The sequence below is a fragment of the Bradyrhizobium sp. LTSPM299 genome (assembly GCF_000938235.1).
In the GTDB taxonomy this organism is placed as follows: Bacteria; Pseudomonadota; Alphaproteobacteria; order Rhizobiales; family Xanthobacteraceae; genus Bradyrhizobium.
The window spans coordinates 1-55,654 of record NZ_JYMU01000048.1 but is presented as its reverse complement, the minus strand read 5'-3'; the positions used below and the strand labels follow the sequence as shown (position 1 = coordinate 55,654).

Sequence of the window (55,654 nt, the reverse complement as noted above, 5' to 3'; positions counted from 1 at the left end):
GATCGAAAAGCCGTCCATCCGCTTTTCGAACAGCGGCTCGATCGCCTCCGGCGTCACGTCGCGGCCGGTAAAGCCGGTGCCGCCCGTGGTGATGACGACGTCGACCCCCGCATCCGCGATCCAGCGCCTGACCACTGTGCGGATCGCCTCGACATCGTCGGTGACGATCTCGCGCGCCGCGAGGGTGTGTCCGGCCGCCGTGAGACGGTCGGCCAGCGTGGTGCCCGACTTGTCATCCGCCAGCGTGCGGCTATCGGAAATCGTCAGCACCGCAATGTTGAGCGGGATGAAGGCCTTGGATTCGTCGACGGACATGACCGCATCTCTCGTCATGCCCGGGCTTGTCCCGGGCATCCACGTCTTCGCACTCTATCAGAAGTAAAGACGTNGGATGGCCGGGACAAGCCCGGCCATGACGATCAAACTTCCGACGCGTATCCCTATCCCCCCGCAAACGTATTACACGCCTGCACCGTACCCTGCTGGTAGCCGGTCATGAACCATTGCTTGCGCTGCGCTGCGGAGCCGTGGGTGAAGGAGTCGGGCACCACCCTGCCGGTCGCCTGCCGTTGCAGCGTGTCGTCGCCGATCGCATTCGCCGTGGTGAGCGCGGCATCGATGTCGCCGGCCTCGAGGAAACCGGGCCGCTTCTTCTCCTCGCGGTTGGTCCAGACGCCGGAGAGGCAATCGGCCTGCAGCTCGACCTTGACCTGCAGCGCATTGGATTCCGCCTTGCTGCCGGCCTGCTGCTGCAGCCGCGTCACGCGCGGGATGATGCCGAGCAGGTTCTGGACGTGATGGCCGGCCTCATGCGCGATGATATAGGCCGCGGTGAACTTGCAGGCATTGCCCGAGCAGCCGCGGAAGCGGGTCTCGACCTCGCGGAAGAAGCCGGTGTCGAGGAAGATGGTCTTGTCCGGCGGGCAGTAGAATGGCCCCATCGCCGACTGCGCCATGCCGCAGCGGCCGCCATTGGTGGCGTTGCGGAACAGCACGATCTTCGGACCGGTGTAGCTCTGGCCCGAGGCCTGGAAGATCTCGCTCCAGCGATCGTCGATTTCGCCGAGGATGCCCGCGATCATGCTGCCCATCTCGTCGGTCGGCGCGCCGCGCTTGACCTGTCCGCCCGACGCCTGGCGGTCGGTCTGGACGGTCGGCGCCTGCTGGCCGCCGGTGAGGATTTCCGCGCCGCCGATCAGGACGCGCGGGTCGATGCCGAAGGCGTAGCCGAGCAAGCCGAGCACGATGATGGTGCCGATACCGAGCCCGCCACCGCCGCCCATCGGAATGCCGAGGCCGCCGCCACCGCCGCCTCCGCTGTCGTCGCGACGGTCTTCGACGTCGTCGCTGCGGCGGAAGTCATCATAACGCATGGCGGTTTCCCTTCATTCCCGTCGGCGAGCTCAATTCCCGTCGGTGACCTGACGCGACAGGCACGTAAAATTTCCATTCCGTTAATCAATAACCCGCCCGGCAAAAATTGCCTAGTGCGCGAATCCGCGGGGTCCGCACCTGATATCTGCGTCCCCCAAATCGAATCGCGGCCGATGATCGTCGGATGTCTTCCGAACAACGCGTTGATGCTGCAGCACGATGCGAATGCGGACGCACCAATTGCCATTCGAAAAGATGCTGCAATCTTTTGCGCAAAGATTTCCAATTAAGTCGATTTTTACTTTGCCCGGTCAAGGTGTGGTCAGTCGGTTGTTTAGTCCCGCGTCGCCGACAGCGTCGCCTGAGTCAGAGTTCTTGAGTCATGGTAGTGTCGCGTCGCGGGGCGTCTGCAAGGGCGCCCCGCACTAAATTTGAGAATGCCCCGTCGAGCCGCATCGTCATCGGCGATTGCGTCGCCGAGATGTCGAAGCTTCCGACAGGCTCGGTCGATCTGGTGTTCGCAGATCCTCCCTACAATCTGCAGCTCAAGGGCGATCTCAAGCGCCCCGACGAGTCGCATGTCGATGCCGTCAACGACGACTGGGACAAGTTCTCGTCGTTCGCCGCCTATGACGATTTCACCCGCGCCTGGCTGCTCGCCTGCCGCCGCGTGATGAAGCCGTCGGCGACGCTGTGGGTGATCGGCTCCTATCACAACATCTTCCGCGTCGGCTCGATCATGCAGGACCTCGGCTTCTGGCTGCTGAACGACATCGTGTGGCGCAAATCCAATCCGATGCCGAACTTCCGCGGCCGCCGCTTCACAAATGCGCATGAGACCATGATCTGGGCCGCGCGCGACGAGAAGGCCAAGGGCTATACGTTCAACTATGAAGTGCTGAAGGCGGCCAATGAGGACGTGCAGGCACGCTCCGACTGGCTGATCCCGCTGTGCACCGGCGAGGAGCGCCTGAAGGGCGATGACGGCAAGAAAGTGCACCCGACGCAGAAGCCCGAACAGCTTCTGGCGCGCGTGTTGCTGTCGTCATCGAAACCCGGCGACCTCGTGATCGATCCGTTCAACGGCACCGGCACCACCGGTGCTGTCGCCAAGCGCCTCGGCCGCAACTATATCGGCTTCGAGCGCGACCGGACCTACGCTGCTGCGGCCGAAGCGCGCATTGCCGCGGTCGAACCGTTGCCGGAAGAAACCATTGCGCCGTTCATGACCGCGCGCGAGGCGCCACGGGTCGCGTTCTCCGAACTGCTCGAGCGCGGCATGATCATGCCCGGCGCAAAACTGGTCGACGCCAAGAAGCGCCACGGCGCGCTGGTCCGCGCCGACGGCGCCATCATGCTCGGCGACAAGGTCGGCTCGATCCACCGCATCGGCGCGGTCGCGCAGGGCTCAGGCGCCTGTAATGGCTGGACCTTCTGGCACGTCGAGACCAAGAACGGCCTCAAGCTGATCGACGAGCTGCGCGCCGAGATCCGCTCCGGGATGGCGGCGGGCTGAGTTTCACCGGACCGTAGGATGGGTAGAGCGAAGCGAAACCCATCGCCTCCGTGCCGCCGATTGATGGGTATCGCTTCGCTCCACCCATCCTACGGCTATTGCGGCTCTGCGTCCTCGGCAGACCTGCAATGACGGCCTCTTGAACGCCTTGAAGCCCCGCTGATCGGACCTAGATATAGGCTGTCCGCTCCCATTTTGATTGACCACTCCGATGCGAAGACATTCCGATTCATTGCTGCTGGTGCCGCTGCTGCCGATCTTCCTGCTCGGCATGTTTCCGATGCTGTTGATCGGCCTCCTGGGCTTTTTCGGCCTGATCATTTTCGGCGTCCTCCTCGTCTCCGTTGGGCTGACCCTCGGCCTCGAGGCACATAGCGAGTTCAACGAAGAGATTATCGTGCACGGCTACGTGCGGGGGTCCGAACGCGCAACGCAGGTCTCCCACCTGCATGCCGCGACCCGCTCGGCAGTCGGGCTGGAGGTCGTGGGACTTGCTCTGATCGTCGCGGGCGTGGCGGGCTGGCTCTGGTTCGGCTGACCGGCGCGCGGCTTCTTCACAAACTCATTGCTTGCGCACTGCAGCAAAATTTGCGCATGAAGGGCCGCAAGCGGCCTCGCCATGCCGCGCCCGATGTCGACGGTCACAAAAGCCCCAGGGAGCCCTTTCATGCTGAAATTCTATTTCAACGGCGCGCCGAATCCGAACAAGGTCGCATTGTTCCTGGAGGAGTCCGAACTGCCCTTCGAGGCGATCCCGGTCGATACCCGGAAGGGCGAGCAGTTCGCGCCCGAATTCCTGAAAGTGAACCCAAACGGCAAGGTGCCGGCGATCGACGACGACGGCGTGTTCGTGTTCGATAGCAATGCCATCCTGCTCTATCTCGCCGAGGAGCACGGCCTGTTCCTGCCACCCAACACGCCGGCCAACCGCGCCGAGACGCTGTCGTGGCTGATGTTCATTGCGACCGGCCTCGGCCCCTATTCCGGCCAGGCGGTGCACTTCAAGCATGCCGCGCCAAAGGACCTCGAATACGCCCACAACCGCTACCAGTACGAGGCGCATCGCCACTACAAGATCCTCGACGACCACCTTGCCAAGTCGCGCTACATGGTCGGCAACAGCTATACGATCGTCGACATGGCGTTCTGGGGCTGGGCCCGGATGGCGCCGTACGTGCTCGGCGAGGAAGGCTATGCGAAATATCCGAACGTCAAGCGGCTGGTCGACGAGATCTCGGCGCGGCCCGCGGCGGCACGCGCGATCGCGCTAAAGGACAAGCACAGCTTCAAGGCCGAGATGGACGACGAGGCCCGCGGCATCATGTTCGGCCACCTCAAGTCCAAGGTGGCGTGACAAGCGCTGTCATTCCGGGGCACGCGCTTCGCGCGTGAACCCGGAATCCAGAGGTTGTTGCGCGAGATTCCGGGTTCGCGCCGACGCGCGCCCCGGAATGACGTCAAGCAAAACGGCGCCCTTGCGGGCGCCGTTTTCGTTTCTGCCGCATCGCTGCGGCATTCGGCTATCGCGCCGGAAACGCGCCCAGCGCCTTCTCGGTCAGAACCGAGTCGCAATATTCCCGGACCTCCTTGATCTTGCCGCCCTCGAACCGCAGCACCAGGCAATAGTCGTTGTCGTAGCGCGCCCCTGCCTTGGTCAGGTTGTTGCCCTTGGCCTCGACCGCGACGACGTCGCCGTCGGCAATGAAACGATGCGCGATGGTGCGGCCCCGCTCGACCAACCGCGAGCGGACATGGCCGTGCAGATCGTTGAGGATCGATTGCTTGCCGGTGAAGGTGCGTGACCAGGAATATTGCCCGGTCACGGTCCAGGTCGCGTCGTCGGCGAGGTTTGCCGTGAACAACGACCGCTCGCGCACCGCGGGATCGGGATCGCCCGCGATCGCAAACATCTCCTGCACCAGTTTCTTGTTGTCGGCGGCGCTCATGGCGGCTCTCCATTGACGGGTTGATCACCAATCATTGCCGCGCCGTCGTACATTCTTCCAATCGATAGGTGGTATGATATATATTCACCTGATGAATTTGAATGCCCTTGACCTCAATCTGCTGGTGGCGCTCGACGCGCTGCTCAGGGAGGCCAGTGTCAGCCGCGCCGCGATGCGGCTGCATTTGTCGCAGCCCGCGACCAGCCACGCGCTGCAGCGGCTGCGCGATCTGATCGGCGATCCATTGCTGGTGCGCAACGGCGCGCGGATGGAGCTGACGCCGCGGGCACAGGCGTTGCGCGGGCCGCTGGTGCAGGCGCTCGATCAGGTGCGCGCGCTGTTCGTCCCTGATGATTTCGACGCCGCGCGCAGCGAGCGGCACTTCCGGCTGATGATGCCGGACCTCGCGGTCGAACTGCTGATGCCGCCGCTGATGGAGAAGGTGACGCAGATCGCGCCGAACGTTACCATCGACGTGGTGCCGTGGCGAGGGCCTGCGATCTTCACGCCCGACTTCGCCCGCACCATCGATCTCGTGATTTCGATCGGCGATGCCTTCAAGGGCTTTCACCGCCAGCTTCTCTATACCGACAGCGACGCGCTCGCGGTGCGGCGCGGCCATCCGCTCGGCGCCAAGCTGAAGAAGCGCGACATCTTCCTCGCTGCGCGGCATGTCGCGGTCGTGATCCGCGGCCAGAACGAGGATTTGATCGACACCTGGCTGCGCACCAAAGGCATCGAGCGGCGGATCGCGCTGATCGTCTCAGGCTATATCGAGGCGCTGCACGTCACCGCGCGTACCGACCTCATAGCCTTCGTGCCGCGCCGGCTGATCTCGGCGCTGTCAAAACAACTGTCGCTGCTAACGGTGACGCCTCCGCTCGATCCCGGGATCGACGAGCAGCACATGTTCTACCCGACCCGCGCCCAGATGGACCCGGGCTCGCTCTGGCTGCGCAAGCTGATGCTGGAAACGGGGCGGGAGCTGGAGCGGCGGAAGGCATAGGGTTTGGCGTATTCTCTCCCCGCGTCGTCCCGGCGAAAGCCGGGACCCATAACCACCGATGTGAATTGGGGATGAAGGGCTGTGGCCCCAGCATGCGGCACAACCAAGATTTGGGGTGATGGGTCCCGGCCTGCGCCGGGACGACACCGAGTTTTTGGCTTACGCCAACTTTCCCTTACGCCTTCTGCTCGGCCAACACCTTCTGCACGGCCGGGCGGCTTTCCATCGCGGCGCGGTGGGCCTTCACCTTCGGCAGGGTCGCGAGATCGACGCCGTCACCATCGAGCCACAGGGTCAGCGTGTAGAGATAGGCGTCGCAGACGGTGTAGCTCTCGCCCATCACCCACGGGCCTTTCAGCATATCGCGCTCGATCAGGCCGAAGCTGGCGGCCATGGTCTTCGGGATCATCGTCTTCATGTCGGCAAACGAACTCTCGTCCGCCGCCCACCGATAGCCGCGCCCCTTGTGGGCGTGGTTCACATGGACGGTGGAGCAAAGATAGGAGTTGAAGGCCTGCACCTTGGCAAACTCAAACGCATCGTCGAGCGGCGCGAGCTTGGCCTGCGGGAAGGTCTGCGCGATGTAAGCCAGCACCGCCGGCGTCTCGGTCAGCACGCCGCGATCGGTCACCAGCGCAGGCACGCGGCCCTTCGGGTTGATCTTCAGATACTCCGGGCTGTTCTGCTGGTTGGTCTTGAAGTCGAGCCGTTCGGTCGTGTAGGGCGCGCCGGCCTCGGCCAGCGCGATGTGAGAGGCGAGCGCGCAGGTGCCGGGGACGTAATAGAGCTTGAGCATGGTGATGTCCTCTTCGGGCCTTGTCGGTTCAGGTGGACTCTGAACCCGGCCCGGGTTTTTGCTTTGCGGGCGGACGATAACGGCCCTCCTCTTCTCCGTCTATCCCCGGAAGTGCCATAGGCCCTTCGCGGTTGCCCACAACGGCGCTGTCGTGCCATGACCGTGGCCGATCAAGAGGACATCCTATGACGGTACTCATCGCGGGCGGCGGCATCGGCGGGCTGACGCTGGCGCTCAGCCTGCACCAGATCGGCGTTCCTGCGCGCGTGTTCGAGAGCGTGCCGGAATTGAAGCCGCTCGGCGTCGGCATCAATGTGCTGCCGCATGCGGTGCGCGAATTGATCGAGCTCGGCCTGCACGATCAGCTCGACGCTCTGGCGGTGCGGACCCGCGAGCTCGCCTATTTCTCCAAGCACGGCAAACCGATCTGGAGCGAGCCGCGCGGGCTCGAGGCCGGCTACAAATGGCCGCAATTCTCGATCCATCGTGGCCGGCTGCAACAGATCCTGCTCGATGCCGCGACCGAACGGTTGGGGCGTGAGAATATCCTCACCAGCCATCACCTCACCGGCTGGGCTGAAACCGCGGATGGCGTCCGCGCCGACTTCATCGATAAGGCGACCGGCAAACCGGCCGGCAGCCACAATGGCGCGATCCTGATCGCCGCCGACGGCATCCACTCCGCGGTGCGCAAAAAGCTCTATCCGACTGAAGGGCCGCCGATCTGGAACGGCCGCATCCTCTGGCGCGGCATCACGCGCGGCAACGCGTTCCTCAGTGGCCGCACCATGATCATGGCGGGCCACGAGATCCTGAAATTCGTCTGCTACCCGATCTCGAAGCAGGCCGGCCCCGACGGCAAATTCGACATCAACTGGGTCGCCGAGCGGCACATGCCGCCGACCTATCAGTGGCGCCGCGAGGACTATAACCGCACCGCAAAGCTCGATGAGTTCCTGCCGTGGTTCGAGAGCTGGAATTTCGACTGGCTCGACGTACCCGGCCTGATCCGGAATTGCCCGCACGCCTATGAATATCCGCTGGTGGATCGCGATCCGGTTTCGCAGTGGACCTTCGGTCGCGTCACGCTGATGGGCGATGCCGCGCACCCGATGTACCCGATCGGCTCCAACGGCGCCTCGCAGGCGATCCTGGACGCGCGCGTGCTGACCCGCGAGATCCTGGCCCTGGGGCCGACGCAGGCCGCGCTCGCAGCCTATGAGGCCGAGCGGCGGCCCGCGACCACCGATCTCGTGATGCTGAACCGCCGCAACGGCCCCGAGCAGGTGATGCAAATTGTTGAAGAGCGCGCGCCCGACGGTTTTGGCGTCGTCACCGAGGTGCTGTCGCAGCAGGAGCTGGAAGACATCGCCGCCAACTACAAGCGCGTCGCCGGCTTCCAGGTCGAAGGGTTGAACGCCAAGCCGCCGATCGTGCCGCGTGGGAGTGCGGTCTAACTCACCGCAGCGCCCGCGCCGCCTCCACCAGCCGAATGCTGTTCGTCGCTGTCGCGAGCAGCGTGCCATCTACGGCGGTCAGCCGGCCCGCGACGAACGCGATGGTCTTGCCGAGCTGGGTTACAGTCGCCTCGCCGGTGATCGGTCCGGGCTTTGCCGGCGCCAGGAAGTTCACCGTTATCGTGATGGTCGTGGTGTAGAGCCTGCCCTCGGTCATCACGAACACCGCCGGCCCCATCGTGTCGTCGAGCATCGCCGACAGCATGCCGCCCTGGATGAAGCCGGCGGGATTGCAGAAATCCGGCTTGCCGTCGAAGACGATCTTGATCCAGCCATCCTGCGGGCGTGCATCGACGAGGCGCCAGCCGAGCAATTTGGCGCAGGGCGGCATGGGGATGTGGTCGAGCGCGGTTGCGATCATGACGGCCTCCGTTGCTTGGGGCGTCGTAGCCGAGCCCTGCTGCCAGCATGGTGTCAGCAGAGTGAGCCGGCGCTAAAGATTGAGGCCGTGCGCGATGACCTTGCGCATCACGTTCGGCAACGCCTCGCCATCCAGCGTCGCGACCGGCACCCAGCGCATGCCGTCGGGCGCGCGGGTTCGCGACGGAACATTGGCGGTGTAGACCACCAGTTCCAGCGGGAAATGCGTGAACACGTGGGTGACGATTCCGGCCTTGCGGTGCCAACGCGTGACGCCCTTGAGCTCGGGCGCCTGCGCCAGCGCCGCTCTGTCCTGCTGCCCCGCAATCCACTCCGATCCCGGCACCTCGGTCATACCGCCGAGCAGGCCCTTTTCCGGGCGCGAACGCACCAGCAACTCGCCGCCCCGCGTCACCACAAAGGCCGCGCCACGGCGCAAGGTGCCGCTCTTCTTCGGTGCCTTGCGCGGGAAGGTTTCCTGATCGCCGCGCGCGCTCGCCGCGCAGTCGTCGTTGAGCGGACATAGCGAGCAGGCCGGTTTCTTCGGCGTACAGATTGTAGCGCCCAAATCCATCAGCGCCTGCGCGCTATCGCCGGCGCGAGACGAACCGAGCAGGGTCGCAGCCAGTTGCTGTATCCGCGGCTTTGCCTGCGGCAGCGATTCCTCGACCGCGTAGAGCCGCGAGATCACCCGCTCGATATTGCCGTCCACCGGCATGGTGCGCCGGTCGAACGCGATCGCCGCGATCGCAGCCGCGGTGTAGGGCCCGATCCCCGGCAGCGCGCGCAGGCCGTCCTCGGTGTCGGGGAAGACCCCGCCATGGTCGTTGAGCACTGCGACCGCGCAGGCATGCAGGTTGCGCGCCCGCGAATAATAGCCGAGCCCGGCCCACATCCGCAGCACGTCGTCGAGCGAGGCGCGGCCGAGCGCCGTCACGTCGGGCCAGCGCGACACGAATTTCTCGAAATAGGGCCCGACCGCCTTGACCGTGGTCTGCTGCAGCATGATCTCGGACAGCCACACCCGGTACGGATCGGCCAGCTCCCCCGCCACCGCCCGCCATGGCAGCCGCCGGCGATGGCGGTCGTACCAGGCCAGCAGCAGTGCCGGGCGATCGGCGCCATCGTTGGTCAGTTTCGTTTTGGCGGCTGCGCGAGAACTCATGGACCTACCTTAAGGCCCCGACGCAAATCTCTCCACGTCATGCCCGGGCTTGACCCGGGCATCCACGTCTTTCTTCTTTGGAGTCGTCCAATTCCTCACGCGAACGGCAGGTATGCTATAAGCCCCCATGTCCAGACCCGGCCCGATCAGCGCAAAGCCCCTGTCCATCCTGCTCAACGACGTCTTCAGCGACGCCTACGCCAAGCAGGGCTTTGCCGCGCGCGAGCTGGTGACGCGCTGGAGCGAGATCGCCGGCGAGCGGATCGCGGCCTATTGCGAACCGCTGAAGATGCAGTGGCCGCGGCCGGTCGAGGGGCAGCCGCAGGAGCCGGCGACGCTGGTGTTGCGGGTCGAGGGGCCGATGGCGCTGGAGATCCAGCACTCCTCCGACGTCATCCTGGAGCGGGTCAACCGCTTCTTTGGCTGGCATGCGGTCGGCCGATTGACGATCCGGCAGGCACCCTTGTCGCGCCGCAACCAGCCGAAGCCGCGCCGCGCGCCGGACCCGAAAGCGGTGGCCAGGGAAGCCGAAGACCTGAAAGCGGTGGAGGACGAGGATTTGCGCGCCGCGCTAGCCAGGCTGGGTGCCTCGATCAAGCGAAATTGACGCTTTTCGGCGGCCAGCCCGCGACGACCCGCCATTGCCACAATGGCCGTTTCAAGCTAGCGAAGGCTTCTTTTTCGGAACCTCATTCCGGCGTGAATGCGCCGATCCGGGAGCTGACCTTGATCATCACGCGCCGCGCCTTCACCACCGCTCTCTCGCTGACCGGCCTTGCCGCCCTCGCGGGCCTCTCGCCGTTCCGCCTGATCACCGACGCGTTCGCGCAGAGCGCCACCGATGTCGCCAAACCGCAGTCGCTGCCCGACATGGGGCTCGGCCCGCAAGACGCCAAGGTCACCATCACCGAATACGCCTCGATGACCTGCCCGCATTGCGCCAACTTCAACGAAACCGTGTTCCCGAAGATCAAGTCGGCCTACATCGACTCGGGCAAGGTCCGCTACGTGTTCCGCGAATTCCCGCTCGACATCAAGGCCGCCGCCGGCTCGATGCTGGCGCGCTGCATCGCCAAGGACGACGCGCCGAAATTCTACGCCGTGATCGACCTGCTGTTCCGCCAGCAGAACGACTGGGTGATCAAGAACACCACCGAGACGCTGACGCGGATCGGCAAGCAGGCCGGCCTCAACCAGCAGCAGGTCGAGGACTGCCTCAAGGACCAGACGCTGCTCGACAAGATCGCCGCCGATCAGAAATACGCCAACGACGTGCTGAAGGTGAATTCGACGCCGACCTTCTTCATCAACGGCGAAATGCTGAAGGGCGAGACCTCGTTCGAGGAATTCAGCAAGAAGATCGATCCGCTCCTGAAGAGCTGATCATCGGCCTCCGAATCGATCGATGTCGCGCCGAGCCACTTCACGGTCCGGCGCGATAATCGTGGATGGCGTTGCGACCGCCGCGCGAGCACCCGCATCATTTCGCTGTTGAAAACCTGATTCGCGCGAAGTGGATTCTTGACGGCGCGCTGGACCGCAAAACAGCGGCAAAACCCTGCAAATCCCTTGTAAATCCCTTGGGAAAAGCCGGGTCAAGCGGTTGCCCTCGCGCGCCGGCCTCGCCATTGTCCCGCTCCATGAGAGCTGTACGCAGCTTATCACCCACACACCGACATTGCCTTCCATGGTATTGTCACGGCAGGGAGATTCGCGCCCGGCCAAGCGAGATTTGTGTTCATGAAGCTCACGCGCCTTCGCCTCCACGGTTTCAAGTCGTTCGTTGAACCCACCGACTTCATGATCGAGCCGGGCCTGACCGGCGTCGTCGGACCGAACGGCTGCGGCAAATCCAATCTGGTCGAAGCGCTGCGCTGGGCGATGGGCGAGACCTCGCACAAGTCGCTGCGCGCCGCCGACATGGACGCGGTGATCTTCGCCGGTTCCGGCAATCGCCCGGCGCGTAACCACGCCGAAGTGGTGATGACGATCGACAACTCCGATCGCTCGGCGCCGGCCGCGATGAACGACAGCCAGCTGCTCGAAATCTCCCGCCGCATCGAGCGGGAGGCCGGCTCGGTCTACCGCATCAACGGCCGCGACGTCCGCGCCCGTGACGTCCAGATCCTGTTTGCCGACGCCGCCACCGGCGCGCGCTCGCCGGCACTGGTCCACCAGGGCAAGATCGGCGAGATCATCCAGGCCAAGCCCGAGCAGCGCCGCCGCGTGCTGGAAGACGCCGCCGGCGTCGCCGGCCTGCACGCCCGCAGGCATGAAGCGGAACTGCGGCTCAGGGCGGCCGAGACCAACCTCACGCGTGTCGAGGACGTGATCGGCCAGCTCTCCGGCCAGATGGACGGCCTGAAGAAGCAGGCCCGCCAGGCGATCCGCTACCGCGAGGTCGCGGCCAAGGTGCGCAAGTCCGAGGCCATGCTGTACCATCTGCGCTGGATCGAGGCGAATGCCGACGTCAACGATGCCGCGCAGACCCATGATCTCGCCGTGCGCGAGATGGCCGAGCGCACCCGCGAGCAGGCCGAAGCCGCCCGCATCCAGGCGATCCGCGCTTCCGAACTGCCAGCGCTGCGCGACGCCGAAGCCCGCGCCGCCGCCGGCCTGCAGCGCCTGACCAATGCGCGCGAACTGCTCGACCGCGAGGAACAGCGCGCCAAGGAGCGCGTCGGCGAGCTCGATCGTCGCCTCACCCAATTTGCCGGCGACATCGCGCGCGAGCAGCAGCAGACCTCGGATGCCGACATCGCGCTGCAGCGGCTCGACACCGAAGATTGCGAGCTGAAGGAAGAGATCAAGTCGCGCGTCGAGAAGCGTTCCGGCGTCGACGAGCGCGTTGCAGAATCCGAAACCATGCTGGCCGCGATCGAGCGCCAGTTCACCGAGCTGACCACGCAGCTAGCCGACCTCACCGCGAAGCGCAACCAGCTCGAGGCTGGCGTCCGCACCCATCGCGACCGGCTGGCGCGGCTCGATCAGGAGATCGCCAACGTCCAGGCCGAGGAAGAAAAGCTCGCGCAGGAAACCGGCAATCTCGGCGACATCGACGCGCTCGCGGCCACCATGGAGACCGCGCAGCAGACCCTGGCCGAATCCGAGGCCGCGGTGCAGGCCAACGAAACCCATCACGTCGCCGCGCGGCAGACGCTGGAATCATCCCGCTCGCCGCTCGCGGAAGCAGAGAAGCGCGTGCAACGGCTGGAGACCGAGGCCCGCACCATCTCCAAGCTGGTCAACAGCGAGACCAAGAATCTGTGGCCGCCGATCATCGACGGCATCACGGTCGCCAAGGGTTACGAGAAGGCGATCGGCGCCGTGCTCGGCGACGATCTCGACGCGCCGGTCGATCCGTCGGCGCCAATGCGCTGGACCAATGCCGGAGCTACGGGCGAAGACCCCTCGCTGCCCGACGGCGTCGAGCGCCTCGCCGACCGTGTGCAGGCCCCGCCCGAACTGGCGCGGCGGCTGGCGCAGATCGGCGTCATCACAAAGGAACGCGGCGCGGCGCTGGTGTCGCAGCTCAAGACCGGCCAGCGGTTGGTAACGCTCGAAGGCGACGTCTGGCGCTGGGACGGTTTCGTCGCCGACGCGCATGCCCCGACCGGCGCCGCGCGGCGCCTCGCCGAACGCGCCCGTCTCATCGATATCGAGCACGATCTGGAGCAGGCCCGCATCGACGCGGCCGCCAAGCGCGAGGCGCTTGAGACGGCGGAAGCGGAGCTGCGGACCGCCGCCGCAGCCGAGGCCGCGTCCCGCGAGGCCGTACGCGCCGCCCGCCGCGAGGCCGAGGCCGCCCGCGAGCGTCATGCCACGACCGAGCGCGAGATCAACCGCCATGCCGCGCGCAAGTCGGCTCTGACCGAGGCACACACCCGCGTCGCGGCCGACCGCGCCGAGGCCGAGGCCGCGCATGAGAGCGCGGTCGGGGCTCTGACCGAACTGCCGCCTGGTGTCGAGACCGAGACCCAGCTCGCCGCGGTCCGTGCCGAGATCGATAACCAGCGCCGGGCCGCAGCCCAGGTTCGCGCCGAGGCGCAGGCGCTCGCCCGCGAGGCCGAGCTTGCCGACCGCCGCGTGCAGGCGATCCTCGCTGAGCGCAGCGATTGGCAGAACCGCAAGACCAGCGCCGCCTCCCAGGTCGAGACCATCGAGGCCCGCATCGCCGAGGTCTCGATCGAGCGCGAGGAACTCGCCAACGCGCCGGAAGTGTTCGCCGAGAAGCGTAGTGCGCTGATCACGGAGATCGAGCATTCCGAGAGCGATCGCCGCATCGCAGCCGACGCGCTCGCCATGGCGGAGACCGCAATGGCGGAAACCGACCGCGCCGCGAAAATCTCGCTCGAAGCCTTCTCCAGCTCCCGCGAAGCCACCGCGCGCGCCGAAGAGCGGATGGAAGGTACCCGCCGCCGCCTCGCCGATATCGAGCGCGAGATCCACGACATGCTCGAGGTCGAGCCGCAGGCGGTCGTCGCCATGGCCGAGATCGAGCCGGGCGCGGAGTTGCCGCCGGTCGGTCAGGTCGAGGAAGAGCTCGAGAAGCTGCGCCGCGACCGCGAGCGCCTTGGCGCCGTCAATCTGCGCGCCGAGGAAGAGCTCAAGGAAGTCGAGACCCAGCACACCGCGCTAACCACCGAGCGCGACGACCTCGTCGAGGCGATCAAGCGGCTGCGCCAGGGCATCCAGAGCCTCAACCGCGAGGCCCGCGAGCGCCTGTTGACCTCGTTCGAGATCGTCAACAGCCACTTCAAGCGTCTCTTCACCGAGCTGTTCGGCGGTGGCGAAGCGGCGCTGCATTTGATCGAGAGCGACGATCCGCTCGAAGCCGGCCTCGAGATCATTGCCAAGCCACCCGGCAAGAAGCCGCAGACGCTGTCGCTGCTGTCGGGCGGCGAGCAGGCGCTGACGGCACTGGCCTTGATCTTCGCGGTGTTCCTCACCAACCCGTCGCCGATCTGCGTGCTGGACGAAGTCGACGCGCCGCTCGACGACCACAACGTCGAACGGTTCTGCACCCTGCTGCACGAGATGACGTCGTCGACGGAAACCCGCTTCATCATCATCACGCACAATCCGATCACGATGGCGCGGATGAACCGGCTGTTCGGCGTCACCATGGCCGAGCGCGGCGTCTCGCAACTGGTCTCGGTCGACCTGCAGGGTGCGGTGGAAATCCTCGACCAGAACGTGGCGTAGGATTGCGCCTCAGCCGTCATTGCGAGGAGCGATAGCGACGAAGCAATCCATGCTTCAGCAAGCGGTACTATGGATTGCTTCGCTTCGCTCGCAATGACGTGGGGGCCACATGACCTCTCCTGACCTGCCTGCCGAATTGAGATCCGCCCTCAACGCCAGGCTTGCGGGCCTCTCCCGCAGCGATGCGGCCAGCCGCGCCGCGGTGATCTCGCAGACCTATCGCGAAGGCGGCGGCTCCGGCACGATCAAATCGGAGACCGATGCGCTCGCCTACGCGCTGGCGCGAATGCCGGCGACATATGCGGCGGTCGTCGCAAGCCTGAACGCGCTCACCGAGATCCGGCCGGATTTTGCACCGACGAGCCTGCTCGACGTCGGCGCCGGACCGGGGACAGCGACCTGGGCAACGGCCGAAGCGCTTTCATCGCTGCAACACTTCGCCCTGCTTGATGCCAACGGCGCCTTGCGAACCCTGGCGCTAGAACTCTTTCACGACAGCACGCGCCTGCGCGATGTCGGATATGAGCTCGGGCAAGCTCGCGCGTTGCTCGCGCAGGCCGAAGCGGCCGACCTCGTCATCGCGAGCTACATGATCGGCGAGATCGGCGATGCCGAGCGAACGGCGCTGGCCGAGACGCTGTGGTCCAAAACCAAGGACACGCTCTTGGTCGTCGAACCCGGCACGCCCGCGGGCTATGCCCGGATCATCTCACTCCGCGCACGATTGATCGCAGCCGGCGCCCACGTCGCCGCGCCCTGCCCGCACGACGGCGCGTGCCCGCTGGTTGCGCCCGACTGGTGCCACTTCAGCCAGCGCCTGCAGCGCTCGCGCGCGCACAAGCAGATCAAGGGCGCCGAGCTGCCGTTCGAGGACGAACGATTTGCCTACGTCGCACTGACGCGCACGCCGGTGACGGCGCGGCCGTCCCGCGTGCTGGCGCAGCCCATGGTCGGCAAGGTCGAGATTTCGGCCAAGCTGTGCACCGCCGAAGGCGTCGTTGTTGCAAAGGTCCCGCGTCGCACCAAGGCCGACTACGCCCGTGCCCGGCGATGGCGATGGGGCGATGCGGTTCAGGCATCCATTGCGGGTCGTCCCGGCGAAGGCCGGGACCCATAGCCACCGAAGTGTGTTGTGAGCGAAGCCGACACCGCTTGTGCCCCTTCCGCCGGCTGCGGCGTATGGGTCCCGGCCTTCGCCGGGACGACGGAATAGATTGAACTAGTTCGGCACTTTGTCCGACCAAGGCTCTGCCCACCTCTTCCCGGCAGGCTGTAGCGTGCCCTGATATGGGCTACGGTGCCGCCGTTTCGTCCCATCAGGAGCTTTCCCGTCATGTCGACCAGCTGGATCGTTATCGGCGTCATCGTCGTTCTCGTGCTGTTTGCGTTCGGCGCCTATAACCGGCTGGTCGCGCTCGGCCAGCGCGTCAGCCAGGCCTTCGCCGACATCGACGTGCAGCTCAAGCAACGTCACGATTTGGTCCCGAACCTAGTCGAGACCGTGAAGGGCTATGCCTCCCATGAGCGCGGTACGCTCGATGACGTGGTGAAGGCGCGGGGCGCCGCGATGTCGGCGCAGGGGCCCGCACAGGTATCCGCCGCGGAAAACCAGCTCTCCGGCGCGCTCGGCCGGCTGATCGCGCTGTCGGAGGCCTATCCGGACCTCAAGGCCAATACCAACTTCCAGCAGCTCGCAACCGAGCTCTCCGACCTCGAGAACAAGATCGCCGCCAGCCGCCGCTTCTTCAACAATGCGGTCCAGGAATACAACACCGGCATCCAGCAGATGCCGGCCGCGCTGTTTGCCGGCATGTTCGGCTTCACCCGCAAGGACTTCTTCGATCTCGGCGCCAGTCGCACTGAGGTCGAGGTCGCGCCGAGCGTGAAGTTCTGAGGCGCCGCGCGCGTCCGGCGAAAGCAGCCCGCTCATGGCCGCCTATGGTCTCTACACGCATATCGCATCGAACAAGTTTCGTTCGATGCTGCTGCTCGCGGGCCTGTTCCTGCTGATCTACGTGCTGGTCTATGCCGGCGCGCTGGTCGCCGAGGTGATGACCAATGGCGGCCGCCCGGTCGATTACTACCTGACGCGGGCCTCGCGCGACCTCGTCTCGGCCTTCCCCTGGGCGACGATCGCCGCCGTGGCCTGGATCGTGATCGCCTATTTCTTCCACCAGAACATGATCGATGCCATCACCGGCGGCGAAGCGGTGACGCGGCAGCAGCAGCCACGGCTCTACAATCTCCTGGAAAACCTCTGCATCTCGCGCGGCATCCCGATGCCGAAGCTCAAGGTGATGGACAGCCCGGCGCTGAATGCGTTCGCGGCCGGGCTGAACCGGCGGCAATATTCCATCACCGTCACGTCTGGCCTCTTGAAGGCGCTTGATGACCAGGAGATCGAGGCCGTGCTCGGCCACGAGCTCACCCACATCAAGAACGGCGACGTCCAGCTGATGGTGGTCGCCGTGATCATCGCCGGCGTGGTCGGATTCTTCGGAGAAATGTTCTTCCGCGTCTTCACAAATCTGTCGTGGAGCTCGGGCGGCCGCTGGTCGTCCTCATCGTCATCCTCCTCTTCATCGTCCTCGTCGTCTGACCGCAAGGGTTCCGGCGGCGGCGCGATCATCGTCATCATCATTGCGGTCGCGCTGATCATGCTGGCCTGGCTGCTGTCGCAGGTGGTCAAGCTGGCGTTGTCGCGCTCGCGCGAGTTCCTCGCCGATGCCGGCTCGGTCGAGCTGACGAAAAATCCCGATGCGATGATCTCGGCGTTGCGCAAGATCGAGAACCGCGGCGAGCTGCCGGGCGCGACCTCGGCGGTGATGGAACTCTGCCTCGACAATCCGCGCGAGGGCTTTGCCGACCTGTTCGCGACCCATCCGCCGGTGCAATCCCGGGTCGATGCGCTGGTGAAATATGCCGGCGGACACGATCCGGGCTACTTGGCATTGCCCGATGAAACCTCGCACGAGACGGCAACACAGGACGACCCGGGTGCGGACGGAGACCAGCCTGCGCCGGTCCCCCATGGCCCATGGGGTGACGCCACCAATGCACCGCCGAGCAGTCCGCCGCCTCTCCCGGGCACCAGCCCGACGCAGGGACCGTTGGGTCCGCTACGGGGCCCTTGGGGCCGCCGCGTCTGAAGTCAGCCCCAGCCCTTTCGTTCCATTAAGGAAATCCCCACCAAACCCATCACGGGCACCTTAAGGAATTGAATTCTCCCTCGTTTCTGCCATGTTCGCGCCCAAAGCAGGTGTGGGGACTCGCCGATCGCCCTCGCGATCGGGAGCGCGCTTCAAGGGATTTCCATGGCAAAGCCGGTCGTGATCGTGGTGGGCGCCGATAAGGGCGGGGTCGGCAAGACCACCGTCTCGCGGACGCTCCTGGACTATTTCAGCGCCAACAACGTGCCGACCCGGGCGTTCGACACCGAATCGCCGCGCGGCACGCTGATGCGCTTCCACCCCGACATCACCCAGATCGTCGACATGACGACGACCGCGGACCAGATGAAGATCTTCGATACGCTGAATGCCGGTACCTCGGTCACCGTGATCGACGTCCGCGCCGGCCTGTTGTCGCCGGCGCTGGCCTCGCTGCGCGATATCGGCTTCCTCGATGCGGCGCGATCCGGCCAGATCACCTTCGCCGTGTTCCATATATTGGGCCCCTCGATCGCCTCGCTGGACGAGATCGCCGAGACCGCGAATTTCATGCAGGGCGCGAAATACTATTTGGTGAAGAACTTCATCAACGACACCCAGTTCTTCCAATGGGACCAGGCGACCTATAACTCCTATTTCCACCGCATCAAGGACGCCACCGAGCTCACGATCCCCAAGCTCAACGAAATGGCCTATGAGCAGGTCGAGGTCTCCTCGGTGCCGTTCCTCAAATTCGTCGCCAACAAGGGCACGAATGACGAAGCCGCGAACTATTCCTTCGTGCTGCGCGGCTATGTCCGGCACTGGCTGGCCAATGTCTGGAGCGAGTTCGACCGGATCAAGCTGACCGACCTGGTCGGCGGCAAGTCGACCACCCGCGGCGGTGAAAAATAGTCCTGTCGACGGCCGCGACAGGGCTGGATTGGGCGGAAATTTGGCCTGATATATCCGGCGATGTCATCCACGCCACTTTACATTATCTGCTCGTCCCGCCCGCAGGTCGGCAAGACGCTGATCGCGCGGCTGTTGAGCGAATTCCTGCTGCTGAAGAATGGCGCGGTGGTTCCCTTCGACATCAATCTGAAGGAGCCGTCGCTGCTCGACTATTTGCCTGGCATCACCGAGACCGCCGACGTGATCGACACCTACGGCAAGATGCAGCTGATGGACCGGGTCATCGTCAATGACGGCACCGCCAAGGTGATCGACCTCGGCTACCACGCCTTCGACGAATTCTTCAAAATGTGCGACCAGATCGGGCTGATGAAGGAGGCGATGCGCCGCGGCGTCGCGCCGGTCATCCTGTTCGTCGCCGATACCGACCGTGCCTCGGTGCGCGGCTACCAGACGATCCAGCCGCTGATCCCGCCGAATGCGCTGGTCGTGGTCGACAATGAATTCGTGGTGCGCGGCGAGCTGCCGCCTGTGATGTCCCGCAGCCGCGTGCTCCGCTTCGCCGCGCTGCCGGTGTTCTTGAAGACCTATATCGATCGCTTGAACTTCTCCTTCACCGGCTATCTGCGCCAGGAGAAGGATTCATCGACCGAGCTGCATCAATGGATCCGCCGCAGCTACACCACATTCCGCGATCTCGAATTGAGCATGCTGCTGCAGAGGTCGTGACCGTCGTCCCGGCGAAGGCCGGGACCCATAGCCACAGCTATCCGTTTGGCGAACGCTGGGGCCACAGCATTTCTTCACCACCCACATTTGTGGTTATGGGTCCCGGCCTTCGCCGGGACGACGTGTGGAGGGTTGTCGCTAAACCTCAATGCCCCTCGAACGCCATCAGCGTGCGCACCGGGACGTTCATCGCACGCAGCTTGGCGGCGCCGCCGAGATCGGGCAGGTCGATGATGAAGCAGGCGGCGACCACGTTGGCGCCGATCTGGCGCAGCAACTTCACCGCGCCTTCCGCGGTGCCGCCGGTCGCGATCAGATCGTCGACCAGGATGACGCGCTCGCCGGGCTGCACCGCGTCGGCATGCATCTCCATTTCGTCGAGACCGTATTCCAGCGAATAGGCGATCCGCACCGTGGTGTGCGGCAGCTTGCCCTTCTTGCGGATCGGCACGAAGCCGGCGGAGAGCTGGTGCGCCACCGCGCCGCCGATGATGAAGCCGCGCGCTTCGATGCCTGCGACCTTGTCCATTTTTGAGCCGGCCCAGGGCTGCACCAGCTCGTCGACCGCGCGGCGAAACGCGCGGGCGTCCGCCAGCAGCGTGGTGATGTCGCGAAACAGGATGCCCGGCTTCGGGTAATCCGGGATGGTGCGAACGGTCGACTTGATGTCGTCGTCAAAGGTCATGGATCTCGCAATCCTCAATTGGCCGGCGGGTTGAGCCGGAATGCATTCTCGACAATACGCAAGCCCACCTCGTTGCCGAGTGACATCAGCGATTCCGGATGGAATTGGACGCCGCCGACCGGCAAGGTCTTGTGCTCGATTACCATCGCGACGCCGTCTTCGGTGGTCGCAGTCACCGTCAGCACGTCGGGCACGCTGTCGCGCTCGACAAAGAGCGAGTGGTAGCGGCCGATCACGATCTCATTGGGCAAGTTCTGCATCAAGCGCCCGCCGCGCACCTGGACCCGCGAGGGACGGCCATGCGCGGGCTGGCTAAGCTGGCCGAGCTGGCCGCCAAAATATTCGCCGATCGCCTGCACGCCGAGGCAGACGCCGAAGATCGGCAGCTGCTTCTCCAGCGCGGTGCCGATGGTTTTGGAGATGCCGAAATCCTCGGGCCTGCCAGGCCCTGGCGACAGCACCAGCAGGTCCCAGCCCTTCCGCTTCAGCATGTCCTGGGCGTGGATGTGCCTGACCACGGTGACGTTGGCGCCGACCTGGCGGAAGTAATCCGCCAGCATGTGCACAAAACTGTCGTCGTGATCGATCAGCAGCACGTTCTTGCCGGAGCCGGTGGCGTCGGGCGCGAAATCCGACAGCGGCGTCGGCGGATCGCCGCGCAGCGCCTGGAACAGCGCCGACGCCTTGACCTGGCATTCGCGGTCCTCGGCCGCCGGATCGGAGTCAAAGAGGCAGGTTGCGCCGACGCGGACTTCGGCAAGGCCGTCCTTCATGCGGATGGTGCGGATGGTGAGGCCGGTGTTGATGCTGCCATCGAAATTCACCGCTCCGATCGCGCCCGCATACCAGCGCCGCGACGAGCGCTCGTGGTCTTCGACAAACTGCATCGCCCACAATTTCGGCGCGCCTGTCACCGTCACCGCCCAGGCATGGGTCAGGAAGGCATCGAGCGAATCGAAGCCCGGCCGCAGCATGCCCTCGACGTGATCGACGGTGTGGAACAGTTTTGAGTAGGTCTCGATCTGGCGCCGTGCCAGCACCTTGATGGTGCCGGGCACGCAGACGCGCGCCTTGTCGTTGCGGTCGACGTCGGTGCACATGTTGAGCTCGAACTCGTCCTTCTCCGAGTTCAAGAGCTTGCGGATCTGCTCGGCATCGCCGATCGAGTCCAAGCCGCGCGCGATCGTGCCCGAGATCGGGCAGGTCTCGACGCGGCGGCCGTCGGAGCGCACGAACATCTCCGGCGACGCCGAGACCAGGAATTCGCCCTCGCCGAGGTTCATCAACGCGCCATAGGGCGACGGGTTGATGCGGCAGAGTCGCTGGAACACTTCCGCCGGCGAGCGCTCGCAGGGCTCGGCGAACAGCTGCCCGGGCACCGCCTCGAACAAATCGCCGCGCGCAAACGCCGCGCGCGCGACCTCGACCGTCGCCTGGTATTCGCCCGGCGCGTGATCGGCAAAGCCTTGCCGCGGTGACTTGGCATAGACGCTGACAGCGGTGTCGTGCGGCAGGCCCGCGGTGGACTTGCCCTTCCAGGCGAATTCGTAAGCAAGCACCACGCCGCGGCCGGTGGCGCGGTCATAGGCCAACAGACGGTCCGGCACGTAGAGCACGATGTCACGCTGATCGGCTTCGCGTGCCCGCTTCTGCACGAGGTCCTCGATCTGGAACACGAGGTCATAGGCAAAGGCGCCGAACAGGCCGAGCAACGGATCGGCGCTGGAGGAGAACGCCGCCACCATGTCGCGCACCAGCGACATCACGCTGGCGCGGCGGGTTCGCTGGTCCTCGTCGACCGGCGCGGCGCCGCGGATGATGTGACCGGCGAGCGTTGTCGCGCTTCTCTCGGAGATGACGACGCAGGGCTCGCGCAGGACGTCGCCGAGGAAGGCGATCAGCACCTCGCCGCGCGGGTTCAACGCCTTGAGCGTGAAGTTGGTGCCTGATGTCTCCAGCACCAGCGGCGGATCGGCAAAGCCGAGATCGAAGCTCTCGTAGCGGCCCGGCACCGTCGTGCCCGAGGACAGCACCACGCCGCGGCGGCGGTCCAGGAGTGCGATCAAATCGTCGAGGCGATTGGCGCCGCCGCTGAACTGCTCGACCACGCGCACAACCGCAAGGCCGCCGTTGGTGAGATATTCGCTGTTGGCCGGCAGGGAGAAGGCAGTCCTGTTCATGTGATCCTCTTACGAGACTTGCCGAGAGAGCGCCACACAGGACAAACGAAGGGCCGTCGCACTGCGATGGCGACCTTCGACGTTTCAGAGAAATGAAATCGCACCGGCCACCTATGAGAAGGTGGGCCACCAAAGACGGGATGGACTGGCAACGGTGCGCATGGCCGTTACTCACCATCCGCCGCGGGCCGTGTCAAGGGAGGGCCTGCCGCCCTGCCCCACGCTGGGACGGCTTTTTCCGGTTTGAAAGGACGCAAATCCGCGTAGGATTTGCGTTAACGGCGGGTCCTCGACCGCCCAAAAAACAGACAACAGGCGGAGGCGCGCAGATGACGATTTTGGGTCTCGGATATGCCGGGTTCGGCTCGGATGCACTCGACGACTGGCGGCAGTTCGGCACCGGCCTGGTCGGACTGCAGGCGATCGAGCGCGGCAATTCGCTGCTCGCGTTCCGGATGGATGACCGCAAGCAGCGCATCATCATCGACCGTGCGCAGGGCGAAGGCTCGCGCTTCTTCGGCTGGGAGGTGGCGGATAACGCTGATCTCGACGCGCTGGCGGCGCGGCTCGAGCAAGCCCGCGTTGCCGTCACCGCCGAGCCGCAAGCGTTGGCGGATGCGCGGCGGGTGCGCGGCCTGATCTCGTTCAGGGATCCGGCCGGCAACCGCCTTGAAGCGTTCCATGGTGCCGAGATCGACGACACGCCGTTCAAGCCGGGGCGATCGATCTCGGGTTTCCGCACCGGGCCGCAGGGTCTTGGTCACGCCGTGCTGACGGTCGAGCATCTCGCACCGGTCATGGCCTTCTATGTCGACGTGCTCGGCTTCGGCCTCAGCGACTACATCGAAAAGCCGTTCCGCGCCTATTTCTTCCACATCAATCCGCGTCACCACTCTCTCGCGCTGATCGAGACCGGCACCAACGGCATGCATCATCTGATGGTGGAATTGTTCTCGCTCGACGATGTCGGCCAAGCCTACGACATCGCGCAGAAGGAAGACCGGGTCAACGTCACGCTCGGCCGTCACACCAACGATCTGATGACCTCGTTCTACGCCAAGTCGCCGTCATCCTTCATGGTCGAATGCGGCTGGGGCGGCCGCGAGATCGACCCAGTTAACTGGACACCATTCGAGATGTATGACGGCCCGAGCCTGTGGGGCCATGAGCGCGTCTGGCTCTCGCCGGAAGACCGCGCGGTCGCCCGCGAGATGCGCATGCGCGCCGCCGCCGAGGGCAAGCGCGCGCCGGTGCAGGTGATGGAAGGCAATTTCAAGCTGATGGCGGGGACATGCCCGTGGTGGGACGGGGTCCGCGACAACAACTGAGAACGGTAGCCCAGATGGAGCGGGGCGAAATCCGGGCTACGAGCTAAAGCCGTATCGCTTCCAAAGCGCCGCCATTTCCTCATCGCTTGCGAACTCACCGCGCTTGGCCTGATCGAGGCCTTCGAGCACGGCCGCGCGATGCTCCGCAGGCACGACGAACACGTCGTGGTGCTCGCGACTGTCACTCGATTCCTGGGCCATTGGATGCGTTGTCGTCCTTCACCCCAAATGCTTCCTGAAGAACTCCGTGGCCCGGCCCCAGGCCAGTTCCGCACACTGGCGGTCGTGCACCGACAGGCGCTGCTCGTTGCCGAAACCGTGTTCGGCGTCATAGCGGAACAGCTCCAGCGATTTGCCGGCGGCCTTCATCGCTTTCTCAAAGCCATCGACCAGTGCTGGCGTGCACCAGTCGTCCTTGGTGGCAAAATGCCCCTGCAGCGGAATTTTAACATCCGCCGGCTTGGCCGCCTGCTCCGGCGGAATGCCGTAGAAGACGACGCCGGCCGCCAGTTCCGGGATCTTGGTGGCGCCGATGATGGTCACCGCGCCGCCGAGGCAGAAGCCGGTCAGGCCGACCTTGGTGCCACTCTTGGCAAGGTATTGCGCGGCGCCGCGCACGGTCTGCGTGGTGGCGTCCATGAAGTCGAGCGAGTTCATCTCTTTGCCGGCCGCGTCGGTGTCGTGATACGGCACCACCGTGCCCTTGTAGAGATCGGGCGCCAGCGCATCGAAGCCGGCCAGCGCGAAGCGGTCGCACATTCCCTTGATCTGGTCCTGCAGCCCCCACCATTCCTGGATCACGACCACGCCCGGCGCATTGCCGCGCGCGGCATTGGCGAGATAGCCGTTGGCGTCCTTGCCGTCCGGACGCTTGAAGCTGATGCTGGTACCCATGAGTTCCTCCGCAATGTTTGCCGGCTGATTGGCCGGCATTCTGTCCGCACTCCGTGACGGACGCAATTGACGACACCGTCATTCCGGGGCGATGCGGTAGCATCGAACCCGGAATCTCGAGATTCCCCGGTGTGCAATTGCGCACCTGAGGTTCACGCTTCGCGTGCCCCGGAATGACGGGCATCAAAAAAACAAAAAAGCCCCCGAAGGGGCTTTTTCAAACGCGGCGATACCGATCCTCGCGTCAGTGCGCGTCGGCCCAGACCTTCTTCTTGGTGAAGTACATCAGGAAGGCGAACAGGATCAGGAACACGAAGACCTGCATGCCGATCCGCTTGCGCTCTTCCATGCGCGGCTCGGCGGCCCACGCCAGGAAGGTCGTGACGTCGTGGGCATACTGCCCCACCGTCGCCGGCGAACCGTCGTCGAAGGTCACCTGGCCGTCGGAGAGCGGCTTTGGCATCTTGATCGCGTGGCCGGGGTAGTACTTGTTGTAGTATGTGCCGTCCGGCACCGTCACGCCCGCCGGCGGCTTGTCTTCAAAGCCCTGCAGGATCGCGTCGATGTAGTTCGGGCCCTGCTCCTGGAACTGAGTGAAGAAGTCGAAGATGAACTGCGGGAAGCCGCGCTCGTAGCCCCGCGCCTTGGCCATCAGGGACAGGTCGGGCGGCGCCTTGCCGCCATTGGCAGCGGCTGCGGCCTGCTCGTTCGGGAATGGTGCCGGGAAGTAATCCGCGACCCGGCCGGGCCGGTCGAACATCTCACCCTGGTCGTTCGGGCCGTCCTTGATCTTGTAGTCGGACGCGAACGCGGCGGCCTGCGCCTCCGAATAGCCGGGGCCACCGGCATCGGCCAGGTTGCGGAATGCAATGTAGTTGAGGCTGTGGCAGGCCGAGCAGACTTCCTTGTAGACCTTCAGTCCGCGTTGCAGCGAACCGCGATCATACTTGCCGAGAGGGCCCGAGAACGACCATTTCTGCGACGGCGGCACGACCTCGTGCTCCTGGGCGCGGGCGTTCTGCGCGCCGCCGACCAACAGGCCGCCGGCAACCAGGAAGGCTGCGAGCGCGGAAGCCAAAGCCTTGCCGCCGTGCTTCGCCAGCACGTCGTCGGCGATCGAGTTCGGCACCGGCCGCGGCGTCTCGATGCGGGAGAGCAGCGGCAGCACGATCAGGAAGTAGGCGAAGTAGCAGACCGTGAGGATGCGGCCTGCAATCACGTAGATGCCTTCCGGCGGCTGCGCACCGAGGTAGCCGAGCAGGATGCAGACCACCACGAAGATCCAGAAAAACTGCTTGGCCAGCGGACGGTACTTCGACGACCGGGTCCGCGCGTTATCGAGCCAGGGCAGGAACGCCAGGACGACGATCGCGCCAAACATGCACGCCACGCCGGCGAGTTTGTTCGGGATCGAGCGCAGGATCGCGTAGAACGGCAAATAGTACCATTCCGGCACGATGTGCGCCGGCGTTACGCCCGGGTTCGCCGGGATGTAGTTGTCGGCGTCGCCGAGATAGTTCGGCATGTAGAAGATGAACCAGGCGTAGAAGATCAGGAAGCAGGACACGCCGAACGCATCCTTGATGGTCGCATACGGCGTGAACGGAACGGTGTCCTTTTCGGTCTTCGCCTCGACGCCGGCCGGATTGTTCTGGCCCGCGACATGCAATGCCCAGACGTGCAGCACGACGACGCCGGCGATCACGAACGGCAACAAATAGTGCAGCGAGAAGAAGCGGTTCAGCGTCGGGTTGCCGACCGAATAGCCGCCCCACAGCAGCGTCACGATGCTCTCGCCGAAATAGGGAATGGCGGAGAACAGATTGGTGATGACGGTGGCGCCCCAGAAGCTCATCTGGCCCCACGGCAGCACATAGCCCATGAAGCCGGTTGCCATCATCAAGAGGTAGATGATGACGCCGAGGATCCACAGCACTTCGCGCGGCTCCTTGTACGACCCGTAATAGAGGCCGCGGAACATGTGGATGTAGACCGCGAAGAAGAACATCGACGCGCCGCAAGCGTGCATGTTGCGCAGCAGCCAGCCGTAATTGACGTCGCGGACGAGCAGCTCAACCGACTTGAAGGCGAGGTCGGCGTGCGGCGTGTAATGCATCGCCAGGATCACGCCGGTCACGATCTGCAATCCCAGCATCAGCGACAGGATGGCGCCGAAGGTCCACCAGTAGTTCAAATTGCGCGGCGTCGGATAGGCCACGAACGAGGAATGGATCAGGCCGAAGATCGGAAGGCGCCGTTCGATCCACTTCAAGGCGGGGTTGGTCGGCTGAAAATCGGATGGTCCGCTCATTGATGCGATCCTGAGGAAGAAAACGACGCGATGGGTCCAAGTGGAAGCCGAAATCCCTGATGATCCGGGACTTAGCCGATCTGGATTTTGGTGTCGGAAACGAATGCGTAGGGCGGCACCGGCAGGTTGGCGGGCGCGGGTCCCTGACGGATACGGCCCGAGGAGTCGTATTGCGAACCGTGGCAGGGGCAGAAGAAGCCGTCGTAATTGCCCTCATGGGCGATCGGGATACAGCCGAGATGGGTGCAGATACCGATCACGACGAGCCACTGGTCGTGGCCGGCCTTGACGCGGGCCGAGTCGGGCTGCGGATCGGGCAGGCTCGAGAGCGGCACTTTCTGGGCCTCCTCGATCTGCTTCTTGGTGCGGTGGCTGATGTAGATCGGCTTGCCGCGCCAGAAGACCTTGATGTCCTGGCCCTCGGCGATCGGTGTCAGGTCGACCTCGATCGGCGCGCCGGCCGCGATTGTCGCGGCGTCGGGGTTCATCTGGGCAACCAGCGGCCAGACGGTGGCGGCCGCGCCGACTGCAGCGGCAGCTCCGGTTGCAACAAAAAGGAAATCACGGCGTGTCGGATGATCCGCCGAAGACGCTGTCGTCACGTTCCCAAGCCCTTTCTTATCCGCAGCCGGTGGAACCGCCCCAGACACGCGAAGAACGCGTCCGGGAAAGGCTGCCGGCGCCCGCGGCCCCCGCGGCGGCAGAAAACCGCCATTCCACACCCCAAACGGCGGAACAGCAGTCCAGAATCGTTCTATTGGCACCCTTGCCGGACGAGCGCAAGCCCGCTATCGGCTCGCAAGCGTGCAATGCACGAAATCCGCGCCGGGCGATGTTTTATTGAGACAATTTCATCCGGACTTCACAGGTCTGAAGCACCATGCAGATCGCGCTGTTCCAGCCCGATATTCCTCAGAATACAGGGACGATTCTCCGGCTGTGCGCCTGCCTGGACGTGGCAGCCCATATCATCGAGCCGGCGGGCTTCGACACCTCGGACCGGAATTTCCGCCGGGCGGGTATGGACTATCTCGACCAGGTCAGGTTGAAGCGTCACGACTCATGGTCAAAATTCGAGGAATGGCGTACCGAGGCAGGCTGTCGGCTGATCCTGTTCACGACCAAGGCGGCGAAATCCTACCTTGATTTCGAGTATACCGCCTCCGACGTACTACTGTTCGGGCGCGAGACCGCAGGGGTTACCGACGCGGTCGCGGCGGCCGCGGATGCGCGGCTGGTGATCCCGATCAAACCGTCATTGCGCTCGCTCAATGTGGCCGTCACGGCGGCCATGGCCGTCGGCGAGGCGCTGCGCCAGACCGGTGCGCCAGTCACCGACGCGCGATCTTGAGAAATTCTTGCTGAAGGATTATTTTGTGAGCTACGCGGTCAAGGAGATCTTTCTGACCCTGCAGGGCGAAGGCGCCCATGCGGGCCGCGCCTCCGTGTTCTGCCGCTTCGCCGGCTGCAACCTCTGGACCGGCCGCGAGCAGGACCGCGCCGGCGCGGTCTGCCGGTTCTGCGACACCGACTTTGTCGGCACCGACGGCACGCTGGGGGGCCGCTATGCGACCGCAGACGAGCTCGCGGACACCGTCGCGGCGCAATGGACCGGCGGCGACTCCGACCGTTACGCAGTGTTGACCGGCGGCGAGCCGCTGCTGCAGGTCGACGCGGCGTTGATCGGGGCGCTGCACGCAAGGGGCTTCACGATTGCGATCGAGACCAACGGCACCATCGCGCTGCCCGACGGGCTCGACTGGATCTGCGTCAGCCCCAAAGCCAACGCCGAGCTCGTGGTGCGCAAGGGGCACGAGCTCAAGCTGGTCTATCCGCAGGTGGAAAACAGACCGGAGGATTTCGCCAACCTTTCCTTCGAGCGCTTCTCGCTGCAGCCGATGGACGGCCCCGACGTGATCGCAAACACCGCGCGCGCGATCGACTATTGCCTCAGGCATCCGCAATGGCGGCTCAGCGTGCAAACACACAAGACAATTGGGATCAGATAGAACTGGATCGTTGGAAGATGTGGGAATTGACGAAATCGTTCCGCTTCGAGGCTGCGCATGCGCTGTCCGGGACGACCTTTGGCGCCGACAGTGAGGAGATTCACGGCCACTCCTTCCGCACCGAAGTCACGGTGCGCGGCACGCCGGATCCGGCGACCGGGATGGTGGTCGATCTCGGCCTGCTCGAACGCAGCATGGAAGAGGTGCGCAAGACGCTCGACCACAAGCTGCTGAACAAGGTCACCGCGCTCGGGCCACCGACGCTGGAGAACCTCTCGCGCTTCATCTGGGAGCGGCTGCAGCATGCCGGCAAGCTGACCCGGGTCAGCGTCCACCGCGACAGCTGCAACGAGAGCTGCACTTATTACGGAGCGCAGGACTAGCCATGCTGCCCACAGACCCCGCCATCATCGAGGATCGCAAGGCCCGGGCACAAAGCTGGTTCGAGGCGTTGCGCAACGAGATTTGCGCGGCCTTTGAGCGGCTCGAGGACGAGGCGCCCACCGCGCTCTATCCCGGCGACGCCGGCCGGTTCGCGCGCACGCCGTGGGACCGCACCGACCACTCCGGCAAGCCGGGCGGCGGCGGCGTGATGTCGATCATGAAGGGCCGGCTGTTTGAGAAGGTCGGCGTGCACTGCTCGACGGTGCATGGCGAATTCGCCCCGGAATTCCGCGCGCAGATTCCCGGTGCTGCCGACGACCCGCGCTTCTGGGCCTCGGGCATCTCGCTGATCGCGCACCTGCGCAACCCGAACGTGCCCGCCGTGCACATGAACACCCGCTTTGTCGTCACGACAAAAGCCTGGTTCGGCGGCGGCGCCGACCTGACGCCGGTGCTGAACCGGCGGCGCACCCAGGATGATCCTGACGCTGTCGCCTTCCATGCTGCGATGAAGGAGGCGTGCTCCGGGCCGAACGGCGTCGCCGACTATGACAAGTACAAGAAATGGTGCGACGAGTATTTCTATCTGCCGCACCGCAAGGAGGCGCGCGGCGTCGGCGGTATCTTCTATGACTGGCACGACAGCGGCGACTGGGACGCTGATCTGGCGTTCACCCAGGATGTCGGGCGCAGCTTCCTGAAGGTCTATCCCGAACTTGTCAGGCGCAATTTCGAACAGGCCTGGAGTGCTGACGATCGCGAGGAGCAGTTGATCCGCCGCGGACGCTACGTCGAGTTCAACCTGCTCTACGACCGCGGCACCATCTTCGGCCTCAAGACCGGCGGCAATGTGGATTCGATCCTGTCGTCGCTGCCGCCGGAGGTGAAATGGCCGTAATGAACCTGCCGCGTGCAATGCTGATCGACATGGATGACACCATCCTGTCGGCCTATGGCCGCCCCGAAATCGCGTGGAACAAGGTCACCGCGGAATTTGCCCAAGAGCTGGCTCCCCTGCCCCCGGACCAGGTCGCGACCGCGCTGCTGGCTTCGGCGCGGCAATTCTGGTCGACAGCAGAACCGATCTGGCGGATCAGGCTCGGCCAAGCGCGGCGCCTGACCGTGAAGGGCGGCTTCGCGGCGCTTGCGGCCGCCGGTCATCGCGCGCTGCCGGACGATCTCGCCGACCGCATCGCCGACCGCTTCACCAGCTATCGCGAGGAGGAGATGTTCATCTTCCCCGGCGCGCATGAGGCGATCGACGCGCTGAAGGCGCTCGGCGTCAAGCTCGCGCTGGTCACCAACGGCGCCGCCGAGATGCAGCGCGCCAAGGTCGAGCGCTTCGCGCTAGGCCATCGCTTCAACCACATCCAGATCGAGGGCGAGCAGGGCTTCGGCAAGCCGGAGGAGCGCGCCTATTTGCACGCGATGGAGGCACTCGGCGTCACCGCGCCTGATACCTGGATGATCGGCGACAATCTGGAATGGGAAGTCGTCGCGCCGCAGCGGCTCGGCATCTACGCGATCTGGATGGATGTGCACGGCGACGGCCTGCCGCCGGGTTCGACGGTCAAGCCGGACCGCATCATTCGCTCACTGACCGAACTGGTGCCGGGCCGGCGCGACTAGAGCATTCTCGAGCGAAGTGGATACCGGTTCGCGTAAGGAAAACGCGTCAGAACAAGAATCTAGAGCCCCGTTCCGATTCCATCGGAACGGATAAAGGCTCTAGCGCCTCCCCCGCTGTTTCCACATCAAATCTGCCGCACTGCGGCCGACCGTGATCGGGCTGTCATCAGCCGTCGATAGCCTGCCGTCCGCGTCATCAAGCGCGGAGGGAAGATCATGGAACTGAAACCAGGCGATGTTGTCTTGCTGAAATCCGGCGGCCATCCGCTGACGGTGGTGGAAGTCAACGACGACAAGGCCGTATGCCTCTGGATGGGCGGAGACGGCGACCTGTTTCGTGAAACATTGCCGCTCGTCGCACTCGAATCGGCCGAAATCGATCCCGAAGACGACGAGGAAGAAGACGACGAAGAGGATGACGAGGACGAAGGCGAAGAGAACGACGACGGCCGCAAGAAGCGCAAGGTTGCGTAAGGCCTCTCTGCGCGATGCTGCCTGGCGCGTGCCGGCGGCATCGTCTCCATGACGGCTCAGAGAGCGCGCAGCGCAGTGGAGATCATCACCACGCCGCCGATGATCACGGCGGCATCGAGGATCGCGGTGTGGATGTGCACCGGCATCCGCTCGACAAAGGCTTTGGCCAGGAACGCGCCGGGAAGCGCGACCGCGCCAATCAGCAGTGCGAGCGACAGCACCTTCGCGCTGACGACGCCCGCCAGACCGAACACCGAGACCTTGACCGCGGCGATCGCAAGCGAGATCACCGCATCGGTCGCGATCACGGCTGCGCCTTCGAGCCCCGCCGCCATCAATAGCGACAGCAGGATGACGCCCGAACCCGCGGTCCCACCAACCAGCAATCCGTAGCCGACGGCGCCGGTCGCAAGCCCCCGATCGCCGATCCGCACACTGTGCCGCCGCAACTGGCGCCGCAACGGCACGCTGAGGATCAGCATGCTGCCGATCACGAGCGCGGCGCCAACGCTGGTCAGCCGCGTATAGCCATAGGCGCCAAGCGCCGTGGTGAGCAACGCAGCCGCGACCACGATGACAGCCTTACGGCGGTCGGCATATCGGACGAAGGCGGTGAAGCGGCTGAGATTGGTGAAGATCGAGGAAATGGCGATGATCGGGACCACCGGCTCGGCGCCGACCAGCGGCACCAGCACCAGCGGCATCAGCGCGCCGGTACCGTAACCGGCCAGACCACCGATCACGGACGCAAACAACGCGACGGCGGCGACAAGAACAACCTGGGCGAGCGAGATGTCTGCAAAGCCTGAGAGCAAATTTACAGCCGATGGTCGCGGGTGAAACGGGAAACGGTCTGGTCAGCGATGGCCGACAACGTCTTCGGCTCCAGCGGAAAATCCGCGGCAAGCCAAGCGTCCTCGGCCAAGGTCAGGACATGCCCCAATGCCGGCCCCTCGGCAATCCCGCGCGCGATGAAATCCGACGCCCTCAAGGGAAAGTGAGGCGCGCGCCAGCGCTGCGGCAGCGTGGCGAGCGCGCGCCATGGACCGATGTCCTGGCCAGCGTCGGTTCGCGCCCAGGCCAGCAGCAGCCGGTCGCGGTAGGGTCCTTCGTCGAGCCGGTAGAGCCGACGTTTGGCATGCGCCTCGTCCATGCCGGGCAGCCGCCACCAGCGATGGCCCATCGAGTCGAGCGCCTTGGCCTCGGCGTTCGAGAGCCGCAGCCGCGTCGCGATGCGCCGCGCGTCCTCGGTCACGGCCACGGTCAACGCCGCAAGCCGGCGCACCGCGCTCGGCGCCAGGTCCATCAGCTTCTCGATCTCGATCATCGCCGCGAACGGCCCGGTATAGGCGACGCTGCCGAACAGCGGCAGCAGCAGCCCGCCATCAGCCATCGCGACGACCGCCGCAGCGGCGTCGTTCGCGAGCACGAGCTTGAGCATCTCCATGCGGATGCGCTCGGCCGAGAGACCGGCAAGTCCGGCGCGGCCGTCGATGCAGGCGAGATAGCCGGCGCGATCGGCCTCGCCTGAGCCATAGGCGGCGTGGAAACGGAAGAAGCGCAGGATGCGTAAGTAATCCTCCGCGATCCGCCGCGCGGGATCGCCGATGAAGCGCACGCGCCGGGCTTCGATATCGGCCAGCCCGTCGACATGATCGTGCACGATTCCGGCAGCATCGACCGAGAGACCATTGATGGTGAAATCACGCCGCTCGGCGTCGCGCACCCAGTCGCGCCCGAACGTCACCTTCGCCTTGCGGCCATAGGTCTCGGTGTCCTCGCGCAGCGTCGTCACCTCGAAGGGCTGCCCCTCGACGACGAGCGTCACCGTGCCGTGCTCGATACCGGTCGGCACGCTCTTGATGCCGGCCTGTTTCGCACGCCGGACCACTTCGTCGGGCGCGGCTGTCGTGGCGATGTCGATATCACCGAGCGGAATCCGCATCAGAGCGTTGCGCACGGCGCCGCCGATCACCCGCGCCTCCTCGCCGCCGCCATTGAGCAGGCCGAGCACGCCCGCCGCCGGACCCGAGGCGAGCCATGGCGCGTCCGACAACAGGCGCACCTCGCTCATTTCTCAACCCCGGGCACCAGCCTGCCGTTCTCGATATGGGCGGGAACGTAGGTCGAATTCGCCGGCGCGCCGGTGTATTCCGCCAGCAGGATGAAGCTCACGATGACGAGCAGCAGCGCCCCCAACGTCAGCTTCGCCAGCATGTGCAGTGGCCATGAGGCCGGCACCGTGACACCGGAACGCGTCGCGATGAGGAAGATGGCATAGGCCGCGAACGGGATCAGGAAGACTCCGACCTCGGTCAATACCGTGCGGATCATGACTGGTAGATCCGCTCATACAGCACGCGCAGGATGCCGGCGGTCGCGCCCCAGATGTAGCGCTCGGCGTACGGCATCGCGTAATAGGATCGATCGATGCCGCGGAATTCCTTGGTGTGGATCTGGTGATTCTCCGGATTCATCAGGAATGCGAGCGGCACCTCGAAGGCATCGACGACCTCGGCTTCGTTAATCTTCAACGAGAAACCCGGCTGCACCTTCGCGACCGTCGGCAGGATGCGGAAGCCGAACGCGGTGCCGTAGAGGTCGAGATAGCCGACCGGTTCGACGAAGTCGCGCTTGAGCCCGACCTCCTCGCAGGCCTCGCGCAGCGCGGCATCAAGCGGTGAGGCGTCGGTGGCGTCGATCTTGCCGCCGGGAAAGGAAATCTGACCGGCGTGGCTCGACAGATGCGGCGAGCGCTGCGTCAACAGCACCGTCGGCTCCTGATGATCGATCACCGGGATCAGCACCGCGGCGGGCCGCACCGGCTGCTCCTGCGCCACGATCTCGAGCATGCGGTCGTTGCCGGAATCGCCGGTGCGCGGAATGATGTTGGGATCGAACAGGCCCGGCGGCACGTCAAAATCAAGCCGCGCGCGGGCGCGGGCAAAGAATTCCGTCGAGCTGACCGCCGCCGGCTTCGCGTTCCGCAACGGCTCGTTCAAAGTGCGTCCCTCACCTGCTTCGCATCGGCCATCGCGAAGAATTCGCCGCCGGACTCGACCCCGAACATCGCCTCACCATCGACCACCCGCTCCTCGCCCATGTCAACCAGATCGTAATAGAGCGCGCGAGTGACCTTGGCCCAGAGGCCGGCACGGACATGCAGATAGGGCGTCAGCCCGCCATCCGCGGCGGCCGTAAAGCGCAGGCCGTGGCCCCTTTCGCAATCGACCCAGTCGTCGACATTGGTGCGGAACCGGAGCAGGCGGCCGCGCGCGTCCTGCTGCGTCTGCATTTCGACTGCAAGGAACGGCGCGTCGTCGACGCGAATGCCAACCTTCTCCACAGGTGTCACGAGAAAGTGCTTGCCGTCCTCGCGCTTCAGGATGGTGGAGAACAGTCGCACCAATGCGGGACGACCGATCGGCGTCCCCATGTAGAACCAGGTGCCGTCGCCAGCGATTCGCATGTCGAGATCGCCGCAGAACGGCGGATTCCACAGATGCACCGGAGGCAGGCCCTTGCGGCCGGCCGGAGCCGACGTCGCAGCCTGGTTGGCCGCAGCGGTGAGGCCTTCGAGACCCTTGCGTTCAAGGGCCGTGGTTTCACGGCCCTGCTCGGTCTGCCCTTGCTTCGCCATTGTTTACCTTGAAGTTTCGCCTTGAAGTTTCTTGCCCTCAATCTGGCACGTTTGGTGCACGTATCTCGAGATGTGGTGAGGATATCATTCTCGCCACAACGTGATGCCGTTCATACCCTGAAATGCCGATAAGGTGGGGATAGTTTAATTCAACGAATACATGGCCTTCGCGCAGGTTTAGCATGGGGCCCATGGCATGACGACGCCGATGACGCGCATCGTCAAAGAAGGAGCTGACGGAATGGCCGGTGCAGACAGCGTCGAGAAACTGGAGGATGTGATCGTCCGTTCGGCCGAACAGGTCGCCGGCCAGATCCGGGCCGCCAAGGAAGCGATATCCACCGTCATTTTCGGTCAGGACCGGGTGATCGAAAACACCCTGGTGACGATCCTGTCGGGCGGCCACGCCTTGCTGATCGGCGTTCCCGGACTCGCGAAAACCAAGCTGGTCGAAACGCTCGGCATCACGCTCGGGCTCGACGCCAAGCGTATCCAGTTCACTCCGGACCTGATGCCCTCGGACATTCTCGGCGCCGAGGTGCTGGACGAAAGCTCGAGCGGCAAGCGCTCGTTCCGCTTCATCTCCGGTCCGGTGTTCGCGCAGCTCCTGATGGCCGACGAGATCAACCGCGCCAGCCCGCGCACCCAGTCGGCACTGCTGCAGGCGATGCAGGAGCAGCACATCACGGTTGCCGGCGCGCGGCATGATCTGCCGAAGCCGTTCCATGTGCTGGCGACGCAAAACCCGCTGGAGCAGGAAGGCACCTATCCGCTGCCGGAAGCACAGCTCGACCGCTTCCTGATGGAAATCGACGTCGACTATCCCGATCGCGACGCCGAACGGCGCATCCTGTTCGAAACCACCGGCGCCGACGAGACGTTGGCGAAGGTGTCGATGGATTCGGAGACGCTGGTCGCCGCGCAGCGGCTGGTGCGCCGCCTGCCGGTCGGCGACTCCGTGGTCGAAGCGATCCTGTCGCTGGTCCGCGCCGCGCGCCCCGGTCCCGAGGGTGGCGAGGCCGGCAAGCTGATCGCCTGGGGACCCGGTCCCCGCGCCAGCCAGTCGCTGATGCTCGCGGTGCGCGCCCGCGCGCTGCTCGACGGACGGCTCGCACCGTCGATCGATGACGTGCTCGATCTCGCGGAACCGATCCTCAAGCACCGCATGGCGCTGACCTTCTCGGCGCGCGCGGAAGGGCACACGATTCCCGACGTGATCAAGCAATTGAAGGCGCGGATCGGTTGATGGCCGCTGACAACAGGCACCTGAACGAGGAGATACTGGCGGTCCGACGTGCAGATGGCGAAAGCCGAACGCTCGCCGCATCGCTGCCGCGTCTGGTGCTTGAGGCCCGCCGCATCGCCGCCAACGTCATCCATGGCCTGCACGGCCGCCGTCGTGCCGGCGCCGGTGAAAGCTTCTGGCAGTACCGCCGCTTCGTCTCCGGCGAGCCGTCGCAGCGCGTCGATTGGCGCCGCTCCGGGCGCGACGACCATCTCTATGTCCGCGAGCAGGAATGGGAGGCCGCGCACACGGTGTGGATCTGGCCCGACCGCTCGCCGTCGATGGCCTTTGCCTCACGCAATGCGCGCGACAGCAAACTCGAGCGTGGCCTGATCGTCGCCTTCGCGCTCGCCGAGTTGCTGGTTGCGGGCGGCGAACGCGTCGGCATTCCCGGCCTGATGAGCCCGACCTCGAGCCGCGCCGTGATCGACAAGATGGCGGAGGCGATGCTGCACGACGATGCGACGCGCGCGAGCCTGCCGCCATCCTTCGTGCCGTCGTCGCTTGCCGAGATCGTGGTGCTGTCGGACTTCTGGTCGCCGCTACAGGAGATCACGACCATGCTGGCCGGGCTCTCCTCGTCCGGCGCGCATGGCACGCTGATCCAGGTCGTCGATCCCGCCGAAGAGACCTTCCCCTATTCCGGCCGCATCGAATTCGTTGAGCCCGAGGGCGGTGGCGTCATTACCGCGGGCCGCGCCGAAAGCTGGGCCAACGACTATGTCGCCCGCGTCGCCTTGCATCGCGACCAGATCCGCGCGGAGACCAACCGGCTCGACTGGCTGTTCTCGACCCACACCACCAGCCGCTCCGCGGCCGAGCTGCTGCTGTTCCTGCATTCCGGCATGATGGTCAGCAAGGGCGGCGGACGCCCGATGGTCAAGGCGGGGCGAAGCGCATGATCGCGGGCCTGCCTCTTTCCTTTGCCGAACCGATGCTGCTGCTGGGCCTGGTCAGCCTGCCGGTGTTGTGGTGGCTGCTGCGCGTGATGCCGCCGCGGCCGCGGCGTGTCGAATTCCCGCCGACCCGGCTGTTGTTCGAGATCGCGCCGAAGGAGGAGACGCCGTCGCGCACGCCGTGGTGGCTGACCCTGCTGCGGCTGCTCGCCGCCGCGCTGGTGATCCTCGCCGCAGCAGGCCCGATCTGGAATCCGCAAACCGGTATCGCCGCCAGCAAATCGCCGCTGGTGATCCTGCTCGACGACGGCTGGAGCGCCGCCGCGAGCTGGGACGCACGGGTCAAGGCCGCGGACGAACTGATCACCGATGCCGACAGTGATCGCCGCGGCGTTGCGCTGGTGCCGTTGTCCGAACCGGCACGCGACATCACGCTAATGCCGGCCGGCGCCGCCCGCGTCGCGCTGCGCCAGTTCGCGCCAAAGCCCTACTCGGTCGATCGCGTCGAAACCCTCGCGACGCTGGGGCGCTTCCTCAAGGCCACCGGCGATTGCGACATCGCATGGCTATCTGACGGGGTCGACACCGGCCGCGGCAGCGAATTCGTCGAAGGCCTCGGCAAGCTGATCGAGAATCGCAGCCTGACGATCTTCGAAGGCGGCGCGCCGTCCGCGCAGGCGCTGGTCGCAGCCGAGAATGCCGCCGCCAAGATGACCGTGAAGGTGTTGCGCGCCGCGAACGGGATCGCGGGTGGTATCGTGCGCGCGGTCGATGCCAAGGGCTCGCCGATCGGCGAGGCCCGCTACAATTTCGGTCCGCAGGAGCGCGAGACCGAAGCCGCGTTCGACCTTCCGGTCGAACTGCGCAACGACATCGCACGGCTCGAAATTTCGGGCGAGCGATCGGCCGGCGCGGTGCAGCTGCTCGACAAGCGCTGGCGCCGCCGTGCGATCGGCGTGGTCTCCGGAGCGAGCAACGATACCGCGCAGCCGCTGCTCGCCTCGACCTTCTATCTCTCCCGCGCGCTGTCGCCGTTCGCCGATATCAGGCTCGGCGATCGCGGCGCGCCGCAGCAGGCGATCGCCCAATTCCTCGATCAGCGCCTGCCGATGATCGTGCTGGCTGATGTCGGCACGCTGTCGCCGGAGATCCGCGAGCGGCTCAACGCCTGGATCGAGCAAGGCGGCGTGCTGTTGCGCTTCGCAGGTCCCCGCCTCGCGCAGGCCGATGACGACCTCGTGCCGGTCAAGCTGCGCCGCGGCGGACGCACGCTCGGCGGCAGCCTGACCTGGGAGAAGCCGCAGCATATGGCCTCATTTGCAGCCGACGGCCCGTTCGCCGGGCTCACCGTGCCAAAAGACATCACTGTCAACCGGCAAGTGCTGGCCGAGCCCGATGCCGTGCTCGCGACCAAGAGCTGGGCGTCGCTTGAAGACGGCACGCCGCTGGTCACCGGCGAGCATCACGGCAAGGGCGTGATCAGCCTGTTCCATGTCGGTGCCGACATGCGGTGGTCGGATCTGCCGATGTCCGGCACCTTCGTCGAGATGCTGCGCCGGCTGGTCGACATGTCCGGCTACACGTCGAAGCCCGGCCCCGGCGTCGCCAGCGATCCGACTGCCGAGACGGTCGCGCCGCTGCGCACGCTCGACGGTTTCGGTGCATTCGGGCCGCCGCCTTCGACCGCCAAGCCGATGCCGGCGGACTATCGCGACCGCGGCACATCGGATCATCCGCCCGGCCTCTACGGGTCAGCTGAAAGCCCGATCGCAGTCAACACGCTGGCCTCCGCCGACCGCATCGCGCCGCTCGACACGTCCGGCCTGCGCGCGCGGCACGCGAGCTACACCAACACCGAACCGCGCGACCTGCGCGGCATCCTGCTGTCGTCGGCGCTCGCGCTGTTCCTGATCGACGCGATCGTGGTGGCGATGCTTGGCGCCGGCCTCGCCGCGCTGCTGCGGCGACGCGCGGCGCCCGCGGTGCTTGCCCTCGCCTTCATGCTTGCTGCGATCGCGCCCTCGCCGACGCGCGCCGAGAGCAATGACGACTTCGCCATCAAGGCGACGTCGCAGACCCGGCTCGCCTATGTCGTGACCGGCAATGCCGACGTCGATTCGATCGTCAGGGCCGGCCTGTCCGGGCTGACGCTGTTCCTGGCGCAACGCACCGCGCTGGAGGCCGGCGATCCCGTCGGCATCGACCCTGCTCACGACGAGCTGGCCTTCTTCCCGCTGATCTACTGGCCGATCGTGCCCGGTGCGCCGAAGCCGCCGCAGGACGCGATCAACAAGATCGATGCCTACATGAAGCAGGGTGGCACCGTCCTGTTCGACACCCGCGACGCCGTCGAGGCGCCACCGGGCGACAACGGCGCCGCGCAGACGCCAGGCATGCAGACGCTGCGCGAACTGCTCGCCACCCTCGACGTGCCCGAGCTGGAGCCGGTGCCGCGCGAGCACGTGCTGACCAAGACGTTCTATTTGCTGCGCGACTTCCCCGGCCGCTTCAACACCGGCCAGACCTGGGTCGAGGCACTGCCGCGCGAAGACGACGACGAGGCCGCGCAGCACCCGGCGCGTGGCGGCGACGGCGTCTCGCCGATCATCATCACCTCGAACGACCTCGCCGGCGCCTGGGCGATCCGCCCCGACGGCCAGCCGATGCTGCCGCTGACGCCAGGCGAGCCGCGTCAGCGCGAATTCGCCTTCCGTGCCGGCGTCAACATCGTGATGTACACGCTGACCGGCAATTACAAGGCCGACCAGGTGCACGCACCTGCCCTCATCGAGCGGCTGGGACAGTAGAGATGCGAGTGACGTGTTCAACTGCCGACGCCGTCATTCCGGGATGGTCCAAAGGACCAGGCCCGGAATCTCGAGATTCCGGGTTCGATGCTTTGCATCGCCCCGGAATGACGGAGTAGTGCCATGAATTACGGCATCGCGTTCACACCGCTGGTTCCCTCGCTCGTGCTGTGGCTCGCGCTCGGCGCCATCGTCGTGATTGCTGCGCTGCTGCTGCTGTCGCGCGCGCGTGGCGCCGCGATCCGTGTCGCGGCGCTGGCGCTGATCCTGCTCGCGCTCGCCAACCCTTCCTTCACCCGCGAGGACCGCGAGCCGCTGTCCTCGGTCGCCGTCGTCGTGGTCGACAAGAGCCCGAGCCAGAATTTCGGCACGCGCAACCAGGAAACCCAAAAGGCCAGGGAAGCGCTGGTCGACAGCCTGAAGCAGGTCAAGGGTCTCGAAGTCCGCGTCGTCGAGGCCGGCCAGGCCGACGGCGAAACCGATGGCACCAAGCTGTTCGGTGCATTGACGTCGGCGCTTTCCGACGTCCCGATCGAGCGCGTCGCCGGCGCGTTCCTGATCACCGACGGTCGCGTGCACGACATTCCCGCCAACGCCCAGGCGCTCGGCTTCCAGGCCCCGGTGCACGCGCTGATCACCGGCCGCAAGGACGAGCGCGACCGCCGCATCGCCATCACGGCCGCACCGCGCTTCGGTATCGTCGGCCAGACCCAGACCATCACCTACCGGCTCGACGACCAGGGCGTCACCGGCGAGCGCGCCAAGATCACGATCCGCCGCGATGGCGAGGTGATCAGCGAGCGCACGCTGACCAGCGGCCAGACCTCCAGCGTCGACATCGACATCAAGCATGCCGGTCCCAACCTCGTCGAGATCGAGGCCTCGCCGCTCGAGAACGAGCTGACGCCGGTCAACAACCGCGCCGTGGTCGCGATCGACGGCGTGCGCGACAAGCTGCGCGTGCTGCTGGTCTCGGGCGAGCCGCATTCCGGCGAACGCACCTGGCGCAATTTGCTGAAGTCCGACCCCAGCGTCGACCTCGTTCACTTCACCATTCTGCGGCCGCCGGAAAAGCAGGACGGCACGCCGATCAACGAGCTGTCGCTGATCGCGTTTCCGACCCGCGAACTTTTCCAGCAGAAGATCAACGAATTCCAACTGATCATCTTCGACCGCTACGCCCGGCAGGGCGTGCTGCCGATCCCCTATTTCGACAACATGGCGCGGTACGTCCGCGCCGGCGGCGCGGTGCTGGTCTCGGCAGGTCCGGATTATGCCTCGACTACCAGCATCTGGCGTACGCCGCTGGATTCGGTGCTGCCGGCTGAACCGGTCGGCGTCACCGAAAAACCGTTCTATGCGCATTTGAGCGATGCCGGCAAACGTCACCCGGTGACGCGCGGGCTCGAAGGCTCGACCTCCGAGCCGCCGCATTGGAGCCGGTTCTTCCGCACCGTGGAGACGCGCAACTCCGTCACGCCGCCGGTCATGACCGGTGCCGACGGCAAGCCATTGCTGCTGCTGTCGCGGGTCGGCGAAGGCCGCGTCGCCTTGCTGCTGTCGGATCACATCTGGCTGTGGGCGCGCGGCTATGAAGGCGGCGGCCCGCATCTCGACCTGTTGCGGCGGATGTCGCACTGGCTGATGAAGCAGCCGGATCTCGACGAAGAGGCGCTGCGCATGCAGGTGCAGGGCAAGGACCTCATGGTGGTGCGCCAGACCATGGCCGACACCGTTTCGCCCGTGACCGTGACGTCGCCGAGCGGCACCACGCATCAATTGACCCTGAGCGCCGGCGATCCCGGTGAATGGCGCGCAACGCTGCCCGCCGACGAACTTGGCCTGTGGCAGGCAACCGACGGCACGCTGAAGGCGCTGATCAATGTCGGCCCGACCAATCCGAAGGAGTTTTCGGAAGTCACCTCCACCACCGAGATGCTGAAACCCCTGGCGCAGGCAACCGGCGGCGACGCGCGGCGCATTGTCGATGGATCGGGCCTCGATATGCCGCGCATCGTGCCGGTGCATGCCTCCTCGATCTTCCGCGGTGACGGTTGGCTCGGCGTCAAGATGCGCGATGCGAGCGTGGTCAAGGGCGTCGGCGTGTTGCCGATGTTCGCCGGCGTGATCGGCCTGCTGTTGCTGCTCGGCGCCTTCGCAGCCACCTGGCTGCGCGAGGGACGCTGAACACTGTTGGACGCGTTGCGTCCAACAGGGTCGCGTTGCGTCAAACACACACAGCCATCTGATCCGTCGCCGTCGCCCGGACTACGGTTGACATCGCGATTGTGTTTCGATGTTATAATGTAACATCGGGGCGGCTGGGGTCATGACGCCGCTCCGTGGGGCAGGCGTCATCAGGCATGAAGTGGTTCCGAAAACACATCAGGACTGGCTCGCGGCTGGCGTTGTTCGCGCTCGCCGTCCAGTTCGCGCTGTCGTTCGGCCATTTTCATCCCATTGCGGCAGCACAGGCGGCACCGGCGGTCCAAACCGGACTGTCGCAGTTCGATATCGCCTATATCGGGACCTCTGCGACTCCGGACCTCGCGATCGAGGTCGTCCACAAGCAACCGCCTGTTCACCACGACAATGACCCGGCCGATACTTGCGCGATCTGCGCCGTCATCTCGCTGGCCGGCAGCCTGCTCGTCGCATCCCCGCCGGTGCTGCTGTTGCCGGAAGCGGTGGAGTTTCTCCGCCGCACCACCGATGCCGAATTCCTCCATCTGAAGTCGGCGCCCGCGGCGTTCCGTTCGCGCGCGCCACCCCTGTCCTGACATCGATTGCATTCTGCGCCTCCGAGGTTCGACCGCGTTAAGCGGCACGATCTCAGGGGAGACATATCAATCGGTCCGTCGCGAATGACGGCAAGGCCTGCCAGCTCCACAACAAGAGATTCGCTGGCGGCCTCCAGGATCCCAACCATGAAATCCCCGTTCAGAGTTACCCTCCTCATGTCCGCGTCAGCCTCGGTGCTGCTCGGGTTGGGCCATGCCGCCAGCGCGCAAACCCCGCCGCCGGAGGCGGCGGGCACCACCACGCTGCCGAAAATCGAAGTCATCGAACCGAAGCATACGCAGCCGCCGCGGCGCCCCAAGAAGCCCGTTGTGACCACGCGGCGCGAGGCACCGCCGCCAACGGCTGCACCACAAACCGAGGCGCAGGTGCTGACGAGCACCAACGACAAATTCGACGCTGCGCGCCAGAGCATCGTCGCCCCCGCGGGCGCCACCGCGCATCAGATCAATCACCAGGCGATCGAGGCGATGCCGCAGGGCGCCGATGCGCCGCTCGACAAGGTGCTGCTGCAGTTCCCCGGCGTGACACAGGACTCTGCGGCCAGCGGCGACCTGCATGTCCGCAACGAACATGCCAACGTGCAGTATCGCATCAACGGCATCATGCTGCCCGATGGCGTCGGTGCCTTCGGCCAGATCCTCGATACCGGGATCGTGGGCAGCCTTGCGCTGCTCACCGGCGCGCTCCCGGCGCAATACGGCTTGCACACCGCAGGCGTGATCGACATCCAGACCAAGGCCGACGCATTCGACAATTCGGGCAAGGTCAGCGTCTATGGCGGCAGCCACGGCACGATCACGCCGAGCTTCGAATATGGCGGGACGGTCGGGCAAACCCAGTATTTCGTGTCGGGACGCTATTTCCAAAGCAGTGTCGGCATCGAGAATCCGACACCCTCCTACAACGCGATCCACGACAACACGTCACAGGAGAAGGGATTTCTCTATCTGTCGACGGTCATCGATCCGACCAGCCGCCTGACCTATATCGGCGGCGTCTCCAACGGCACCTACCAGATCCCGAACAACCCCGGGCAGACGCCGGCCTTCACGGCGTTCGGTGTGTCGAATTTCGATTCCTCGAAGCTCAATGAGCACCAGACCGAGTTCAACCAGTTCAATGTCGTGGCCTACCAGAAGTCGGTCGAGGACATCGACATGCAGCTGTCCTATTTCAATCGCTACAGCCAGCTGCACTTCTACCCTGACACGATCGGCGATCTCGTGTTCAACGGCGTCGCCTCCGATATCTATCGCCAGAGCTTCGTCAACGGCATCCAGGAGGACACCGCCTGGCGCGTCGGCAACGCCCACACACTGCGGTTTGGCTTCTCGGTTTCCTCCGAGCGGACCCTGGTCAACAACGCGTCTTCGCTGTTCCAGGTCGATGCCAGCGGGAATCAGGCGACTGACGGTGCCGGCGCTGCGTTACCCCCCGTCTCGATCTTCGACTCGAGCGCCAAGACCGGCTGGCTGATCGGCACCTATCTGCAGGATGAATGGCGGATCACCAACCAGCTGACCCTCAATGTCGGCCTCCGCTTCGACCAGATGTACCAGTATGTCGACGCCAACCAGCTCAGCCCGCGCGCCAGCCTGACCTGGAAGCCCTATGACGGAACCACGTTCCACGCCGGCTATTCGCGAAACTTCACGCCGCCAGAGCAGGTGATCGCTGCACCGGTCAATCTCGCGCTGGTTCAGGGAACGACACAACAGCCGGGAGTCTCCACCAACAGCCCGGTGTTGCCGGAACGCTCGAATGTGTTCGATGTCGGCGTCGACCAGAAGATCCATGCCATCCCCGGCCTCGAGGTCGGCGTTGACGCATACTACAAGACCGCACGCGATCTGCTCGACGACGGTCAATTCGGTGCGGCCTATGTCCTGACCGGATTCAACTACGAACGCGGCGAGAATGTCGGCGTCGAGCTCAAGGCGAAATACACCAACGGAAATTTCAACGCCTATGGCAACATCGCCTGGGCGCAACAGATAGCGACCAATGTGGTCTCGAACCAGTATCTGTTCGATCCCGATGAACTCGCCTACATCGCGAGCCACAACGTCTACACCGACCACGCCCAGATCTGGACGGGCTCCCTGGGCGCGTCATATTTGTGGAACGGCACGCGCTTCTCTGCATCGATGATCTACGGCAGCGGACTGCGCGCGGGCTTTGCCAACACCGATCATTTGCCGGGATACACGCAGGTCAATCTCGGTTTGTCGCACGACTTCAACATCGTCGCGCCGAACAAACCGACCACCATTCGCTTCGACGTCGTCAACCTGTTCGATTCGATCTACCAGATCAGGGACGGCTCTGGCATCGGCGTGTTCGCCCCGCAATACGGGCCGCGCCGCGGCTTCTATGTCGGCATTTCGCAGAAGCTCTGACACAAACAACGACGCATGGCGCGCGCGCCATGCGTCAAGATATTGTGAAGTTCTGAAGCGACGTGCGTCGTCAGTGGCCGACGACGACGTCGCTGATCTGGATCACCGGCTGCAGGTCGGTGTAGTTCGGGATGTCGCCCATGATCTCCTTGGCGTGCGGCCCGAAACCGCCTTGGAAGGCCTCAACCGAGTCGCAGAAGATGTGGCACATTCCGACATAGGTGGCGGGTGCGCCGGGCGCGCCGCCGGCGAGGCCCTTGTCGATCGTGTAGTATTTACAGGCATCGCCCATGCGCGCCTTCACCAGCGGCATGTGCTTGTCACGATAATAGTCGTGATCAAACTTCGCGCCGGGATTGTTTGGATACATCACGCTGACCTTGATCATGGCGCACTCCCTTTGATCTGACATGCGCCGGTTCTGGTCCGGCGCTTCGCGTCAACTGTGCTTCAGTTTTCCGGGGCGTGCAACAGCAGGGCCGGGTTCCGGCGGCGCCGCAAGGACGTCAGATCGCCTTGCTCCAATCCGGCTGGATTGGCCCCGACACGCCCTCGAAAGCACCATCGACCAGCTCCATGACCAGCATGCGGCTGTAATCGACCGGACCGGGCATGGTTATCAGTCTCTTCGGGATCGGCTTGAAGCCGACGCGAGCATAATACGGCGCGTCGCCGACCAGCACGATGAGCCGGTGGCCCTTGGCGCGGGCGTCGTTGATCGCGCGCTCAAGAAGCGCACGGCCGACGCCGCGGCTGCGGAACGGCGGCTCGACGGTCAGCGGTCCAAGCATCAACGCCGGCGTCGCACCGATGCAGACCGGCAATTGGCGCACCGAACCGACCAGCAGCGTGCCGATCCGCGCCGTAAAGGAGACATCGAGCAGATGATCGACATGCTCGCGCAGCCGGTAGGCGCTGAGCACGAAGCGGCCGGGCCCGAAGGTGCGCTCGTGCAGGCGCTCGATCGCCTGGGCGTCTTTCGGGGTCTCGGGCAGGATGGTCAGGGACAGTTCAGTCATCGTGGGGCGCGAGATAGCATCTGACGGGCGTGCGGTCCATCGCTCTCACTGGCCCGCATTCACCGCCATGTGACCGGCAACGGCTTGCCGTCAAGCACCTCGGCGATTCGCAGCCGCGTGCCGGGGGTGGTGTCGTCGGGCAGTGCTGCCGGATCGAAGAAGCCGCAGGCCACGATCTCGCGGTTCGGCTCCGGCAGCCGGTCCTGCCGGAAGTGTCTCACCACATAGACCGCGACATGATCGCGCGGCGAGACATGGCTGTTGAAGAACACGCCATGCAGCACCGGTTCGCCGACGAGCTCGATCCGCCCCTCCTCGACCAGCTCGCGCCGCAGCGATTCGAGGAAGCTCTCGCCGACCTCGACCCCGCCGCCCGGCAAATACCAGCCAGGTACGTAGCTGTGCTTGACCAGGAACACCTTGTTGTCGGCATCGAGCACCACCGCGCGGACGCCGAGCGTCATGCCGCGGACCAGCCGCCAATAGAAGTGAAATACCCGCCTGATCTGCGGTTCGAAGCGCTTGCGCAAATCCTCAAGGACCGTCACTAAACCCTCGACATCGTCATGTTTGATCCTTGCGCGGACGCCCACCACTTGCCAATACAGAGCGGGATTTTCGGGATAGCACGACATGACCGGTTGCCGGCCAGTTTTCACAGGCGATCCGAACGGGACCGGATGATGGCGGCATTCCGGCTTGCCCATCTGTCCGACCCGCATCTGCCGCCATTGCCGGTAGCGCGGCTGCGCGATCTCGCCGGCAAGCGCGCGCTCGGCTACCTCAACTGGACGCGCAACCGCCACAAATATCACCGCCGCGATGTGCTCGACACGCTGGTGTCGGACATGCAGGCGCAGCAGCCGGACCATATCGCCGTCACCGGCGACCTCGTCAATCTGGCGCTGGATGCCGAGTTCAATCCGGCCCGGGAATGGCTCGAAGGGGTCGGCCGTCCTGCCGACGTCAGCGTGGTCCCCGGCAACCACGACGCCTATGTCCGCGCGACGCGGCATCGCTTCGTCGGCATCTTCGGCGACTATTTGCGCGGCGACGCGGACGGCGCCGCTCACAGCTTTCCATTCGTACGCCGGCGCGGCCCGGTGGTGCTGATCGGCGTCTCCTCGGCGGTGCCGACGCCGCCGTTGATGGCAACCGGCTGGCTCGGCGGCGCGCAACTCGCGGCGCTGGAGACGATCCTCGCGCAATTGTCTGATGAGGACGCCTTCCGCGTCCTGCTGGTGCATCACCCGCTGCACTCCGATGGGCGCGCCAAACGGCTGACCGATTCGCGCCAGCTGCTGGCGCTGCTCAAGCGGCACGGTGTCGAGCTGGTGCTGCACGGCCACGACCACATCCATTCGACGATGTGGTTCGACGGCCCGGAGCGGAAGATCCCGGCGATCGGCGTACCATCGGCGTCGGCGCTGGCGCGCAAGCATTACCCGGCCGCGGCCTATAATTTGTTCTCGATCGCGCGCGACGGCAATGGATGGCGCTGCGAGCAGACCGTGCGCGGCCTCGATGGCGACCGGCGCGTCGTGGAGCTGTCGACGGCGCGGCTGCTCTAGAGATTGTGCAAGCTCGCATACAGCGCCAAGGCAAACAGCGCCAGCGCCCCCACGATGACGCCGAGCACGAACATACCGAACCCGCCGCGGCGCTTGGGCGCAACCAAAGGCACGGGCGGCGGCTCGGCAACCGGAAGCGGCGTCGCCACCATCGCATGCTCGCGCTCGATCATCCGGCGCGCGACATAGTCGGTGACGCCATTGACGATCACGGGCACGTCGTGCGATTCGGCGAGCACGATGCGGCCGAACCGCGTGTCCTGCACGAACCGATAGATCCGCTTGTCGCGGCCCATCAGGACATGCGCGACCACGTCGATCCACAGCCGCGGCGTCTCGCCTTGGCTGATGCCGCGGTCGAACAAATCGACCTTGTCAGGCACCTGGGCAAACAGCGGATCGAGTGCGTCGTTGAGGATCTCAAGCCGCGCCACCTCGGCATCGCGCAGTTCGACGACGACGCCGGTGCGGTCGGCCGCCTCGATCCGCGCCCGCCGCAGCGCCTCACGCAGCGTCGGCCGCAACTCGCGCGCCTCATTGCCGGTGTTTGAGAGGTCAGACATGCCTCGCGGCCTCATGGTGACGGGTTTTCCTCGCATTAACATATCAGTAACCATGCCGTCCGCAAAGGACGTTTGTTCCCAAGGGGTTAGGCTGCCACTTATCCCCAAGCCGAAAGCGTCAAAAGACCTGTCCCGAAAGCGGACGACCCCACCCGGATAAACCGGATGGGGCCGCCGTCCTTGGACGTTTCTTAGTTGCAAAAACAGCGATCAGGCCGAGACCCGCGCCGGCTCCTCGACGATCGAGAAGCGGACGCCGGCCTTGTGGCGGTTCTCTTCCGAGACCACGCGCCAGGCATCCTCGGCTTCCTTGCGGGTCTTGAAGGGACCCTGCACCTGGGCCGAGCCTTCCACGAGCTTGTGGAAGTTCATCGAGCCGAACTCGCCGCCGATCACCCAGAAATTGCTGCCTTTGGTCATTGTCAGTCTCCGTTAGCCGAACTGGTTCATCGTATTGTGGGCGCCGCCGGCCTTCAGAGCGGCCTCGCCGGCGAAGTATCCCTTGTGATCGTCGCCGATATCGGAGCCGGCCATGTTCTGGTGCTTGGCGCAGGCGATGCCCTGACGGATCTCCTGACGCTGAACATTCTTCACGTACCCAAGCATACCCTGCTCGCCGAAATACTCCTTGGCGAGATTGTCGGTCGACAGCGCTGCCGTGTGATAGGTCGGCAACGTGATCAGATGGTGGAAGATGCCCGCACGCTTGGCTGAATCGGCCTGGAAGGTACGGATACGTTCGTCGGCTTCGATCGCCAGCGGCGTCTCGTCGTATTCCACCTTCATCAGCTCGGCGCGGTTGTACTTGCTGACATCCTTGCCGGCTTCCTTCATCGCGTCGTAGACCTGCCAACGGAAGTTGAGCGTCCAGTTGAACGATGGCGAATTGTTGTAGGCCAGCTTCGCGTTCGGAATGACCTCGCGAATCCGGTCGACCATCTTGGCGATCTGCTCGATATGCGGCTTCTCGGTCTCGATCCACAGCAGGTCGGCGCCGTTCTGCAGCGAGGTGATGCTGTCGAGCACGCAACGATCTTCGCCCGTACCGGCACGGAACTGATAGAGGTTGCTCGGAAGCCGCTTCGGACGCAGCATCTTGCCGTTGCGGTTGATGATGACATCGCCATTGCGGGCGTTGTCGGCGGTGATTTCCTCGCAATCCAGGAAGCTGTTGTAGAGATCGCCGAGGTCGCCCGGCTTGTGGCTCACAGCGATCTGCTGCGTGAGACCGGCGCCGAGCGAGTCGGTGCGGGTCACGATGATGCCGTCTTCGACGCCCAGTTCGAGGAACGCGTGGCGGCAGGCGCGAATTTTCGCCAGGAACACCTCGTGCGGCACCGTCACCTTGCCGTCCTGATGGCCGCACTGCTTTTCGTCGGAGACCTGGTTTTCGATCTGCAGCGCGCACGCGCCTGCTTCGATCATCTTCTTGGCGAGCAGATAGGTCGCCTCCGCATTGCCGAAGCCGGCATCGATGTCGGCGATGACGGGCACGACGTGGGTCTGGAAGGTGTCGATCTTCTCGATCAGCGCCGCTTCCTTTGCCTTGTCGCCCGCCTTGCGAGCGGCATCGAGCGCACGGAAGGTATCGTTGAGCTCACGGGAGTCCGCCTGACGCAAAAATGTATAGAGCTCTTCGATCAGCGCCGGCACCGAGGTCTTCTCGTGCATCGACTGGTCGGGAAGAGGTCCGAACTCGGAGCGAAGTGCTGCGATCATCCAGCCGGAGAGATACAGATAGCGGCGATCGGTCTTGCCGAAGTGCTTCTTGACCGAGATCAACTTCTGCTGCGCGATGAAGCCATGCCAGCAACCCAGCGACTGGGTGTACTTGGTGGGATCGGCGTCATAGGCAGCCATATCGCTGCGCATCAGCGCCGCGGTGTACCGAGCGATATCCAGGCCGGTCTTGAAGCGGTTCTGCAGACGCGTGCGCGCCACGGCTTCGGCGGTGATGCCGTTCCAGGTTTCCTTGGCCTTGAGCAGCGCTTCAGCAGCTGCAACTTCGCTCAAATAGGAAGCCGGTCCCTGGAGTGCCTGGTCACTGATTCCGCGTGGCTGGTAGTTCATGTTCGTGATCCTTTCGGTGACGGCAAATTCGCAGGGTTTGCCTTCGCCATTCCTCGACATTCTTGACAATGCATTGCGAAATGCGTGGCAGGAGCTAAACGCGAAAGAACGAAGTTCGTATAGAGACCTTGTTTTTGAATGGTGATGTCATGTAACATGCACACTTGTAATAAATGTAAAATTGTTAATTTTGTCACAAAGTAGGTCAGGAAGGCTGCCATGCCTGCGTTCTTTTCTCCCTCGCCCCGCTCTTGCGGGGAGCGCGTAGCCCGGATGGAGCGAAGCGTAATCCGGGGCAGGTCAATGCGCGGACAGAACGGCCCCGGATTACGCTGCGCTCCATCCGGACTACGAAGCACCCGCAAGCAGGGAGCCCCCCATGCCCTCTGAGGCCGGAAAAAAGCTGTTCGTCGGCCCCCGCTTCCGGCGGATCCGCCAGCAATTGGGGCTGTCGCAGACCCAGATCGCCGAGGGGCTCGGCATTTCGCCCTCCTACATCAACCTGATCGAGCGCAACCAGCGGCCGGTGACGGCGCAGATCCTGCTGCGGCTGGCCGAGACCTACGACCTCGATCTGCGCGACCTCGCCACCGCCGACGAGGACCGCTTCTTCGCCGAATTGAACGAGATCTTCTCCGACCCGCTGTTCCGCCAGATCGATCTGCCGAAGCAGGAGATGCGCGACCTCGCCGAACTCTGCCCCGGCGTGACCCATGCGCTGCAACGGCTCTACGCCGCCTATACCGAGGCGCGCCGCGGCGAGACCCTGGTGGCGGCGCAGATGGCCGATCGCGAGGGCTCGCAGTTCGAGGCCAACCCGATCGAGCGGGTCCGCGACCTGATCGAGGCCAACCGCAATTATTTTCCGGAGCTCGAAACCGCCGCGGAAACTTTGCGCGACGAGATCAACGTGCCGGCCGAGGGGCTTTACGCTGCCCTCGTCGCACGCTTGCGGGAAAAACATTCGATCGTCACCCGCATCATGCCTGTCGACGTGATGCGCGACACGCTGCGCCGTTTTGATCGCCATCGCCGGCAACTGCTGATCTCCGAACTCGTCGACAACCCCGGGCGCGGTTTCCAGCTCGCCCTGCAACTCGGCTTTGCCGAATGCGGCCCGGGCATCGACGCCATCGTCAGCCGCGCCGGCCCGCTCGACGACACCTCGCGGCGGCTCTACCGGATCACGCTCGCGAACTACTTTGCTGCGGCTGCGATGATGCCCTACCAGGCGTTTCATTCCGCCGCAGAAGCCCTGAGCTACGATGTCCACGTGCTGGCACAGCGCTTCAATTCCGGGTTCGAGCAGGTCTGTCACCGCCTCACCACCCTGCAGCGGCCGAACGCGCGCGGCGTGCCGTTTTTCATGCTCCGGGTCGACAATGCCGGCAACGTCTCGAAACGCTTCTCGTCGGGCACCTTCCCGTTCTCGAAATTCGGCGGCACCTGCCCACTCTGGAATGTGCATTCGACCTTCGACATGCCCGACCGCCTGCTCAGCCAGGTGATCGAGCTGCCCGACGGCAACAGATATTTCTCGATCGCGCAGATGGTGCGCCGTCCGGTGGCGCCCTATCCGCAGCCGCAGCCGCGTTTTGCGATCGGCCTGGGATGCGAAATCCGCCACGCCGCCAAGCTCGTCTACGCCACCGGCATGGATCTCGAGAAGGCCGAGGGCACCCCGATCGGCGTCAATTGCCGGCTCTGCGAGCGTGAAAATTGCAGCCAGCGCGCCGAGCCGCCGATCACCCGCAGCCTGATCCTCGACGAGAACACGCGACGGGTGTCGTCGTTCGTGTTCTCCAATGCACGGGAGCTGTGAGGCGTTCAATCCACCGCGGCAAAAGCCTTGCACCAGCCGTCCTTGCTGATTGCGCCCTCGACCACCTTGCAGCCATCCAGCGCCACGAACAGCGTGCACATCCCGCACGAGTAGATGCCGTTCGGCGTGTCCTGGTAGTCAGCCTGCGGCTTGGTCATCTTGTCGGTGGCGAAGGCACGCGAGGCGTGGACGAAGATCGTGGCAGAGAGTCCTGCAAGCGCGGCGCTGACAAAGGTGCGCCGCGAACTGGCTGATTGTTGTTTGGCCATGGTGTTCACCCCATGCGTCGTCCCGGCGAAGGCCGGGACCCATAACCACAGGATTGCGTTGCTGAAGAAGGCTGTGGCTGCGGCACCGTACAACAATTCTCATTTGTGGCTATGGGTCCCGGCCTGCGCCGGGACGACACGGAATTTGTGGCGCCGCTTGTGAGTCATACATCCGCATTCTCGCGACATGATTTGTCCGAGTTTTACATTTCGTTCCGCCCTCTCTGGAAATAGGCGCAGGGAAAGCCGGGTGCACGCTGCACCCGCGGTCTCGTGTGCAAAGGGTAGAAGAAAACGCACACGAGCATACAGGTTCAGCGGAGGCACTCCAGCTTTCCCTGCGCGATGGCTTTACGGCTTATACGTGCTCTCCCCGGCGAGACCGGGCTTTCTTGTCACCGTCGTCCACGAGACGCTTTCGCGTCCCACGAAGTCAACACCAACCACTGGGGCGTCGGGACCACACGACTACACCGTCCGCTTCATGCGCTCTCGTCAGCTGCGCATTCAGCGTCCACCGCATCCCACCGCGCGTTCGTGACGTGCGCACGCCCCTCTCATCGGGTGGGACGGGCCAATCTATATCACTGAGTTGCACTTCTGAAAATCGGAATATTTTTATCGGTGAGGCTTGACAGGTTTTTGGTGAGTTGCCCGTCGGGCAATCGGTTCCGTCAGCTCGCGCAATTTTGCGGTGTTTTAACGCTGGAACCGGTCCTCTGCCCCCAGAGTTAGCATCGCAGCAAGGGGCAGTTGAACGACAACACGACGGCCAAACCAATGAAGAATTTTTCCGATGCTGAATTTTCTCCCGAGGTGATCGCGCTGATGACGCGGGCGCTGGAATCGTCCGTTGCAACACTGCCGGATCCCGTCAGCACCTCGCATATCAATGTGATCGCGGAATCGATCCTGCGCACCGCCAATGACGGCGAACGGGAGGTCACAGCCCTCCAGCGGGTCGCGTTGCTGGAGCTTGCGCTGGCGCCGCGCGATTAGCGATACATGGTCAATGGTGGGTCTGCGCATTCGCGGTTCACCTCGTCGAGGCGCTGATCCGGCGCAGGGCATGGGCGGGGGAGGTGGAGGAGATACCCGTCTCAGGCTGAGGCGATTGTGAACGAGGCAACAGACAGGACACCTTATGATGGCCTATTGCTGTCATACACGGAGTGATCGCCATGCCAGTTTTCAAGCTGCCGCTTTCCGGCGATGTGGTGCAGAACATCAGCCTCTTCACCGCCTTTATGAGCCCGATCGGAAGCCAGTTCGGCCTCATCAACATCACGCCAGTTCGGCCTCATCAACATCACGCTCGGCAAATCGTCTGCGCCCGAGGTGGAGTCCGACGTGCTGTCTGATGTCGGCACCTATGGGAAGCAGATCGGCCAGATCGGCGATGCGTTGCTGGTGCTGATCGAACGCATGCCGAAGGGCTACGGTCTCGATGACGAGCCTGCCATCATTGCCCTAAAGCAGATGCTCGACGAGGTCACCAAGATCAAGACGCGGCACAAGCGGCCGAAGCTGCAGCGTGCGCACACGCACGAGACGACAGCCTGAACGTCCCGGGCCCGGTGACCTTGCAAACAAGGGCGATCTGCCTCAGTGTTCTCCTTTCCGTGCTTCCCATCACAACAAGCGAAAGAAACTCATGAAGCATCGCCCGCTCGGTCGTTCCGGCCTCACCGTCCCCACCTTCTGCTTCGGCTGCAATGTGTTCGGCTGGACGGTCGACGAGGCCTCGTCGTTTCGGTTGCTCGACACCGTGCTCGACCACGGAATGACGTTCCTGGATACGGCAGATGTCTATTCGCGCTGGGTGCCGGGCCATAGCGGCGGCGAGTCCGAGGCGATCATCGGCAAATGGATGAAGGCACGCGGCAACCGCAACCGTATCATCCTCGCGACCAAGGTCGGCATGGACATGGGCGATGGCAATGTCGGGCTGAAGCCGGACTACATCGCGCGCGCCGTCGAGGACTCGCTGCGACGGCTGCAGACCGACACCATCGACCTGTATCAGTCCCATAAGGACGACGAAACCACGCCTCAGGAAGAGACGCTTGCGGCCTACGACAGGCTGATCAAGGCCGGCAAGATCAGGGCGATCGGCGCATCGAATTTTTCCGCGGAGCGGTTGAAGGACGCCCTCGACATTTCGGCGAAGAACGGGCTTCCGCGCTATGACAGCATGCAACCCGAATACAGCCTGATGGAGCGAGCAAGCTACGAAGGTGCGCTGCAAAATGTCTGTGAGGACAACGATGTCGGCGTGATCACGTTCTTCTCCCTCGCTGCGGGATTTCTCACCGGCAAGTATCGCTCGGAGGCCGACTTCAGCAAGAGTCCGCGGGGGGTGCGCGGCATTCCAAAGTACATGAATCCTCGCGGCATGCGCATCCTGGCCAGCCTCGACGAGGTCGCAGCCGAGACCGGCACTGAGCCTGCCGCGGTCGCGCTCGCCTGGCTGATGGCCAAACCGTCCGTCACGGCGCCGATCGCCAGTGCGACCAAGCCCGAGCACGTCACGACGCTTGTCGCGGCGACCAAGCTCGAGCTTACGAAGAGTCAGGTCGAATGTCTGGACGCAGCGAGCGCCTAAGACAGATTTTCAGCGTCGTCCCGACGAAACAGGCTGTGTGAAAACCTGATCGGCTATTGTTGTCGGGATCGGGCTTTGATTCGAGGTTATGATGGCGCATGTGACGGGCCAGTCGCGGTATCAAACGACGCTTTTTCCTGAGGTTCTGGACGAGGTGGTGGGGCGCGACGATCCGGTTCGGGTGATCGATGCGTTTGTAGATGCGCTGGCTCTTGCGGAGTTGGGATTTTCGAAGGCTGCGGCCGAGGAACTGGGTCGGCCGCCCTATGCGCCGGGCGACCTGCTGAAGCTTTACATTTACGGCTATTTGCACCGGGTGCGGGCGAGCCGTCGG

The 55,654-nt window shown here is 64.7% G+C and carries 57 protein-coding genes (1 of these 57 cut by a window edge); 33 read left to right on the top strand and 24 right to left on the bottom strand.

All coding sequences use genetic code 11. The features are described 5' to 3' along the window. On the bottom strand, window positions 1–315 hold the 5' portion of the coding sequence (gene moaB, locus UP10_RS22940; protein WP_044589526.1) for a molybdenum cofactor biosynthesis protein B. Its footprint begins 246 nt before the window's first position; only the first 315 of its 561 coding nucleotides appear in the window; its start codon is at window positions 313–315; its stop codon lies beyond the left edge, outside the window. Window positions 316–440: 125 nt separating this feature from the next. Then, complete coding sequence (gene ypfJ, locus UP10_RS22935) at window positions 441–1,373, bottom strand: KPN_02809 family neutral zinc metallopeptidase (protein ID WP_044589525.1); 933 nt, start codon at window positions 1,371–1,373, stop codon at window positions 441–443. Between the two features lie 383 nt (window positions 1,374–1,756). On the opposite strand from ypfJ, the gene UP10_RS22930 reads away from it, so the two are divergent. The 3 genes from UP10_RS22930 to UP10_RS22920 all read left to right on the top strand — a co-directional run bounded on the left by UP10_RS22930 (window position 1,757) and on the right by UP10_RS22920 (window position 4,244). After that, the gene (locus tag UP10_RS22930; RefSeq protein ID WP_050043780.1) at window positions 1,757–2,890 is read left to right on the top strand and encodes a site-specific DNA-methyltransferase; all 1,134 of its coding nucleotides are present in this window, start codon (window positions 1,757–1,759) and stop codon (window positions 2,888–2,890) included. 241 nt (window positions 2,891–3,131) lie between these two features. Next, window positions 3,132–3,428 carry a hypothetical protein gene (locus UP10_RS22925; protein ID WP_245321820.1) on the top strand — a complete coding sequence of 99 codons (297 nt, stop codon included), beginning with the start codon at window positions 3,132–3,134 and terminating at the stop codon, window positions 3,426–3,428. Window positions 3,429–3,557: 129 nt separating this feature from the next. Continuing rightward, on the top strand, window positions 3,558–4,244 hold the full coding sequence (locus UP10_RS22920; protein WP_044540073.1) for a glutathione S-transferase family protein: 687 nt from the start codon (window positions 3,558–3,560) through the stop codon (window positions 4,242–4,244). Window positions 4,245–4,410: 166 nt separating this feature from the next. Here the strand turns inward: UP10_RS22920 and UP10_RS22915 are convergent, their stop codons facing one another. Then, window positions 4,411–4,836: a nuclear transport factor 2 family protein gene (locus UP10_RS22915; RefSeq protein WP_044589522.1), complete on the bottom strand. Its 426-nt coding sequence runs from the start codon at window positions 4,834–4,836 to the stop codon at window positions 4,411–4,413. Between the two features lie 91 nt (window positions 4,837–4,927). Here UP10_RS22915 and UP10_RS22910 point away from each other — a divergent pair, with 91 nt between their 5' ends. Further along, window positions 4,928–5,842 carry a LysR family transcriptional regulator gene (locus UP10_RS22910; RefSeq protein WP_044589521.1) on the top strand — a complete coding sequence of 305 codons (915 nt, stop codon included), beginning with the start codon at window positions 4,928–4,930 and terminating at the stop codon, window positions 5,840–5,842. A 175-nt stretch (window positions 5,843–6,017) separates the two neighbouring features. Here UP10_RS22910 and UP10_RS22905 read toward each other — a convergent pair whose 3' ends face one another. Next, entirely contained in the window at window positions 6,018–6,638 is a 621-nt protein-coding gene (locus tag UP10_RS22905) for a glutathione S-transferase family protein (protein ID WP_044589520.1), read from the bottom strand. A 185-nt stretch (window positions 6,639–6,823) separates the two neighbouring features. Here UP10_RS22905 and UP10_RS22900 point away from each other — a divergent pair, with 185 nt between their 5' ends. Continuing rightward, window positions 6,824–8,095 carry a flavin-dependent oxidoreductase gene (locus UP10_RS22900; RefSeq protein WP_044589519.1) on the top strand — a complete coding sequence of 424 codons (1,272 nt, stop codon included), beginning with the start codon at window positions 6,824–6,826 and terminating at the stop codon, window positions 8,093–8,095. Window position 8,096: 1 nt separating this feature from the next. Here the strand turns inward: UP10_RS22900 and UP10_RS22895 are convergent, their stop codons facing one another. Together UP10_RS22895 and mutY are read right to left on the bottom strand one after the other, a co-directional pair. Then, entirely contained in the window at window positions 8,097–8,516 is a 420-nt protein-coding gene (locus UP10_RS22895; RefSeq protein ID WP_044589518.1) for a PaaI family thioesterase, read from the bottom strand. Between the two features lie 72 nt (window positions 8,517–8,588). Further along, window positions 8,589–9,680 carry an A/G-specific adenine glycosylase gene (gene mutY, locus UP10_RS22890; protein WP_044589517.1) on the bottom strand — a complete coding sequence of 364 codons (1,092 nt, stop codon included), beginning with the start codon at window positions 9,678–9,680 and terminating at the stop codon, window positions 8,589–8,591. Between the two features lie 127 nt (window positions 9,681–9,807). Here mutY and UP10_RS22885 point away from each other — a divergent pair, with 127 nt between their 5' ends. The 8 genes from UP10_RS22885 (at window position 9,808) to UP10_RS22850 (ending at window position 19,678) form a co-directional block, all read left to right on the top strand. Continuing rightward, the gene (locus tag UP10_RS22885) at window positions 9,808–10,287 is read left to right on the top strand and encodes a DUF721 domain-containing protein (RefSeq protein WP_044589516.1); all 480 of its coding nucleotides are present in this window, start codon (window positions 9,808–9,810) and stop codon (window positions 10,285–10,287) included. Window positions 10,288–10,406: 119 nt separating this feature from the next. Then, window positions 10,407–11,063 (top strand): DsbA family protein, encoded by a 657-nt coding sequence (locus UP10_RS22880; protein ID WP_044589567.1) that lies wholly within the window; start codon window positions 10,407–10,409, stop codon window positions 11,061–11,063. 357 nt (window positions 11,064–11,420) lie between these two features. Further along, window positions 11,421–14,885 carry a chromosome segregation protein SMC gene (smc, locus tag UP10_RS22875; RefSeq protein WP_044589515.1) on the top strand — a complete coding sequence of 1,155 codons (3,465 nt, stop codon included), beginning with the start codon at window positions 11,421–11,423 and terminating at the stop codon, window positions 14,883–14,885. A gap of 109 nt (window positions 14,886–14,994) precedes the next feature. Next, window positions 14,995–16,002 (top strand): small ribosomal subunit Rsm22 family protein, encoded by a 1,008-nt coding sequence (locus UP10_RS22870; protein ID WP_044589514.1) that lies wholly within the window; start codon window positions 14,995–14,997, stop codon window positions 16,000–16,002. A gap of 216 nt (window positions 16,003–16,218) precedes the next feature. Beyond that, window positions 16,219–16,779, top strand: a complete 561-nt coding sequence (locus tag UP10_RS22865) for a LemA family protein (RefSeq protein WP_044589513.1) — start codon at window positions 16,219–16,221, stop codon at window positions 16,777–16,779. Window positions 16,780–16,813: 34 nt separating this feature from the next. Next, window positions 16,814–18,034 carry a M48 family metallopeptidase gene (locus tag UP10_RS22860; protein WP_044589512.1) on the top strand — a complete coding sequence of 407 codons (1,221 nt, stop codon included), beginning with the start codon at window positions 16,814–16,816 and terminating at the stop codon, window positions 18,032–18,034. A 165-nt stretch (window positions 18,035–18,199) separates the two neighbouring features. Further along, the gene (locus tag UP10_RS22855) at window positions 18,200–18,949 is read left to right on the top strand and encodes a P-loop NTPase family protein (protein ID WP_044589511.1); all 750 of its coding nucleotides are present in this window, start codon (window positions 18,200–18,202) and stop codon (window positions 18,947–18,949) included. Between the two features lie 60 nt (window positions 18,950–19,009). Next, a complete protein-coding gene (locus tag UP10_RS22850) occupies window positions 19,010–19,678 on the top strand; it encodes a P-loop NTPase family protein (RefSeq protein WP_044589510.1) in 669 nt (222 codons plus the stop codon). A 145-nt stretch (window positions 19,679–19,823) separates the two neighbouring features. Here the strand turns inward: UP10_RS22850 and UP10_RS22845 are convergent, their stop codons facing one another. Both UP10_RS22845 and UP10_RS22840 read right to left on the bottom strand, forming a co-directional pair. After that, window positions 19,824–20,363, bottom strand: a complete 540-nt coding sequence (locus tag UP10_RS22845) for an adenine phosphoribosyltransferase (RefSeq protein ID WP_044589509.1) — start codon at window positions 20,361–20,363, stop codon at window positions 19,824–19,826. Between the two features lie 14 nt (window positions 20,364–20,377). Beyond that, complete coding sequence (locus UP10_RS22840) at window positions 20,378–22,543, bottom strand: anthranilate synthase component I (RefSeq protein ID WP_044589508.1); 2,166 nt, start codon at window positions 22,541–22,543, stop codon at window positions 20,378–20,380. Between the two features lie 329 nt (window positions 22,544–22,872). Here UP10_RS22840 and UP10_RS22835 point away from each other — a divergent pair, with 329 nt between their 5' ends. Continuing rightward, window positions 22,873–23,871 (top strand): VOC family protein, encoded by a 999-nt coding sequence (locus UP10_RS22835; RefSeq protein ID WP_044589507.1) that lies wholly within the window; start codon window positions 22,873–22,875, stop codon window positions 23,869–23,871. Window positions 23,872–23,907: 36 nt separating this feature from the next. Here UP10_RS22835 and UP10_RS45380 read toward each other — a convergent pair whose 3' ends face one another. From UP10_RS45380 to petA, 4 genes are all read right to left on the bottom strand, one after another. Next, a complete protein-coding gene (locus tag UP10_RS45380; RefSeq protein WP_197086883.1) occupies window positions 23,908–24,072 on the bottom strand; it encodes a hypothetical protein in 165 nt (54 codons plus the stop codon). An 18-nt stretch (window positions 24,073–24,090) separates the two neighbouring features. Further along, on the bottom strand, window positions 24,091–24,765 hold the full coding sequence (locus UP10_RS22830; RefSeq protein ID WP_044589566.1) for a dienelactone hydrolase family protein: 675 nt from the start codon (window positions 24,763–24,765) through the stop codon (window positions 24,091–24,093). Window positions 24,766–25,009: 244 nt separating this feature from the next. Continuing rightward, entirely contained in the window at window positions 25,010–27,076 is a 2,067-nt protein-coding gene (locus UP10_RS22825; protein ID WP_044589506.1) for a cytochrome c1, read from the bottom strand. 71 nt (window positions 27,077–27,147) lie between these two features. Beyond that, on the bottom strand, window positions 27,148–27,678 hold the full coding sequence (gene petA / locus UP10_RS22820) for a ubiquinol-cytochrome c reductase iron-sulfur subunit (protein WP_044540054.1): 531 nt from the start codon (window positions 27,676–27,678) through the stop codon (window positions 27,148–27,150). A gap of 278 nt (window positions 27,679–27,956) precedes the next feature. Here petA and UP10_RS22815 point away from each other — a divergent pair, with 278 nt between their 5' ends. The 6 genes from UP10_RS22815 (at window position 27,957) to UP10_RS22790 (ending at window position 31,572) form a co-directional block, all read left to right on the top strand. Further along, window positions 27,957–28,427 (top strand): tRNA (cytidine(34)-2'-O)-methyltransferase, encoded by a 471-nt coding sequence (locus UP10_RS22815; RefSeq protein WP_044589505.1) that lies wholly within the window; start codon window positions 27,957–27,959, stop codon window positions 28,425–28,427. A gap of 25 nt (window positions 28,428–28,452) precedes the next feature. Continuing rightward, window positions 28,453–29,085, top strand: coding sequence for a 7-carboxy-7-deazaguanine synthase (gene queE / locus UP10_RS22810; RefSeq protein WP_044589565.1), 633 nt, complete (start codon window positions 28,453–28,455; stop codon window positions 29,083–29,085). Window positions 29,086–29,102: 17 nt separating this feature from the next. Beyond that, window positions 29,103–29,468: a 6-pyruvoyl trahydropterin synthase family protein gene (locus UP10_RS22805; protein ID WP_044589504.1), complete on the top strand. Its 366-nt coding sequence runs from the start codon at window positions 29,103–29,105 to the stop codon at window positions 29,466–29,468. A gap of 2 nt (window positions 29,469–29,470) precedes the next feature. Next, window positions 29,471–30,367 (top strand): oxygen-dependent coproporphyrinogen oxidase, encoded by an 897-nt coding sequence (hemF, locus tag UP10_RS22800; protein WP_197086882.1) that lies wholly within the window; start codon window positions 29,471–29,473, stop codon window positions 30,365–30,367. Next, window positions 30,358–31,098 carry an HAD family hydrolase gene (locus UP10_RS22795; protein WP_044589503.1) on the top strand — a complete coding sequence of 247 codons (741 nt, stop codon included), beginning with the start codon at window positions 30,358–30,360 and terminating at the stop codon, window positions 31,096–31,098. Before hemF ends, UP10_RS22795 begins: the two co-directional genes overlap by 10 nt. A 243-nt stretch (window positions 31,099–31,341) precedes the next feature. Beyond that, entirely contained in the window at window positions 31,342–31,572 is a 231-nt protein-coding gene (locus UP10_RS22790; RefSeq protein WP_156180215.1) for a DUF2158 domain-containing protein, read from the top strand. 56 nt (window positions 31,573–31,628) lie between these two features. Here the strand turns inward: UP10_RS22790 and UP10_RS22785 are convergent, their stop codons facing one another. From UP10_RS22785 to UP10_RS22765, 5 genes are read right to left on the bottom strand one after another with little or no spacing between them, the layout of a single operon-like run. Further along, complete coding sequence (locus UP10_RS22785; protein WP_044589501.1) at window positions 31,629–32,387, bottom strand: sulfite exporter TauE/SafE family protein; 759 nt, start codon at window positions 32,385–32,387, stop codon at window positions 31,629–31,631. A 2-nt stretch (window positions 32,388–32,389) separates the two neighbouring features. Continuing rightward, complete coding sequence (locus UP10_RS22780) at window positions 32,390–33,646, bottom strand: CCA tRNA nucleotidyltransferase (protein WP_044589500.1); 1,257 nt, start codon at window positions 33,644–33,646, stop codon at window positions 32,390–32,392. Beyond that, entirely contained in the window at window positions 33,643–33,906 is a 264-nt protein-coding gene (locus UP10_RS22775; protein ID WP_044540046.1) for a DUF6111 family protein, read from the bottom strand. The genes UP10_RS22780 and UP10_RS22775 overlap by 4 nt, the downstream gene beginning before the upstream one ends. Further along, on the bottom strand, window positions 33,903–34,574 hold the full coding sequence (locus tag UP10_RS22770) for a CoA pyrophosphatase (protein WP_044589499.1): 672 nt from the start codon (window positions 34,572–34,574) through the stop codon (window positions 33,903–33,905). Before UP10_RS22770 ends, UP10_RS22775 begins: the two co-directional genes overlap by 4 nt. Continuing rightward, window positions 34,571–35,212: a DUF1285 domain-containing protein gene (locus UP10_RS22765; protein ID WP_044589498.1), complete on the bottom strand. Its 642-nt coding sequence runs from the start codon at window positions 35,210–35,212 to the stop codon at window positions 34,571–34,573. The genes UP10_RS22770 and UP10_RS22765 overlap by 4 nt, the downstream gene beginning before the upstream one ends. 241 nt (window positions 35,213–35,453) lie before the next feature. Between UP10_RS22765 and UP10_RS22760 the strand changes: the two genes are divergently transcribed. From UP10_RS22760 to UP10_RS22735, 6 genes are all read left to right on the top strand, one after another. Continuing rightward, window positions 35,454–36,458, top strand: coding sequence for an AAA family ATPase (locus UP10_RS22760; protein WP_044589563.1), 1,005 nt, complete (start codon window positions 35,454–35,456; stop codon window positions 36,456–36,458). Continuing rightward, window positions 36,458–37,399 (top strand): DUF58 domain-containing protein, encoded by a 942-nt coding sequence (locus UP10_RS22755; protein WP_044589497.1) that lies wholly within the window; start codon window positions 36,458–36,460, stop codon window positions 37,397–37,399. The genes UP10_RS22760 and UP10_RS22755 overlap by 1 nt, the downstream gene beginning before the upstream one ends. Beyond that, window positions 37,399–40,200, top strand: a complete 2,802-nt coding sequence (locus tag UP10_RS22750) for a DUF4159 domain-containing protein (RefSeq protein WP_044589562.1) — start codon at window positions 37,399–37,401, stop codon at window positions 40,198–40,200. Before UP10_RS22755 ends, UP10_RS22750 begins: the two co-directional genes overlap by 1 nt. A 123-nt stretch (window positions 40,201–40,323) precedes the next feature. Beyond that, complete coding sequence (locus tag UP10_RS22745) at window positions 40,324–42,387, top strand: membrane protein (RefSeq protein ID WP_044589496.1); 2,064 nt, start codon at window positions 40,324–40,326, stop codon at window positions 42,385–42,387. Window positions 42,388–42,563: 176 nt separating this feature from the next. After that, window positions 42,564–42,980, top strand: coding sequence for a DUF2946 family protein (locus tag UP10_RS22740; RefSeq protein ID WP_044589495.1), 417 nt, complete (start codon window positions 42,564–42,566; stop codon window positions 42,978–42,980). Between the two features lie 177 nt (window positions 42,981–43,157). Next, window positions 43,158–45,401, top strand: coding sequence for a TonB-dependent receptor domain-containing protein (locus UP10_RS22735; RefSeq protein WP_245321818.1), 2,244 nt, complete (start codon window positions 43,158–43,160; stop codon window positions 45,399–45,401). Window positions 45,402–45,471: 70 nt separating this feature from the next. On the opposite strand, the gene UP10_RS22730 is transcribed toward UP10_RS22735, so the two are convergent. From UP10_RS22730 to UP10_RS22720, 3 genes are all read right to left on the bottom strand, one after another. Beyond that, window positions 45,472–45,789 (bottom strand): EthD family reductase, encoded by a 318-nt coding sequence (locus UP10_RS22730; protein ID WP_044540038.1) that lies wholly within the window; start codon window positions 45,787–45,789, stop codon window positions 45,472–45,474. A gap of 118 nt (window positions 45,790–45,907) precedes the next feature. Then, window positions 45,908–46,420: a GNAT family N-acetyltransferase gene (locus UP10_RS22725; protein WP_044589493.1), complete on the bottom strand. Its 513-nt coding sequence runs from the start codon at window positions 46,418–46,420 to the stop codon at window positions 45,908–45,910. 59 nt (window positions 46,421–46,479) lie between these two features. Further along, window positions 46,480–46,968, bottom strand: coding sequence for an NUDIX domain-containing protein (locus UP10_RS22720; RefSeq protein WP_044589561.1), 489 nt, complete (start codon window positions 46,966–46,968; stop codon window positions 46,480–46,482). 135 nt (window positions 46,969–47,103) lie between these two features. On the opposite strand from UP10_RS22720, the gene UP10_RS22715 reads away from it, so the two are divergent. Then, on the top strand, window positions 47,104–47,991 hold the full coding sequence (locus UP10_RS22715; RefSeq protein ID WP_044589560.1) for a metallophosphoesterase family protein: 888 nt from the start codon (window positions 47,104–47,106) through the stop codon (window positions 47,989–47,991). On the opposite strand, the gene UP10_RS22710 is transcribed toward UP10_RS22715, so the two are convergent. The 3 genes from UP10_RS22710 to UP10_RS22700 form a co-directional block, all read right to left on the bottom strand. After that, window positions 47,988–48,554, bottom strand: coding sequence for a hypothetical protein (locus UP10_RS22710; RefSeq protein ID WP_044589492.1), 567 nt, complete (start codon window positions 48,552–48,554; stop codon window positions 47,988–47,990). The genes UP10_RS22715 and UP10_RS22710 overlap by 4 nt on opposite strands. A 210-nt stretch (window positions 48,555–48,764) precedes the next feature. Continuing rightward, window positions 48,765–48,974, bottom strand: a complete 210-nt coding sequence (locus UP10_RS22705; RefSeq protein ID WP_044540035.1) for a DUF4170 domain-containing protein — start codon at window positions 48,972–48,974, stop codon at window positions 48,765–48,767. Window positions 48,975–48,986: 12 nt separating this feature from the next. After that, a complete protein-coding gene (locus tag UP10_RS22700) occupies window positions 48,987–50,624 on the bottom strand; it encodes an isocitrate lyase (protein ID WP_044589559.1) in 1,638 nt (545 codons plus the stop codon). A gap of 379 nt (window positions 50,625–51,003) precedes the next feature. On the opposite strand from UP10_RS22700, the gene UP10_RS22695 reads away from it, so the two are divergent. Further along, complete coding sequence (locus UP10_RS22695; RefSeq protein WP_044589491.1) at window positions 51,004–52,446, top strand: helix-turn-helix domain-containing protein; 1,443 nt, start codon at window positions 51,004–51,006, stop codon at window positions 52,444–52,446. A gap of 5 nt (window positions 52,447–52,451) precedes the next feature. Here the strand turns inward: UP10_RS22695 and UP10_RS22690 are convergent, their stop codons facing one another. Further along, window positions 52,452–52,715 carry an iron oxidase gene (locus tag UP10_RS22690; protein WP_197086881.1) on the bottom strand — a complete coding sequence of 88 codons (264 nt, stop codon included), beginning with the start codon at window positions 52,713–52,715 and terminating at the stop codon, window positions 52,452–52,454. A gap of 780 nt (window positions 52,716–53,495) precedes the next feature. Here UP10_RS22690 and UP10_RS22685 point away from each other — a divergent pair. From UP10_RS22685 to UP10_RS22670, 5 genes are all read left to right on the top strand, one after another. Continuing rightward, the gene (locus tag UP10_RS22685; RefSeq protein WP_044589558.1) at window positions 53,496–53,714 is read left to right on the top strand and encodes a hypothetical protein; all 219 of its coding nucleotides are present in this window, start codon (window positions 53,496–53,498) and stop codon (window positions 53,712–53,714) included. A gap of 182 nt (window positions 53,715–53,896) precedes the next feature. Next, a complete protein-coding gene (locus UP10_RS45935; protein ID WP_245321817.1) occupies window positions 53,897–54,076 on the top strand; it encodes a hypothetical protein in 180 nt (59 codons plus the stop codon). Then, window positions 54,066–54,278 carry a hypothetical protein gene (locus UP10_RS45930; protein WP_245321816.1) on the top strand — a complete coding sequence of 71 codons (213 nt, stop codon included), beginning with the start codon at window positions 54,066–54,068 and terminating at the stop codon, window positions 54,276–54,278. Before UP10_RS45935 ends, UP10_RS45930 begins: the two co-directional genes overlap by 11 nt. 91 nt (window positions 54,279–54,369) lie before the next feature. Beyond that, window positions 54,370–55,320: an aldo/keto reductase gene (locus UP10_RS22675; protein ID WP_044589489.1), complete on the top strand. Its 951-nt coding sequence runs from the start codon at window positions 54,370–54,372 to the stop codon at window positions 55,318–55,320. 91 nt (window positions 55,321–55,411) lie between these two features. Beyond that, window positions 55,412–55,654, top strand: a 243-nt coding sequence (locus tag UP10_RS22670) for a transposase (RefSeq protein ID WP_502692180.1), incomplete at its 3' end; no start/stop codon positions are given.

What these genes read in the sequence shown, in the direction of transcription:
- ypfJ (WP_044589525.1), bottom strand. Translation starts at nt 1,373, where the DNA reads ATGCGTTATGATGACTTCCGCCGCAGCGACGACGTCGAAGACCGTCGC.
- UP10_RS22930 (WP_050043780.1), top strand. Translation starts at nt 1,757, where the DNA reads ATGGTAGTGTCGCGTCGCGGGGCGTCTGCAAGGGCGCCCCGCACTAAA.
- UP10_RS22920 (WP_044540073.1), top strand. Translation starts at nt 3,558, where the DNA reads ATGCTGAAATTCTATTTCAACGGCGCGCCGAATCCGAACAAGGTCGCA.
- UP10_RS22915 (WP_044589522.1), bottom strand. Translation starts at nt 4,836, where the DNA reads ATGAGCGCCGCCGACAACAAGAAACTGGTGCAGGAGATGTTTGCGATC.
- UP10_RS22910 (WP_044589521.1), top strand. Translation starts at nt 4,928, where the DNA reads ATGAATTTGAATGCCCTTGACCTCAATCTGCTGGTGGCGCTCGACGCG.
- UP10_RS22905 (WP_044589520.1), bottom strand. Translation starts at nt 6,638, where the DNA reads ATGCTCAAGCTCTATTACGTCCCCGGCACCTGCGCGCTCGCCTCTCAC.
- UP10_RS22900 (WP_044589519.1), top strand. Translation starts at nt 6,824, where the DNA reads ATGACGGTACTCATCGCGGGCGGCGGCATCGGCGGGCTGACGCTGGCG.
- UP10_RS22895 (WP_044589518.1), bottom strand. Translation starts at nt 8,516, where the DNA reads ATGATCGCAACCGCGCTCGACCACATCCCCATGCCGCCCTGCGCCAAA.
- mutY (WP_044589517.1), bottom strand. Translation starts at nt 9,680, where the DNA reads ATGAGTTCTCGCGCAGCCGCCAAAACGAAACTGACCAACGATGGCGCC.
- UP10_RS22885 (WP_044589516.1), top strand. Translation starts at nt 9,808, where the DNA reads ATGTCCAGACCCGGCCCGATCAGCGCAAAGCCCCTGTCCATCCTGCTC.
- smc (WP_044589515.1), top strand. Translation starts at nt 11,421, where the DNA reads ATGAAGCTCACGCGCCTTCGCCTCCACGGTTTCAAGTCGTTCGTTGAA.
- UP10_RS22870 (WP_044589514.1), top strand. Translation starts at nt 14,995, where the DNA reads ATGACCTCTCCTGACCTGCCTGCCGAATTGAGATCCGCCCTCAACGCC.
- UP10_RS22865 (WP_044589513.1), top strand. Translation starts at nt 16,219, where the DNA reads ATGTCGACCAGCTGGATCGTTATCGGCGTCATCGTCGTTCTCGTGCTG.
- UP10_RS22860 (WP_044589512.1), top strand. Translation starts at nt 16,814, where the DNA reads ATGGCCGCCTATGGTCTCTACACGCATATCGCATCGAACAAGTTTCGT.
- UP10_RS22855 (WP_044589511.1), top strand. Translation starts at nt 18,200, where the DNA reads ATGGCAAAGCCGGTCGTGATCGTGGTGGGCGCCGATAAGGGCGGGGTC.
- UP10_RS22850 (WP_044589510.1), top strand. Translation starts at nt 19,010, where the DNA reads ATGTCATCCACGCCACTTTACATTATCTGCTCGTCCCGCCCGCAGGTC.
- UP10_RS22845 (WP_044589509.1), bottom strand. Translation starts at nt 20,363, where the DNA reads ATGACCTTTGACGACGACATCAAGTCGACCGTTCGCACCATCCCGGAT.
- UP10_RS22840 (WP_044589508.1), bottom strand. Translation starts at nt 22,543, where the DNA reads ATGAACAGGACTGCCTTCTCCCTGCCGGCCAACAGCGAATATCTCACC.
- UP10_RS22835 (WP_044589507.1), top strand. Translation starts at nt 22,873, where the DNA reads ATGACGATTTTGGGTCTCGGATATGCCGGGTTCGGCTCGGATGCACTC.
- UP10_RS45380 (WP_197086883.1), bottom strand. Translation starts at nt 24,072, where the DNA reads ATGGCCCAGGAATCGAGTGACAGTCGCGAGCACCACGACGTGTTCGTC.
- UP10_RS22830 (WP_044589566.1), bottom strand. Translation starts at nt 24,765, where the DNA reads ATGGGTACCAGCATCAGCTTCAAGCGTCCGGACGGCAAGGACGCCAAC.
- UP10_RS22825 (WP_044589506.1), bottom strand. Translation starts at nt 27,076, where the DNA reads ATGAGCGGACCATCCGATTTTCAGCCGACCAACCCCGCCTTGAAGTGG.
- UP10_RS22815 (WP_044589505.1), top strand. Translation starts at nt 27,957, where the DNA reads ATGCAGATCGCGCTGTTCCAGCCCGATATTCCTCAGAATACAGGGACG.
- UP10_RS22805 (WP_044589504.1), top strand. Translation starts at nt 29,103, where the DNA reads ATGTGGGAATTGACGAAATCGTTCCGCTTCGAGGCTGCGCATGCGCTG.
- hemF (WP_197086882.1), top strand. Translation starts at nt 29,471, where the DNA reads ATGCTGCCCACAGACCCCGCCATCATCGAGGATCGCAAGGCCCGGGCA.
- UP10_RS22795 (WP_044589503.1), top strand. Translation starts at nt 30,358, where the DNA reads ATGGCCGTAATGAACCTGCCGCGTGCAATGCTGATCGACATGGATGAC.
- UP10_RS22780 (WP_044589500.1), bottom strand. Translation starts at nt 33,646, where the DNA reads ATGAGCGAGGTGCGCCTGTTGTCGGACGCGCCATGGCTCGCCTCGGGT.
- UP10_RS22775 (WP_044540046.1), bottom strand. Translation starts at nt 33,906, where the DNA reads ATGATCCGCACGGTATTGACCGAGGTCGGAGTCTTCCTGATCCCGTTC.
- UP10_RS22765 (WP_044589498.1), bottom strand. Translation starts at nt 35,212, where the DNA reads ATGGCGAAGCAAGGGCAGACCGAGCAGGGCCGTGAAACCACGGCCCTT.
- UP10_RS22760 (WP_044589563.1), top strand. Translation starts at nt 35,454, where the DNA reads ATGGCCGGTGCAGACAGCGTCGAGAAACTGGAGGATGTGATCGTCCGT.
- UP10_RS22755 (WP_044589497.1), top strand. Translation starts at nt 36,458, where the DNA reads ATGGCCGCTGACAACAGGCACCTGAACGAGGAGATACTGGCGGTCCGA.
- UP10_RS22745 (WP_044589496.1), top strand. Translation starts at nt 40,324, where the DNA reads ATGAATTACGGCATCGCGTTCACACCGCTGGTTCCCTCGCTCGTGCTG.
- UP10_RS22740 (WP_044589495.1), top strand. Translation starts at nt 42,564, where the DNA reads ATGAAGTGGTTCCGAAAACACATCAGGACTGGCTCGCGGCTGGCGTTG.
- UP10_RS22735 (WP_245321818.1), top strand. Translation starts at nt 43,158, where the DNA reads ATGTCCGCGTCAGCCTCGGTGCTGCTCGGGTTGGGCCATGCCGCCAGC.
- UP10_RS22730 (WP_044540038.1), bottom strand. Translation starts at nt 45,789, where the DNA reads ATGATCAAGGTCAGCGTGATGTATCCAAACAATCCCGGCGCGAAGTTT.
- UP10_RS22725 (WP_044589493.1), bottom strand. Translation starts at nt 46,420, where the DNA reads ATGACTGAACTGTCCCTGACCATCCTGCCCGAGACCCCGAAAGACGCC.
- UP10_RS22715 (WP_044589560.1), top strand. Translation starts at nt 47,104, where the DNA reads ATGGCGGCATTCCGGCTTGCCCATCTGTCCGACCCGCATCTGCCGCCA.
- UP10_RS22710 (WP_044589492.1), bottom strand. Translation starts at nt 48,554, where the DNA reads ATGTCTGACCTCTCAAACACCGGCAATGAGGCGCGCGAGTTGCGGCCG.
- UP10_RS22705 (WP_044540035.1), bottom strand. Translation starts at nt 48,974, where the DNA reads ATGACCAAAGGCAGCAATTTCTGGGTGATCGGCGGCGAGTTCGGCTCG.
- UP10_RS22700 (WP_044589559.1), bottom strand. Translation starts at nt 50,624, where the DNA reads ATGAACTACCAGCCACGCGGAATCAGTGACCAGGCACTCCAGGGACCG.
- UP10_RS22695 (WP_044589491.1), top strand. Translation starts at nt 51,004, where the DNA reads ATGCCCTCTGAGGCCGGAAAAAAGCTGTTCGTCGGCCCCCGCTTCCGG.
- UP10_RS22690 (WP_197086881.1), bottom strand. Translation starts at nt 52,715, where the DNA reads ATGGCCAAACAACAATCAGCCAGTTCGCGGCGCACCTTTGTCAGCGCC.
- UP10_RS22685 (WP_044589558.1), top strand. Translation starts at nt 53,496, where the DNA reads ATGAAGAATTTTTCCGATGCTGAATTTTCTCCCGAGGTGATCGCGCTG.
- UP10_RS45935 (WP_245321817.1), top strand. Translation starts at nt 53,897, where the DNA reads ATGCCAGTTTTCAAGCTGCCGCTTTCCGGCGATGTGGTGCAGAACATC.
- UP10_RS22675 (WP_044589489.1), top strand. Translation starts at nt 54,370, where the DNA reads ATGAAGCATCGCCCGCTCGGTCGTTCCGGCCTCACCGTCCCCACCTTC.